Consider the following 55,290-nt stretch of genomic DNA (forward strand, 5'->3'; position numbering starts at 1 on the left):
TCTTCCAGCGCCACGAGGTAGCGCATTTGCCGAAGCGTGAGCGGAGGAACAGAGACGGGCATGCGGCATTCGTTAGCTTTTTTCTATTGAATATTCATATACGATTGACTTTTCCATTTGCAAGGGTTGTGTCAAAAAGAGAGTGTCTAAGAAGTTGGACATGACAGGCATGTGGGCACGCGCATGTCTGTTGTAGATGACACTGCTCTTGCTGGTCGTTTAGTCCCTTCCAGCATTCACGGACACGCAGCGTCATCATCCGGGTGGTTCCGATTTGGCCCCTGCCGTCAGCTGGGTCGGGACCGCCCGGACTATTACATCCCCGTCAGTCAATCACCGTCACCTCGGGTGCGTTTGCGCGCAGAATGCGCCGCAGGATCTGCGCCAGTTCGACAAGCTCGTCATTGCGTGGCGCGGTCTTGCGCCAGACCATGCCGATGGAGCGGAACGGCACCGGCCCGGCCAGCGGCCGGGAGGTGACAAGCGTGTTCTGGGTCACCTCGGAACGGACATAGAGCGCTGGCAGCAGCGAAATGCCCAGCCCCATGGCCACCATCTGCCGGATCGTATCAAGCGATGTCGCCTCGTAATCGAGGCTGAGCCGCGCACCGGTATCGGCGCAGATCTGCTTGACCTGCGCATGCAGCCGGTGACCGGGCTCCAGCGTCAGAATGGACTCGCCGCGCAGATCGTCACGCGCGACTTGTGTTCTTGCGGCCAGCGGATGATCCGTGGCGGTCACCACCAGCAGCGGTTCCCGGAACAGGCGGACGGTTCTGAGATCGGGCCCGGCAACCGGCAGCGGGAAAAACAGCAGATCCAGCGCGCCATCGTCGATCCGGCCCAGAAGATCGGCGGCCAGCCCTTCGCGCACATAGAGTTTCAGCTTCGGGTGGCTGGCGTGCAGTTCGGGGATCACCAGCGGCAGAAGATAGGAGCCGAGCGATTGCACCACGCCGACGCGGATTGTGCCGCTGAAACGGTGCTGCCCCTGTTTCGCGATCTCAGATATGTCCGCCACGTCACGCAGGACGGAGCGTGCGCGGGCCGCGATCTGCGCGCCCGTGGGCGTCAGCACCACGCGCGCGCGGGACCGTTCGACCAGTTGCACCCCAAGCTTCGCCTCAAGCTCCTTCAGCTGGCCCGACAGGGTCGGCTGGGTTACATGGGCACGCTCCGCGGCGCGGTGGAAATGCAGCGTATCGGCGATGGCCACGAGATAGCGAAGCTGTTGCAGGGTGGGCATCGGGCACTCCGGGCAGGGTTTTTTGATCGGGAATATCTATCAAAACCGACTTTAGTTTCGATTGGATCAATCAGCAAGCGGGCGTTATCTGATCCACAACAGGTCTGGGAGAGCTGGCATGCAGAGATTCAAGAGTATTCTTGCGGTTTTGACCGAAGACAGCCTGTACGAAGTCGCGCTGGCGCGTGCCGTGCATCTGGCCAAGCTGAACGGTGCGGCGCTGACACTGGTTGACGTGATCGATGCGGCGCCGGGCGAACTTGGGCGGCTTTTGTCTGCGTTGCAGGGGCGACGCGGCACCGAAATCGAAGAGGATGTGATCGCCTATCACCGTGACCGGCTGACGCGGCTGGCCGATACCGCCCGCGCCGAGGGGGTCGAGGTGACGGAGGCGGTGCTGCAGGGCAGCGCATTCGTCGAAGTGATCCGGATGGTCCTGCGCGAAGGCCATGACATCGTGATCAAGGGTGCGACCGCCGCAGCTCATGGCAAGGGCGTGCTGAAGGGCCCTGACATGCATCTGCTGCGCAAATGCCCTTGCCCGGTCTGGATGCTGAAAGGTCCCGGCGATGGCGTTTTCGACACCATCCTTGCCACCGTCGATCCGGAGCCGCATGGCGATGAGGCCCGCGACAGGCTTGATCGTCTTGTCCTGGATCTTGCGACCTCGCTTGCGGAGCGGGACAATGCCACCTGCCACGTGGCCCATGCCTGGCGTCTGCAGGAGGAATATGCCTTGCGCCACGGGCGCTATACCTCGAAGTATCAGGGCGAGGTGGACCGGATGGTCGAGCGGGAGAAAGAGGCCGCCAAGACCCGGTTGAACGCGCTCTTGGCGAATTATCCGCAAGTGAAACGGGTCCATGTCCATATGCTGAAGGGTTTGCCCGGAGATGCGATTGCGGAGTTTGCCGAGACGCACAAACCGGATCTGATCGTGATGGGAACGGTGGGCCGGACCGGCATCAGCGGGTTCATCATGGGCAACACGGCCGAGACGATCCTGCACCGCGTCGATTGCGCGGTGATCGCGGTGAAACCCGAAGGGTTCGTGTCGCCCGTGACATTGGAAGCGACAAGCTAGATCGTGACGGAAATGCCCCGACCGCGGGGCGCAGATATTTGATCGGGGCCGCGACGTGCATGCGTCAGTGCGGGCAAACCCGGAACGAGAAGGGTAGATTAAGGTGGCAGAGGCAGCAGGCGAGGTGCCGCGTGTGGCGGGCGGGCCGGCGGGATGGATTTCAATCCTGATCCCGGCGGCGATTTTTGTCTGGCTGGTGCAGCTCGTTCCCGCGATCTCTTTGGGCGAGGTGATCCTGTGGGCCTATGACTGGGTGCCGTCGCTGGATATCCGCCTGTCGGTCATTCTCGACGGGCTCAGCCTGACCTTTGCACTTCTGATCAGCGGGATCGGGGCACTGGTGACGCTCTATTCCGCGAAATACCTGGGCAATCATCCCGAATATCCGCGCTTCGTGCTCTACCTGATGGCGTTCATGTTCGGCATGCTGGGGTTGGTTCTGGCGGACAATCTGATTGCGTTGTTCGTTTTCTGGGAGGTCACGACGATTTCCTCCTACCTGCTGATCGGCTTCAATTCCGACGAGGCGAAATCGCGCCGCTCGGCCCTGCAGGCTCTTCTGGTCACCGGGACTGGCGGCCTGGCCCTTCTGGCCGGTATCATCATGCTGGGCAATGTGGCGGGATCGTTCGAGCTGAGCGTGATCCTCAGCCAGGGCGACATGATCCGCGCGCATCCGCTCTATGTGCCGATCGTGATCCTGTTCCTCGCCGGGGCGTTCACCAAATCGGCGCAGTTCCCGTTCCATTTCTGGCTGCCGAATGCGATGGCGGCCCCCACACCGGTTTCGGCGTATCTGCACTCGGCCACGATGGTGAAGGCCGGCGTCTTTCTGATGGCGCGGATGAACCCGGCCATCGGCGGCACGGATCTGTGGTTCTGGACGCTGACCATCGCGGGCGGGTTCACGGCGGTTTTCGCAAGCATCCTTGCCATGCGCCAGACCGACATCAAGCAGGTGCTGGCCTACACGACCCTGATGGCGCTTGGCACGTTGACGCTCTTCATCGGTGCGGGCACCAGCGATGCGATCAAGGCGATGATGCTCTTCCTCGTGGTCCACTCGCTCTACAAGGCCGCGCTCTTCCTGATGATCGGAATCGTCGATCACGCCACCGGTACGCGCGAGGCCGAGGTACTGCGGGGGCTTGGCCGCAAGATGCCCGTCACCGCCGTGGCGGCGGTGGTCGCCGCGGTGTCGATGGCGGGTATCCCGCCGCTTGTCGGCTTCATCGGCAAGGAATTCCTCTACAAGGCCGGCCTGGAGCTGGATCAGGGCATGTTCTGGGTCACCGGCGCGGCCTTTGCCGCCAGCGCGCTGATGTTCGCGGTGGCCGGGATCGTCGCCTTGCGCCCCTTCTTCGGCAAGCTGGCGGAGACGCCCAAACCGGCTCATGAAGGTCCGGTGATGATGCTGACGGGGCCGCTTGTTCTGGCCGGTCTCAGCCTCTATTTCGGGCTGTTCCCCGACACGATCGAGGCCTGGCTGGTGGCGCCCGGCACATGGGCCGTCTATGGCGATCCGACGGTCAGCGTGGATCTCTATCTGTTCCGGGAGGTGAATACGGCCTTTATCCTGTCGCTTGTGACCTTCGCCACGGGCGCGGTGATCTATGCCATCCACCGGCCGCTGAGGAACTGGCTCGGGCGCATCTTCGAGGCCAATCCGATCAAGTTCGATCCGGGTTGGGACCGGGTACTCGACGGGTTGAAGGCGCTGGCCGCATGGCAGACGCGGCATCTGCAATCCGGTGTGTTGCAGCGCTATCTGTTCACCGTCTTCGCAACGCTCGGCGTGGCGGTCGGGCTGACGATCTGGGCGCGGGATGCGCTTGCCTTCGATCTGGACCTGTCTTCCGAACTCGACGGGCTGCTTTTCAAGCATTGGGCGGTACTGATCTTCGTCGCCGCCGGGGCGATCCTGACGGCACTGACCTCCAGCCGGATGACCGCGATCGTATGTCTTGGCGTGGTCGGTATCGGTGTGGCGCTGATCTTCATCATGTTCAGCGCCCCGGATGTCGCCATTACGCAGCTTCTGGTGGAAACGCTTGTCGTGGTGCTGGTGGCGGTGGCGATGCTGAAGCTCCCCCATCTCGACCTGCCGGGCAGGCGCGACAAACGCCCCTGGCACGGGGTGTTGTCGATTGGCGTGGGCGTGGTTTCAAGCGCCGTGCTGATTGCCGTCATGCAGGGCGATATCGACCGCCGTCTGACCGACTATTTCGAGATCACCAGTTGGCCCGAGGCCTATGGGCGGAACATCGTCAACGTGATCCTCGTGGATTTCCGCGCGCTGGATACATTCGGCGAGATCGCCGTGGTCGTGGTTGCGGCCCTTGCCGCCTACGCGCTTCTGCGCGGCACGCATTACAAGAAACCCGTCGCCGCGAAGGAGGATGAGGCATGATGAATTCGCTGATCCTGAACGCGGCCACGCGGTTGCTGGTGGCGCTCCTGCTTCTGTTTTCGATCTATATGCTGCTGAGGGGCCATAACCTGCCGGGCGGCGGTTTCATCGGCGGGCTGATCGGGGCCACGGGCTTTGTGCTTTACGCAATTGCCCACGGCTGTTCGGCGACGCGTGCCGCACTCCGGGTGGAACCGCAAAGCATCGCGATGGTGGGGCTTGGCATCGCATTGGCGGCGGGCGTCTTTGCCGTGTTTTTCGGCGACGCGCTCTTCACCGGGCAATGGCTGTTCCTTGGCGCGACGGAAGAGGATTATGGTCTGCCTCTCAGCTCGGTCCTTGTGTTCGATATCGGGGTCTATCTCGTGGTCTTCGGGTCGATCCTGACCATTGTTCTGGCGCTGGAAGAGGAGGTCTGAGATATGGAACTTCTCATTTCGGTCATGGTCGGCGTGATGATCGCCACGGGCACCTATCTGATGCTGGCGCGCAATGTGCTGCGGTTCATCTTCGGGCTGATCCTGATCTCCAACGCGGCAAATCTGATGATCTTCGTGGCGGGCCGGCTGACCCCGGAAAGCCCTCCGCTGATCCCCGATGGCGCAGACGTTCCGCCCGATATCGTTGCCAATGCGCTGCCGCAGGCCCTGGTTCTGACGGCCATCGTGATCGGTTTCGGTCTGTTCGCCTTTGCATTGACGTTGGTTTACCGGGGCTATCAGTCCATGGGAACGCTGATGAGTGACGAGATGCGGCTGGCCGAGCCGGAGGAGGACAGGCAATGAGCTGGCTTCTGGCGGCACCGCTGATCATTCCCTTTGCCACGGCGGTTCTGGCGTTCCTGTTCCGCAACGGCCCTGAGGGGCGGTGGATTTCGGTGATGGGCTCGGCCGCGCTTCTGATTGCGTCGGGTCTGTTGATGCAGGCCGTGCTGGCCGAAGGTGTCGTGGCGGGGCAGATGGGAAACTGGCCCGCGCCCTTCGGCATCACGCTGGTTGCCGACCTGTTGAGCGCGGTGATGGTCGTCATCACCGGGATTACCGGGCTGGCGGTGGCTGTCTATGCGCTGGCCGATATCGAGGAACGGCTTGAGAAGCTCGGATATCACGCGCTCTTTCAGGTGCTTCTGGCCGGTGTCTGCGGCGCGTTCCTGACCGGGGATCTCTTCAACCTGTATGTCTGGTTCGAGGTGATGCTGATCGCCTCTTTCGGATTGCTGATCCTTGGCGGGCGGCGTCAGCAACTGGATGCGGGCATCAAATACGTGACCATCAATCTGGTTTCGACGATCCTGTTCCTGGCGGGGATCGGTCTGCTCTACGGGATGACCGGCACGCTCAACCTGGCCGATCTCCATCTGGCGGTGCAGGAGGTGGAGAACAAGGGCCTGCTGACCGTGGTTGCGGTGATGTTCATGGTGGCGTTCGGGGTCAAGGCCGCGGTCTTCCCGCTGTTCTTCTGGCTGCCCGCCTCCTACCACACGCCATCCGTCGCGGTCTCCGCGATCTTTGCGGGCCTGCTGACCAAGGTGGGTGTCTATGCCCTGATCCGGATGTTCACGCTCGTCTTCACCGAAGACGTCGACTACACCCACACGATCCTGCTGTGGGTGGCAGGCTTTACCATGGTCACGGGCGTCTTGGGCGCCGCGGCGATGAACGATTTCCGGCGCATCCTGTCGTTCCACATCGTCAGCCAGATCGGGTACATGATCCTCGGGCTCGCGCTTTACACGCCGCTGGCGCTGGTTGGCGCGGTCTTCTATCTGGTGCATCATATCATCGTGAAGGCAAACCTGTTCCTCGTCGCGGGCGTGGCCCGCCGGATTGCGGGCTCGACGGAACTCAGCGCCATCGGCGGGCTCTACAAGACGGCACCGGTCCTTGGTCTTCTGTTCCTGATCCCGGCGTTCTCGCTGGCGGGCTTCCCGCCACTAAGCGGCTTCTGGGCGAAGTACATTCTGGTCAAGGCCAGCCTTGATCTGGAACTCTGGCTTGTCGCGGGCGTGGCGCTGGTGGTCGGGCTGCTGACCATTTATTCGATGACGAAAATCTGGGGCAACGCCTTCTGGAAGCCGCACCCAGCGGGGATGCAGCCGAAACTCTGCAGCCTGTCGGGACGGGATCGCGCGTCGCTGATCCTGCCGATCGCGTCGCTTGCGATCCTGACCTGCGTGATCGGATTGTTCCCCGAACCGTTCGTGCAATTCGCCGAGCGCGCCGCCGCGCAATTGCTGGATCCGGTGGATTATGTGGCAACCGTGCTGGGGACGGAGGTGGAAGGCGCCACCGGACTTGCGCAGCTGGAGGGGATCGAATGAACATCTTCACCCTCAACATCGTTCTGGCGATCTCCTGGGCTGCGCTGACCGGGAATTTCACCCTGACCGGGCTGGTTGTGGGGTTTGCGTTCGGCTCGGCCGCGCTTTACGTCACGCGCCCGCTTTTTCCGGGGTCCGAGCGATATTTCCTGCGCGCGTGGCGCTGGATCAAGCTGATCACGCTCTTTCTCTACGAACTGGTGGTCAGCTCGATCGAGGTGGTTTGGGACGTGCTGACACCGACCCAGAAATCCAAGCCCGGTATCATCTCGATGCCACTCGATGCCAAGGGCGAGATGGAGGTGCTGCTGGTCACCAACCTCATCTCCCTCACCCCGGGCACGTTGAGCCTCGACGTGACCGATGACGGCAAGACGCTCTATATCCATGCGATGTTCGCGGACGATCCCGATGCGATCCGCAAGCAGTTGAAACAGGGCATGGAACGATGGGTGATCGAGGCGATGGAGTAAGGCCATGGAGATTTTGCAGACAGCCGTCGATATCGCCTTCGTGATCGTCATGCTGGGCGTCCTCTTCGCCTTCATCCGGCTGATAAAAGGGCCAAGCCTGCCGGATCGGATCGTGGCACTCGACATGATGACGGTGCAGATCGTCGCGATCTGCGCGCTGTTCGCGATCAGCTCCGGCGAAACGGCCTTTCTGGACGTGGCGATCGTGCTGGCTTTGGTCGGGTTTCTTGCCACGGTCGCTTTGGCCCGTTTCGTGGAACGGCGCGAGGCGGGGAACGACGACCAGGCCCTGACGCCGGATCTGCCGCAAGACGAGGAGACAGGCCCATGATCGTCGAGTTCATTCTGGTGGGGCTGGTCCTTCTGGGCGGGTTCTTCTGCTTCGTGGCGGGTCTGGGTGTTTTGCGCCTGCCGGATGTGCTGATCCGCATGCATGCCTCCACCAAGGCGGGCACCCTGGGCAGCGGTTTGATACTGGCGGCAGTTGCGGTGTTGTTTGCCGATCTGGCGACCGTGACACGCGCGGTGGCGACGATCGTGTTCCTTTTGATCACTGCGCCGGTGGCGGCCCATATGATCGGGCGCGCGGCCTTCCGGTCCGGTGTGCCGATGTGGAAGACGAAGATCGAGGATGGGGCGCAGGAGGCGCTCAAACGACGCTGAGCCGCGCAGAAAGGTGTGGATCGACGAACGTGTGGGGCAGAGGCGGCGCCTGCCGTTCTGGGCGCACATGGCGAAAGTCGCGCTGCGTTCACGTCTGCAGGAACCTGTGGCTGCCATCGGGCCTGATCGCGCAGGCGGTCAGCCGCCCGCTGTGCCAGGCCCCGGTATCGGTCGCGATGCGGCCCTGATCGAAGACCGGGGTGTCGACCTGGTAATGGCCATGGGCCACCCAGACCCCGTCGGCGCGGGGGCGGGTTTCGAACTCCGGATGCCCCCATAGCAGGGTGCGCGGGTTCTGCTGCTCCATACGGTGCTGCGGGTCCGCCGCGGCATGCACGACCCAGAGATTGCCCGAGGACCAACTCAGTGGCAGATCGGAGAGCCAGCCGTACTTCTCGGCCGTCAGGTTCGATTTCAGAAGCGTCGCCAGTTCGATCAGGATCTCCGGCGTCGGCGTCTTCGGCAGGGTCTCGGACGGCAATTCGAAGCTTTGCAGCGTCGGCAAGGCCCCGGACCGCAGCCACCGCGCCCCGCGGATCACCGGATCGGCCAGAAAATCCAGCATCATCCGGTCGTGATTGCCCATCAGACAGGTGACATTCTCCGGCAGTTCGCTTGCCAGTTCGTGAAGCCGGTCCAGTACGCCGGCGCTGTCGGGGCCGCGATCGACATAGTCGCCGACAAAGACCAGATGCGGGTTGCGGGCGCGCGTCCTGCCGACATCGGCGTCGATCAGCTCCAGCATCTGCTCCAGCAGATCGGCCCGCCCATGCAGATCGCCCACCACATAGACCGCGCGGTCGGGCGCGGGTCGGTCGGGCGCGGCGGCCCTGGGCGCGACGGCTGGCGCGGGACGCTGGAGAAGGGATTTGAGACTGCGCATCATGGGCTAGGAGGTGCGCCTTTGGCCCGGAATTGGCAAGGGCTCTGCGCGTGTTATTCGCGTGCGCGAAGCACGTGGGCGGGTCGGGCGGCCAGCGGGCGCAGCGCAAAAGCCAGCCCGGCCAGAAGCGTCGCCAGCGCACCGCCCAGAACGATGGCGGTGGCCGAGACCGGTTCGAAGCGGAACGAGGCGTCCATCACGAATATCATCACGGCCCATGCGCCGATTGCGCCGGCAAGGATCGCCACGATGCCCGCGGCAGCCCCCAGGAAGGCCGAGCGCAAGGCAAAGCTTGTCAGGATTCTGCTCCTTGAAGCGCCTACGGTCTTCAGCACCGCCGCTTCGAAGACCCGGCCCCGTTCGCCCGCCGCCGCGGCCCCGATCAGCACGACGAACCCGGTCAGAAGCGTGGCGGCCGCGCCGTAGGAGGTGGCGGCGGCAAGGTCCGACAGTGCATCGGCCACCCGTTGCAGCGCATCGCGCATCCGGATCGCGGTGATGTTCGGGGCCGCCGCGGCGACGTCGCGCAGGATCTGCGCCTCGGCCGCCTCTTCCGCGTAGACCGTGGCGATATGGGTATGGGGCGCGCCCGCCAGCGCGTTTTGCGACATGGTCAGGATGAACCCGATGCCGGCATTGGAGAAATCGACCTCCCGCAGTGCCGCGATCCGGGCGGTGATGTCGCGGCCGAGGATGTTCACGGTGATCTCGTCGCCAAGGGTCAGGCCGATCTCGGCGGCTTCTTCGGCGGCGAAGGCCACAAGGGGCGGCCCGGCATAGTCATCGGGCCACCATTCGCCCGCCACCACCTGATCGGCAGGCGGCGCCGTGGTCAGATAGGTGACCCCCCGGTCGCCCTGCAGCACCCAGTGATCGGCGGCGACCTCCTGTGCGGGAACGCCGTTGATGCGGGTGATGATCCCGCGCAGCATCGGCGCGGTGTCGACCCGGCTGACCTGAGGATCGTTGCTCACCCGGTCCAGGAAATCCGGAAGCTGATCGTTCTGGATGTCGACGAAGAAGTAGGAGGGCGCGACTTCGGGCAGATCCTGTTCGATGGCGCTGCGCAGGTTGCTGTCGATCTGGCCAACCGCGGCCAGCACCGTCAGGCCGAGGCCGAGGGACAGGACCACCGATGTCGCCTCCGACCCCGGGCCGCCGACCGAACCGAGCGCGAGGCGCAGGGCGGTGCGCCCCCGGACGATGCGGGCGCGCGACAGTCTGCGCGACAGCGCCCGGACGCCAAGGGCCGACAGGCTGAGCAGGAGGAGGGAGGCCAGGATTGCCGCGGCCGTGTAGAGCGCCAGAACCGGGATGCCGGAGAGCCATGCGGCCAGCCCGACCAGAAGGGCGACCAGCGCCGCCGTCAGGGCCAGAAAGACCGGGCGCGGCCACGACCGCGCCGGCCCCGTCGCATCGCGATAGAGCGCCGCGGCGCGCACCTGTTCGGTGCGGGCGAGTGGCCAGAGTGTGAAGATCAGCGCGGTGAGCAGGCCGTAAAGCGCCGCCTCGGCCAGAGGGGCAGGATGCAGGCCGAACGCGACGGGAATGGGCAGTTGGGCTTCGATCAGCGGCGAAAGTGCCAGGGGCGCCACCGCGCCAAGGGTCAGCCCGATCATGATGCCAAGTGCGGTCAGAAGCCCGATTTGCAGGAAATAGGCGGCGAAGATGGTCCGGCTTTCCGCGCCGAGGGTTTTCAGGGTCGCGATGGTGGCGATCTTTCCGTCGAGATAGGCACGGATGGCCGAAGAGACGCCGACGCCGCCAACGGCAAGCCCCGCAAGCCCCACAAGCACCAGAAACGCCCCGATCCGGTCGACAAATTCCTGAATGCCGGGCGCGCCATTGCGGCTGTCGCGCCAGCGAAGGCCGGTGTCGCGGAACCGGGACAATGCGTTTTCTTCAAGGCTTTGAAGATTGGCCGTGTCCGGCAGGCGCAGACGATATTGGCTGTCGTAGAGCGTACCCGGCTCCAGCAGACCGGAGGTGGCGAGGCCATCGAGACTGACCAATGTGCGCGGCCCGAGGGCGAAACCGCCGGCCGCCCCGTCCGGTTCGACCTCAAGAAGGGCGGTCAGGCGAAATTCCTGCGTGCCTAGCCGGAACACATCGCCGGGGCCGAGCCCGAGACGGTCGGCCAGCACCTGTTGCATCACGCCGCCGGGAAGCCCCTGACGGATGGCGAGCGCGTCGGTGATGGGAATGTCGGGCGACAGAACGACGTCGCCGTAAAGCGGGTAAAGCGCGTCGACGCCGCGCACCTGCGTGAGCCCGCGTTCGGGGCCGTTTTCCCCGTCGACCACCGCCATGGACCGAAAATCGACGGTTTCGGAAATGGCGATGGCATTGGCGTCCATCCAAGCGCGCTCCGCCTCGGTGGCGAAACGGTAGGTGAAGGACATCTCGGCATCGCCGCCGAGGATCGTCGCCCCCTCGCGGGCCAGCCCCTCCTGGATCGAGACGCGGACCGAGCCGACCGCGGCGATGGCCGCCACACCCAGGGCCAGGCAGGCGAGAAAGATGCGAAAGCCACGGAGACCGCCGCGCAGCTCGCGCCGGGCAATGCGAAAGGCGACGCTCATTCCGCGGCGGCGCGGGCGGCGCTGTCGTCAATCCGGCCATCGCGCAGGCGGATCACACGGTCGCAGCGGGCGGCCAGATCGGACGCATGTGTGACCAGAACCAGCGTGGCGCCGTGGCGGTCGCGCAGGCCAAACAGCAGATCCATGATCGCGGCGCCGTTGGTTTCGTCCAGATTGCCGGTGGGTTCGTCTGCCAGAAGGATATCGGGGCGCGGCGCCGCGGCGCGCGCCAGCGCCACGCGCTGTTGCTCGCCGCCCGACATCTGGGAGGGATAATGGTGAAGGCGGTCGGCAAGGCCCATGGCCGCCAGTTCGGCTTCGGCCCGCTCGAACGCGTCGGCGTGACCGGCAAGTTCCAGGGGCGTTGCGACGTTTTCAAGGGCCGTCATCGTCGGAATGAGGTGGAAGGATTGGAACACGACGCCCATATGTTCCCGACGGAAGCGGGCCAGCTGGTCTTCGTTCATCGCGGTGAGATCATGGCCAAGCGCCATGACCCGGCCCGCGGTGGCGCGGTCCAGACCGCCCATCAGCATGAGGAGTGAGGATTTGCCCGACCCAGATGGCCCCACCAGCCCCACGGTTTCCCCGCGCGCGATCCGCAAGGTGATGCCATGCAGGATCTCCACCCGGCCGGCATTGCCGTCAAGCGCCAGTCTGGTGTCGGTCAGGGAGAGGATCGGCTCGGCCATGTCTGAACGCCTCGGTTCACTTCGTTCCTTGGCATATGGGGCGCGCAGGCGGTTGAGCAAGGTTGTTTTGGCTGGGTTTTTTGCAAGCCTCGCGGGTGCGGCGGTGGCGGAAGAGATCACCATCGCGGCCTTGGGCGACAGCCTGACGCAAGGATACGGGCTGGTGCAGGAGGATGGGTTCGTGCCGCAATTGCAGGCATGGCTGCGGGCGCGGGGCCACGAGGTCACGGTGATCAATGCCGGCGTTTCGGGTGATACGACGGCGGGCGGGCTGGCACGGGTGGGCTGGACGCTGACGCCCGAGGTAGACGCGATGATCGTGGCTTTGGGGGGCAACGACCTGTTGCGTGGCATCGCGCCGGAGGCCAGCCGCGCCAATCTGGAAGGCATCCTGCAAGCCGCAGATGCCGGATCGGTGGAGGTGCTGCTTGTGGGCTTGCAGGCGCCGGGCAATTACGGCCCCGACTACAAGGCTGCATTCGACGCGATGTACCCGGACCTTGCCCGGGCTTATGGCGCATTACATGCCGAAAGCTTTCTGGGCGGGCTTGAAACGGCCGCCGAGGGGGACCGGACAGGCGCGATTGCACGGTACATGCAGGCCGACGGTATCCATCCCAATGCCGAAGGCGTGGCCCGCATCGTCGAGGCGCTCGGCCCCGAGGTCGAGGCGCTGATCGCCCGCGTCCCTCGCTCCTGAGGCGGCGATGGGCTTGCGGCTCCGGTTCGGGGCGATACGATCACCGGGCAATCAAGGGAGGGCGCGATGACCCATATTCTGGCCATCGATCAGGGCACCACATCCAGCCGGGCGATCATCTTCGACAAGGCGCTGACGCCGATTGCCTCGGCGCAGGAGGAGTTCACCCAGCATTTTCCGGCCTCCGGCTGGGTGGAACATGATCCGGCGGATATCTGGGTGACCACGGCCGGCACCTGCCGTGAAGCGATCGAGCGGGCGGGGCTGGGCCCGGAGGACATCGCCGCGATCGGTATCACCAATCAGCGCGAGACCGTCGTGGTCTGGGACCGGGAAACCGGCCAGCCCATTCACAACGCGATTGTCTGGCAGGATCGGCGCACGGCGGAGCTCTGTGCCCGGCTGAAGGCCGACGGGCACGAGCCGATGATCCGGTCCCGGACCGGGCTGCTGCTGGATCCGTACTTCTCGGGCACCAAGCTGGCCTGGCTGCTGTCGAACGTGGAAGGCGCGCGCGCCAAGGCCGAGGCCGGGCGGCTGATCTTCGGGACGGTCGATTGCTATCTGATCTGGAAGCTGACGGGCGGGGCATCGCATGTCACCGACGCCACGAATGCCGCGCGGACATTGTTGTATAACATCCGCAAGGGCGAATGGGACGCGGAGATCTGCGCGCTGTTGAACATTCCGATGGAGATGCTGCCCGAAGTAAAGGATTGCGGCGCCGATTTCGGGATGACCCGCGCCGATCTGTTCGGCAAGCCGCTGCCCGTTCTGGGCGTCGCCGGGGACCAGCAGGCCGCCACCCTCGGGCAGGCCTGTTTCCAGCCGGGCATGATGAAATCGACCTATGGCACGGGGTGTTTCGCGCTTCTCAACACCGGTGATACGCTGGTGGAAAGCCAGAACAGGATGCTGGGAACGATTGCCTATCAGTTTGACGGAAAGCCCAGCTATGCGCTGGAAGGGTCGATCTTCATTGCGGGCGCCGTGGTTCAGTGGCTGCGCGACGGGTTGCGGATCATCCGCGAGGCAGGCGAGAGCCAGACGCTGGCCGAAGCCGCCGACAAGACACAGGAGCTTTATCTCGTACCAGCCTTTGTCGGACTTGGCGCGCCCTATTGGGACCCGGATTGCCGGGGGGCGATCTATGGGTTGACGCGGGGATCGGGCCCGGCGGAATTTGCCCGCGCCGCATTGGAAAGCGTCGGGTTTCAGACCCGTGATCTGTGGGAGGCGATGCGCGCCGACTGGCAGGCCTCGGGTGGGGAGAACATCCTGCGGGTCGATGGCGGGATGAGCGTGTCCGATTGGACGATGCAGTTTCTGGCCGATATTCTGGGCGCTCCGGTGGATCGCCCGAAAGTGCTGGAGACGACGGCATTGGGCGTGGCCTGGGTGGCGGGAATGCGGGCGGGTCTCTATCCCGATCAGGACGGGTTCGCGGCCATGTGGGCGCTGGACCGGCAGTTCACGCCCGGAATGGATGCCGGGCGGCGCGAGGCGCGGTACGCGGGCTGGAAGGATGCGGTTGCGCGCACCTTGAGCCACGAACCCGGACCGGCCTGAGTCCGGATCGCAGATGCTATCGCCGGTCCAGATAACGCCGCGCGTCTTCGGCGGTTTCGAAGATGTGAGGTGCGTTGGCACGGCCAAGCGCCTGACCGAGTTTCATCCGCATGAATGCGGAAGACGAATAGCGTGACACGGTGCGATAGTAGCGGTCTTCCAGATCGGCAACCATGGCGGCGTATGCGTCTTCCACATCCTCGTCGATCCGCGCCCCGTCATAGTTGACGATCACGTCGACGCGGGTTTCAAGCGGGGCGCAGAGCGTTTCGACCCGGGCCGCGATGCGGGCGATGTCCTGCTCGGTGCGAATGCGCAGCTTCTCGAAATTGATGAAAAGGCGCGTGGCCTCGGGGTTCAGGGCGATACGGTCATCCAGATCGAGATGGAGGAGGTCGCGTTTCAGCTCCATCGGCGCGGCGGTGAAGATCCGCGGATCCATCTGCGTGATCTCTCCGATCACGGGGCGAAAGGCCATGTGGGAGAGGATATCCCGCTCAAGTTCGATCCCCGGTGCGATCTCGATCAGGCGGAGCCCGTCGGCGCAAAGATCGAAAACGCAGCGTTCAGTGACATAGAGGATGGATTTGCCCTGTGCGTGTCGGCCCGAAAAGGTGATCTGCTGCACGTCGTCAAGGAATTTCCGGGCGCGTCCCTCCCCGCGAATGGCGATTGCACCGTCCGATATGGAAAGGTGGAGACCGCCTGCGGTGAACGTGCCGGCGAAGACCACGCGCGCGGCATTCTGGCTGATATTGATGAACCCGCCGGCTCCGGCCAGCCGGGGGCCGAACCGGGAGACATTGACGTTGCCGGCCCGATCGGCCTCCGCCATGCCCAGAACGGCAAGGTCCAGCCCGCCGCCATCGTAGAAATCGAACTGCGCGTTTTGCGGGATGATGGCGTCGGTATTCACTGCGGCCCCGAAATCGAGGCCCGAAGCGGGCTGGCCGCCGATCACACCGGGTTCGGCGGTGAGTGTGACATGCTCCAGCAGCCCCTCCTCCTCCGCCACGGCAGCGACGCCTTCGGGCATGCCGATCCCCAGATTGACGACGCCGTTGACCGGCAGTTCGAAGGCCGCGCGCCGGGCGATGATCTTGCGGGCGTCAAGGGACATCGGAGCGGTGCTGCCCGCCGGCGCCCGAAACTGGCCCGCAAAAAGATGGGAATAGGGCGTGGCGTAGGTCTGCATGTGGAATTCCGGCTCGGCGATGACGACCGCATCGACAAGGGTGGCGGGCAGGATCACATCGCGGGGGTTGAGCGCGCCCCTGGCGGCGATGCGCTCCACCTGCACGATGACCATGCCGCCCGAGTTGCGCGTTGCCATGGCCTGCGCAAGGTTGTCGATCACCAGCGCCTCGCGCTCCATCGTGATGTTGCCCGCCGGATCCGCCGTGGTGCCGCGCAGCAGGGCGACCTGGATCGGTTGGGCCTTGTAGAAAAGAAGATCGCGGTCGCCGATCCGCATCACCTCGATCAGTTCCTCGGTCGTCTGCGGGTTGATGCGGCCACCCTCCAGGCGCGGGTCGACGAAGGTGCCAAGCCCCACATGGGTCAGTGTGCCGGGCTTGCCGGCGGCGATATCCCGATAAAGCTGGCTGATCACGCCCTGGGGCAGATTATAGGCTTCGATCAGCCCGTTGGTGGCCAGTTGAGCGACCTTGGGGATCAGGCCCCAATGCCCGCCGATCACGCGTTTCAGAAGGCCCTCATGGCCCAGCCGGTTGAGGCCGCGATCCTTGCCGTCGCCCTGACCCGCCGCGAAGAACAGGGTCAGGTCCCGCGGGGCGCCGGTTTCGAGAAACTGCGTTTCGATCGCGGCGAGCAGAGCGTCGGGCACGCCGATCCCGACAAAGCCCGAGGTGGTGACGGTGTCCCCGGCGGAGACCAGCGCCGCGGCGTCGCTGGCAGGGATGATCTTGTCTTTCATCTATGCGCCTCCCGTTCCCTTGGGGAAGGCTACAGCGCGGACATGGCTCCGCAAAGCGTCCTTGTGTGTCAGGACGCCTCTTGCATCCCGTCGAGGGTTTCCTTTGCGATGCGGATCGCGCGATTGGCGGCGGGGACACCGGCATAAATCGCGACATGCAGCAAGGCCTCGCGGATATCGGCCTCCGTCGCGCCGGTATTGGCGGTGGCGCGAATATGCATCGCCAGTTCCTCATCCTGACCGAGCGCGGCAAGGATCGCGATGGTCACGATGGAGCGTTCGCGAAACGGCCAGTCGGGCCGGGACCACAGGTGACCCCAGGCGGCTTCGGTGATCAACTCCTGAAAGGGCGTGTCGAAAGCGGTGCGTCTGGCCTCGGCCGCGTCCACGTGGGCATTGCCCAGAACGCGGCGCCGGGTTGCCATGCCCTGTTCCCATCTGTCTGTCATCTTTCAACTCCACTTCTGAACGCCTGATCCCAGACTGGCCGAACTGCCGCGGATTGGCCAGAGAGGAAGCCCCGCCGGGCAGGTGCCGGGCGGGGCCGGATCGCGGTCGGCGCCGGCCTATTGCGGGCGCACCGCGTCGGCCGTGCCCTGAATGAACGCCACAAGACGCGTAACATCCTCTTCGGACAGGCGGTCCGCAAAGCTGGGCATGCCGTTGTCCACGCCTGCGCCGTCAAGGATCCAGGCGCGCGCGTTGATCAGGGTATGGGCGGTGGAGTAGCCCAGATTGGGGATCGCGCCGCCGTTATTCACGCCCGGAACGCCGTGGCAGAACAGGCAGTTGGAGACATAGATCGCCAGCCCCTCCCCCACATGTTCGGGGTCGTAGGGCACACCCTCGACAAGGTCGAGCCGGTCGCTGATTTCGGCCTCCGGCATCGGGGTCTCGCCCCCGACGCGGAAGGTGAAGACCCGGCCCGGACCCACGCGGTCTGTGGCTCTCTGCATCAGCCCATAGACCCCGCCCCAGCCCACCGCGATGGTGACATATTGCTGGCCGTCGTGTTCCCATGTGGCAGGGGCCGCAACCACGCCCGACGTGACCGGTGTTTGCCAGAGCGCCTGACCGGTCGTGGCGTCATAGGCCATGAAGCGGCCATCCGCGGTGCCCTGGAAAACCAGATTTCCCGCCGTGGTCAGGGTGCCGCCATTCCACGGGGAAACGTATTCCGCCCGCCAAACCTCCCGCTGTTCGACCGGGTCCCAGGCCAGAAGATGGCCAAAGGGCGTGGCTTCCGGTGCGACCACGTTGAACAGATAGCCGAGGTTCCAGCCGACGCCGGACATGGTGGACATCGGTTGGTGGCTGTTGAGCTGCCACGCCGGGTCGGTCGACTGGACCAGGGGGACGCCCTGGGCCGGGATGTAGACCAGACCCGTTTCGGGGTTGAAGCTCATCGGGTGCCAGTTATGGGCGCCGTAGGCGGAGGGGATCGTTTCCCACGGCTCTGTGCGGGAGCGTGCGCCCTCCGCCTCGATCGGGCGGCCGGTTTCGTCATAGCCGGTGGCCCAGGTGACCTCCACGAACGGTTCGGCTGAGATGAACTCCCCCGTGACCCGGTCGATCACATAGAAGAACCCGTTTTTCGGGGCCTGCATCAGGATCTGGCGCATCTCTCCGTCGATCTCCAGATCGGCGAGGATGATGTGCTGGGTCGAGGTATAGTCCCAGGTGTCGCCCGGTGTGTTCTGGTAGTGCCAGACATATTCGCCCGTATCCGGGTTCAGCGCGACGATCGAGGCGAGGAACAGGTTGTCGCCGCCGGCCGGGCTGCGCAGATGCTGGTTCCAGGGTGAGCCGTTGCCGGTGCCCACATAGAGCAGGTTCAGATCCGGGTCGTAGGCCATGGCGTCCCAGATCGTTCCGCCACCGCCGGCCAGCCAGTATTCGGCGGACGGATCCCATGTTTCCGCGGCCATCTCCATCGAGGCGTTCTCGAACGGCTCGCTCGGATCTCCGGGCACCGAATACCAGCGCCATGACATCTCCCCGCTTGCGGCGTCATAGGCCGAGATATAGCCGCGCACGCCGAATTCCGCGCCGCCATTGCCGATCAGCACATTGCCGTTGATCACCCTTGGGGCGCCGGTGATGGTGTAGGACATCTCGCGGTTTTCGATCGTGTCGGTGACCCAGACGCGTTCGCCCGTCGCGGCATCGATGGCGTGCAGATAGCCATCGAACGCGCCGACGAACACCATGCCGTCATAGACGGCGACACCCCGGTTCACCACATCGCAACAGCCCCGTTCGCCGAAATCGCCCGGCACCTGCGGGTCGTAGACCCAAATCGGCTCTCCGGTCAGCGCGTCCAGCGCGTGAACGATGGACCATGACCCGGTGACATACATCACGCCATCCACCACGATCGGCGTCGATTGCACGCCGCGCGTGGAGTTCAGGTTGTAGGACCATTCAAGACCGAGTTGACCCACGTTTTCAGTGTTGATGCCGTCGAGCTGGGAAAACCGCGTTTCCGCATAGTTCAGCCCGTAATTCAACCAGTTCCTGTCATGCGCATCATTGTCGATGATGGCTTGCGTGTCGATCGCGCCAACCGCGGCGCGGATGCTTTCCGTGTCGATGGTTTGTGCCTGGACGGTCGCAGCCGTCATCAGGGCGCAGGCCGCCCCCAACAGATGTCTCATCTTGGTCCTCCCTACGGGTCTGTTTCGAGTGTCTGTGCCGTCAGTCCCCTTGTCTTGCCTGCCGCTTCACGCGGTCTTTTCGATATCGATCCCCAGTTCCTCGACCATGGCGTCGCGCATGACGAATTTCTGCGGTTTGCCGGTCACGGTCATCGGCAGTTCGGGTTTGAAGCGGACCAGCGCGGGCACCTTGAAATGGGCGATCTGATCGCGGCAGAACTGGCGGATGCCCTCTTCGGTCGGGGTCGCGCCGGGTTTCGGCACAATCCAGGCAGCGACGATTTCACCGTATTTGTGATCGGGCACCCCGAAGACCTGCACCTGGCTGACATCCGGGTGCGTATAGAGAAACTCCTCGATCTCGCGCGGGTAGACGTTTTCGCCGCCACGCAGGATCATGTCCTTCACCCGCCCGGTGATGTTGCAATACCCCTCCCCGTCGATCGTCGCCAGATCGCCGGTATGCATCCAGCCTTCTTCGTCGATGGCCTCGGCGGTGCGGCCGGGTTCGTCCCAATAGCCCTGCATCACCGAATAGCCGCGGGTCATCAACTCGCCCTGTTCGCCGATATCCGCGACGGAGCCGTCCTCGCGGGCGATTTTCACTTCCAGATGCGGCTGGATGCGCCCGACCGAGCCGACGCGTTTGTCGAGCGGGGTATCGGTGTCGGACTGGAACGACACAGGGCTGGTTTCGGTCATGCCATAGGCGATGGTCACCTCGTGCATGTGCATGTCGCGCTGGACCTGTTTCATCACCTCGATGGGGCAGGGGGCACCGGCCATGATCCCGGTGCGCAGGCTGGACAGATCGAACTCCGCAAAGCGCGGATGCTCCAGCATTCCGACGAACATCGTGGGCACGCCATAAAGCGCGGTGCAGCCCTCTTCGGCCACCGCGGTAAGCGTGTCGACCGGATCGAACCCTTCACCCGGAACGACCATCGCGGCGCCCTTCGTCACGCAGCCAAGCGTGCCCATGACCATGCCGAAACAATGGTAGAACGGAACCGGGATGCACAGCCTGTCGGCCTCGGAAAGCTTCATGGCGGCGGTGACGAAATGGGCATTGTTGACGATGTTGCGATGCGTCAGCGTGGCGCCCTTGGGCATGCCCGTGGTTCCCGAGGTGAACTGGATGTTCACCGGATCGTGGCGGTCGAGCGTCGCGGTGAGCGCGTCCAGATCGCAAACGGGCACCTCCGCGCCCATCGCCTCGACGTCGGCGAAGCCGAAACATCCCGGATGGCGGGCGTCGCTCATCACGATCACGTGGCGGAGATCGGGTAGGCTGGCGGCATCCAGTTCGCCCGGCGCGTCCTCGGCCAGTTCGGGAGCCACGACGCGCAGCATGGCGAGATACTCCGACGACTTGAACCGTTCCGGCAGGATCAACGCGCGGCACCCGGTCTTGGCCAGCGCGAATTCCAGCTCATGCAGGCGGTAGGCCGGGTTGATATTGACCAGGATAACGCCGATCCGCGCCGTGGCGAATTGCGCCAACAGCCATTCATAGCGGTTGGGCGCCCAGACCCCGCAGCGGTCCCCCCTTGCAAGACCCAGACGCATCATCCCGCCGGCCAGCGCATCGACGCGGGCCGCGAACTCCCCCCAGGTCCAGCGAATGCCCTGGGCGCGGAACACCACCGCCTCGCGGTCGCGGAACCGCGCCACCGTGTCGGCCAGAAGTGCCGGGACCGTCCGTTCGATCAGCGGTTCGTCCGTCCGGCCCGTCACATGGGCCTTTCCCACGGGCACGACACCCAATTCGGCCTGCCGGGCAGGCGCAATGCCTTCGTGCATGTCACTCTCCTTGATTTGTCGGGGCGGCGCGCCGGGCCAGATCTCCGTTGGATATCCATCGTGCCGCGAAGGAAATCCGGAGTCTCGGCATTTTACGCCATGTGGGGCGGGGCCGTCCGGCGGCCCCGGTGATAGTCGCGCGGGCTCATCCCGAAGCGGGCCCGGAAGCCCCGGTTGAAATTCGACAGGTCCTGAAACCCGGCCCGATAGGCAATGTCGGAAATCCGGCCATGAACATGAGGCAGGTGGTTCAGATGTTCGGTCACGAACCGATAGCGTTTTGACCGGACCAGATCGATGAAGCTGGTCTCATGGGCGTGAAACAGCCGCTGAAGCTGGCGTTCCGAGACGCCAAGCTGGCCGGCAAGCCAGGGAAGCGACAGGTAATCGGCGGTCAGGTGGGTGTCGATCAGATCAAGGGCCAGATCATAACGGCTTGCCGCATCGCTCAGCGTGATGCCCGCCAGCCCGTCCTCCGGGCGCGAAAAGGCCAGATGGATCATGTCATAGAGCAGCGACGCGTTGCCCTGACGCTCGCCTGCCCCGTTTTCGTTGAAGAAGCGGAAGAAATGGCGGGTCAGCGTTCTGGCGACGGGGGTCGTGGCAGCGAGTTTCCTGCCGATGTGCACACCCGGCCGACGCTCGCTCAGAAAGCTCTGCCGGGGCAGGTGGACCGACATCAGACGGCTGCTGTTCTCGGCCAGATGGAGCACACCCTCCTTGGTGCTGTCGAGCAGCACGGCATCCCCAGGCGCAAGGCGCGATTGGGTTTCGTTGTGATCGACCGCAAGCGTGCCCGACATTTCGATCACGAAGAAGATGTATTCGTTGTCATCGCGTCTGATCCCGGCGCGGTCCCGCTCGATCTTGGCGACATCGCCCCAGACATCCGCCACGTCCAGATGATCGAACGCATGCACCCCGATCCGGCCCTTGACGGCCCGCTGGCCACGCTGCGGCACGCCATCATAGGCCCCGCAGATCGCATGCAGGTCATCATACCATTTTTCGAATGGTGTTTCCCGGATCATCGGGCGCGTCCTCCCTGAGGCCCGCGCCGGTCTTGATGCCGGTCACAGGCGTTGAAAGTATGCCGCCCGCTTGCCTTAGCGTAAAGCCCCGTGGAGGGTATGGTCGCCACCAGCCCCACGCTTGAACGCGACGGGGCGCCGGTGCCGTTTCTTCAGGGTCCGGCCGTGTCCGGCGCAGCGGCGGCAAAGGCGGGATGTGCCGCACAGACCGCCCTGACCGCGCGGATACGGGCGCAATCGGCATAATCCACACCCCATCGATCCGCGTTGTAAAGCTGCGGAATCAGGCACAGATCGGGCAGGGACGGCCGGGGACCGATGGTGAAGGGCGCCTGGGTGAAGTCGCCAAGCAAGGCTTCGAACGCCAGCAGCCCGGGCCGGATGAAATGGCGCATCCAACCGCTGCGCGCGGGGTCCTGACCGCCGGTGGCATGTGTCATCACCGACAGGTTGCAAACCGGGTGCACATCGACGGCGAGCACATGGGCCAGCGCCTGCGCCTTGGCGCGCACCGCGGGCTCTTTCGGCAAGAGGCCCAGATCGCGTGTCTGATCGAGATAGTCGAGGATCGCAAGCGACTGGGTCAGCCGGTGGCCGTCAATCTGGAGGACCGGGACCAGGCCTTGCGGGTTGCGCGCCAGATGCTCGTCGGACTTGTGCTGCTTTGCCAGCAGATCGACGCGGACGGTGCGATACGTGATGCCCGCAAGGTTGAGCGCGATCCGGACCCGGTAGCTGGCCGAGGAACGCGGGTAATCATACAGCAGCGTCTCGCTCATTTCGCGGCCCTGAGCGCCGCGGCGATCACCTCGCGGTCACCGATATGGTTGCACAGGATCAGGATCAGCCGCGCATTCAGCGCATCGCTTTCGGCCTTGTCGAGGCCGTCATGGGCGGCCAGCAATTCCTGATAGAACCCGTCCTGATCGGGGATGTTGGGCTGAAGAGTCAGGGCCATCCGGTTACTCCTGTCCTGTGGCGCGGCGCAGCGCCGCGCGGGTGGCGGTCTCGTCGAAGGCAGGCCAGCGGGCGACCACATGCTGATCGGGCCGGATGAGGTATACGGCCGCGGCGGCGTTGCCCAGATAGCGCGCGGACAGCGCGCCGGTCGGGTCGTCGTCGGCCCCAAGCGCCAGCTGGGCAACGTCGAGACCGGCTTCGGAAAATGTTTCCGGCGCGTCGGTGTTGAGCGCCAGAAGGGTGAAGCCCGAGCCGAGCGTGTCCAGCAGAAACCCGTCGCGCAAGGGCGCGTCCACACACGGCGCGCCCGGGCGGGTGCGGGCGGGGGCGCCGGCCAGCCGATCCTCCCCCGTCAGGGACAGACCGTCATAGACGCAAGGTACGGACAGACGCCCGGAATTGACCAGAGGCATTGCAAAAGCGTGCGTGTGCGCCAGTGTCAGGACCGCATTGCGGAACAGCGTGCTGATCTCGGTTTTGGGGGTTATGAAATCGGTCGCCCGGGTCGAGTTCAGGATGTTCTCGTCGGCCCCGAAAACCCGCTCTTCGGAATAGGTGTCTAGCAGATGCTCGGGGGCCAGCCCGCGGATCACGAGATCCAGCTTCCAGGCAAGGTTCTCGGCATCCTGCATCCCCGAATTCGCGCCGCGTGCGCCGAATGGCGAGACCTGATGCGCCGCATCGCCGGCAAACATCACGCGGCCGTGGCGGAACCGTTCCATCCGGCGGCACTGGAACGTGTAGATGGAGGTCCATTCCAGCTCGTATTGCGCCTCCGGCCCCAGCATCGCATCGACGCGGGCGCGGATATTCGCCTCGTCCAGTTCCTTTTCGCGGTCGATATCCCAGCCAAGCTGGAAGTCGATCCGCCAGATATCGTCGGGCTGCTTGTGCAGCAGCGCGGACTGCCCGGCATCCTTGAAGGGCGGTTCGAACCAGAACCAGCGTTCGGTCGGGAAATCGGCGGTCATCTTCACGTCGGCGATGAGGAAATTGTCCTCGAACACGCGGCCCTCGAAACCCAGCCCCATCATCTCGCGCAGCGGAGACCGTGCGCCGTCGCAGGCAATCAGCCAGTCGGCATGAAGACTATAGGGGCCGTCCGGCGTGTCGACCGACAGCGCGATGCAATCGCCCCGGTCCTCCAGCGCCGTGACCCGGTTCCGGCCGCGGATCTCGATTTCCAGCCCCCTGTCCTGCTCGGCGCGGACTTGATCGATCAGGAACTTCTCGAAATAGGGCTGCTGCAGGTTGATGAACGCGGGGTTCTTGTGGCCGGCCTCGGGTTGCAGATTGAACTCGAACACGCGGTCATCTCCGTGGAACACCTTTCCCACGTTCCAGACAACGCCCTTTTCCACCATTGCGGCACCGCAGCCGAGCCTGTCCGCGATTTCAAGACAGCGTTGCGAGAAACAGATCGCGCGGGAGCCTTCGCCGATGCCTTCGTGATCGTCGAGCACCAGCACCGGCTGACCCCGCTGCGCAAGATCCAGCGCGGTCGCAACGCCGATCGGGCCCGCGCCGACAACGACGATCGGGTGGCGTTCAGGCACCGGCGCATCCTGCGCCGCGACCTTCCGATACGGGTAAAGCTCGAAGGCGAGGCGGTATCGGGACTGGGTCATTCTGTGCCGTCTTTCCAATAGGGTTTCGCGGTTTCCGCGCGGTCCCAGACGAGGAAGAACTCATCAAGCTGCGGCGGGGCGACCCCTGCCTGGCTCAACAGCGCATGGACCTGCCCGCGATGGTGGATCTGATGCTGAAACAGATGCAGAAGAAGGTGATCGGTGCGCTCCTGCGACGGGCCGTCGGGGCGTTCGACGGTCACGCTGCGCGGCAGATCGGCATCGGCAAGGCCATCGCAGGCCGCGATCAGCGCGGCGTCGGCCTCTCTCTGCGCCGCCGCAAGGGCGAAGGGTTCGTCGATATCCTCGCGCCGGAAGACCGCGCGTCCCTTCCCGCCGCCGAGAAGGGCGTCGATATAGTACAGATCGACCTCGTAGATATGGTTCAGCGTCCGCGCGAGCGTGCCGAAGAAGCTTGGGAATTCCCTGTGGTAGACCCCCTTCGGCAGGGCGCAGACCGTTTCGAAAAGCGTCGCGTTGGCCCAGGCGTTGTTCCGGGCCAGCGACCGGAAATAGGCAACGCTCATCCCTGCAATTCCTCCCACATCTTCAGGTCCCGCTCCGCCGTCCAGATGCGCGGCGTATCCAGCCCGCGCGCTTCGTCATAGGCGCGGGCGACATTGAAGGGCAGGCAGTGCTCGTAGATCGCGTAATCGGCGAATTTCGGATCGCATGCGGCGCGGACCGCGTCCCAGGCTTCCTTCAGGGTACCGCCGCGCGCCGCAACCCTGGCGGCGGGCGCATAGGTCGACATGACAAAATCGGACGTGTTTCGAATGGCGGCCTCCACCATTTCGGGGCCGACCAGCGCGTCACCGCGCCCCGGCGCGATGCTGCGCGGCTGGAACGACGCGATGTTGCCGAGCGTCTCGCCCCAGTCGCCGAAATGCCCGTCGCCGCAGTAGCAGGCCGAGTGGTACTCCACGATATCACCGGTGAACATCACCTCCTGATCCGGGACCCAGATCACCGCGTCGCCCGCCGTGTGGGCGCGGCCCAGATGCATGATATCGACCCGGCGGTTGCCCAGATAGACGGTCATGCTTTCGGAAAAGGTGGTGGTGGGCCAGGTCAGGCCGGGGATGCTCTCATGCCCTTCGAACAGACGCGGGAAGCGTTGAAACTCGCTGTCCCAGTCCTCCTGCCCGCGTTCCACCACCATCGCGCGGGCGGTGTCGGACATGATGATCTGATCGGCGCCATAGGCCGAGGCGCCCAGCACGCGCACGGCGTGATAATGGGTCAGCACCACATGGCTGATCGGCTTGTCGGTGACCGAGCGCACGCATTCGATGACCTTCTTCGCCAGTCGCGGCGTCGCCTGCGCCTCGATGATCATCACGGACTCGTCGCCGATGATGACGCCGGAATTCGGATCGCCCTCGGCGGTGAAGGCGTAAAGCCCTTCGCCCACCTCGGTGAAGCTGATCTTCTTTTCCGTCATGTCGCCTTGCGATGCGAATGCCTTGGCCATGTGTTCAGTCCTTCTGCAGAAACTCAAGCCGGTTACCGAAGGGGTCTTCGGCAAAGAACCGGCGGCGGTTCTTGATGGTTGTGTCCCAGTGCGGCGACTGGCCGGAGGCCGAGATCCGCGCTGCAATCCTGTCGATATCGTCGACCGCAAAGCCCGGATGGGCCTTGCGTGCCGGGGTGAAGCGCTCGTCCACGCCCAGATGCAGCTTCGATCCCGCAAGCGCCACCCACAGACCGCCACGCACCTTCAGCGGTTCGGGTTTGTCGATCTTCGCAAGGCCCAGACCCCCGCACCAGAAGGCGCGGGCTTTCGCCTCTCCGCCCTGTGGAATGGCGATCTGGATATGGTCGAGCGCGATCACGGATCAGCGCGCGTAAGGGTCTTCGGCGGCGGGCAGAACCGTGCCCACGCAATCGCCGAACCCGACCTTGTACCCGTCGCCCCTTGCCGCGCCTGTCAGCGTCAGCGTGTCGCCGTCCTCGATGAAGGACCGCTCTTCGCCGGTCTCAAGCGTGATGGGCTCCTTGCCGCCCCAGCTAAGCTCAAGCAGAGAGCCGCGCGCGGATGGCTCCGCACCTGAAATGGTGCCCGATCCAAGCAGGTCGCCGGCATTCATCGGGCAACCGGATGTGGTGTGATGCGCCAGTTGCTGCGCGGCGGAGTAGTACATTTCCCTGTAATTGGTGCGCGCGATCGTGGTGGCGGCTTTGCCGGCGGGCGCCAGCGTCACCGAAAGCTCGATATCGTAGAGCATCGGCCCGCAATCCTTCAGATGATCGAGCAACTCGACCTCGCGTGGCGGGGTGTCCACGCGGAACGGATCCAGTGCCGCCTTGGTAACGATCCAGGGGCTGATCGTGGTCGCGGTCGCCTTGGCCTGAAACGGGCCGAGCGGCTGATACTCCCAGGCCTGGATGTCGCGTGCCGACCAGTCGTTCAGCAGGACATAGCCGAAGATCGCATCGTCCGCCTCCTGAACCGTGATGGGCCCTTCCGACGGGGTGCCGACGATGGCGCCCATCTCAAGCTCGATGTCGAACCGGGCCGATGGCGCGAAGCGCGGCAGATCGTCATTCGGTCCCTTCAATTGGCCCCAGGGCCGGCGGATCTCGGTGCCCGACACTACGACCGAGGACGCCCGGCCGTTATATCCGATGGGGATATGCAGCCAGTTCGGCGGAAGGGCGTTTTCGGCGCCCCGGAACATCGTACCGACATTGGTGGCGTGATGCCGGCCTGCGTAGAAATCGGTGTACTCGGCGACGACCAGCGGCATGTGCAGCGTGGCCCGCTCCATTGGTATCAGCATCGGTTCGACTGCGCCCCGATCGGCGGACCCTTCGGCCAGCATCTGAATCAGCCGTGCGCGAAGCGCCGCCCACGCCTCGGGGCCCAGTTCCATGACGTCGTTCCAGAACGGCATCGAAAAGAGATCGGGCTCCCCCAGATCAATGAGCCCGGCCTCTTCGGCGGCGGCCATGTCCAGGATCATGTCGCCGATGGCCACGCCGCAGCGCGGGGGTTCGTCACCGGTGGAAAAGACACCATAGGGCAGATTGTTCAACGGAAACGGGGTATCGGCATCATTGGCCGAGGCGACCCAGCTTTTCATCAATGGCATGGTGCAGCGTTCCTTCGGTGCGTTTGGCACAAGATCAGTCTGACATGGGAAAGAGCGTATACGGTCCGCCCGGCAGATGGCCAGCGGACCGGTGTCCGCGACGGACAGTTGCGGGTCCTCCCTCCCCAACGCGGGTTGGATATTAGTTGGTTTTGTAACTAACAAGGCCTAGTCTGCCCGAATGACCCAAAAAGCCCCCTTCGATCTGGAAGACTTTCTGCCCTATCTGCTGACGCAGGCGGCCGAGGCTTCAAGTCTGGAGTTTCAGCAGCACTACAAGGGCCGCTACGGGATGTTGCGGACGGAATGGCGGGTTCTGTTTCATCTGGGCCGTTTCGGCGCAATGACCGCGAAGGAGATCTGCGCGCGCTCGGGCATTCACAAGACCAAGGTCAGCCGCGCTGTCGCCGCGCTGGAGCGCAAGCGCTACCTGTCGCGCGAAGTGCTGGAGACCGACCGGCGCCTGGAACGTCTTGGCCTGACCCAGATGGGGGAGCGTGTCTTTGCCGATCTGCTTGGCGCGGCCCAACGTTTCGACAGCGCCATGACGGCGCAGTTCACGGATCAGGAAGAGGCGGTGTTGCGCCGGTGTCTCGCCCGGATCGCGCGCCTGCCGTGACGAGCCGCCTTACAGATGGTCGTGAAAGGCCCGCCAGAGCGGCAGCATGGCGCTGGCCTGATCACGGGCGGAGACGACAAGACCGCGTTCGCGCCATGTCGCGGGGGCGGCGCCATCATTGCGATGCCCTTGCGCTTCAACAGATCGGCATGAGGGTGATCGGCGGCATAGTGCTTCGGCACCCGCGTGAGCGGCGCGGCCCCGAAATCGGAGAGTTGCGCGCCGGACGCGCGGGCAACCTCCGTCATCGCGTCTGAGACCAGATCGCCGCGTTTATCGATCCATTCCCTGTACCGGGTCAGCGCCGGTCCTTTCAGAGACACGACGCCCAGGCCCAGAACCAGCTCCCCCGGCGCGCAGGAAAAGAACCAGCCGGGCGCAAGATCGTCGGCACTGGCGGGCCGCCAGAGGATGTGCAGCCACGGGTTGTAGGGCGATTTATCCTTGGCGAAGCGTACGTCCCGATAAATGCGGAACAGTTTCGGGGCATGGGCAACCCCGGTCTGCCGGCTCAGATCTTCGGCCAGCAACTCGGCGAACAATTCCGCAGGTTTCCTGATTTGGGTGACGTAATGCGTCTTGCGCGGCTAGAACCAGTCCTTGCGATTGTTGCGGGAGAGATCGGCAAAGAAAGCCTGCGCCGCATCGACCATATCTTCGAACCCGTCGCTCATCTTCCCGCTCCCTCTGCGCTGTCCCTTGCAGTGAACCTGTCCTGCAGGGATATCTCAAGCCTCCGGGGCCGAGCCGCTTGCGGTATTGCCGGTTAATCGGCGTTTCGCTCGGGAAAGATCCTGTCGATGGTCGGGTTTGACGAGGCAAGCGCTGGTATGGGCGCGTGAAGAAAACTTCCCTGATAGTCGTGGTGGACGGGCCGGGCCTGGAGGCGATGTCGCTGTTGCTGGTGGCGTCGCTGCATCGGCAACATGCGGATCTCGGCGATATGGAGATCGTGGCCTATGTCACGCCGGAGACGCTTGCAAACCTCGGTGACGTTACCCTTGCCCGCGCCCGGGCGGGCGGACGCATGCCGGACTGCGCAGATCGCTGCACGGCCGCGATGTGCCCAGCCCGAAGTGCCGTTAGAGCCAAGCGCCCTTGCACTCTTCGATGGGGCGGGCAATGCTGACCTGCATCTTGAGATTTTTCGAAATGGCAGGTTCGCATCTTGCCATGCGTTCCGCGCAGAGCGGCCCCGGCTTCTGCCATATAGTGCAAGAAATGCAGGTCACATGTCCCAGTCCGATCAGGTTCACACCTCCGAAACCAGCCGGTCCGCCGTGCCGCGCCCCGGCCACCTTCCGCCAGTCGAGGATCTGGTTGCCTGCCCGACCTGCGACGCGCTTTATCAGCTTCCGGACGTGCCGAAAGGCTCGCGTGCGCGGTGCCTGCGCTGCCATACGGTGCTGACCGCGCCCCGCGACGGGGCGATGACGCGGATCGTGATGCTGGCGGGTACATCCGTCATTCTGATGCTGGCGGCGATCTTCTTTCCGTTCCTGGAGCTGACGGCGGCGGGCATCACGCAGCGCAGTTCGATCATGGACGTGGTTCTGGTCTTTGCAGACGGGCCCTTCGTGGGCCTTGCGATTGCCGTGGGCGCGCTCATCGTGATCCTGCCGCTCGCGCGCTTTCTGGCGCTGATCTATGTGCTTGCGCCCATGGCTTTCGGCTGGCGGCCCGCCCGCGAGGCGGTGCCGGTTTTCCGGCTGGCGGAGCGTATGAAGCCCTGGTCGATGGCGGAGATATTCATCGTCGGGGTGGCCGTGGCGCTGATCAAGGTGGCGGGGCTTGCACATCTGTCCCTCGGCCCTGCCTTCTGGGCCTTTGTGGCGCTGGTTCTGATTACTGCGGTGAAGGACACGTTCATGTGCCGGTTGACGATATGGAAAACGCTCGAACAGCGCAGCCAATGATGACCGCGCGCTCGGCGGGTCTGGTCGGCTGCCCGAATTGCGGCCGGGTCCACGATGTCCCCGCGCCCGGGCGCTGCCAGCGTTGCGGCTGGCGCCTGCCGGGCCATGCGCCGGATCGAAGCCTGCAACGGGTCTGGGCATGGCTGTTTGCCGGGCTGGTCGTCTACATTCCGGCAAACATCTATCCGATGCTGCGCACCAACACCTTCGGCCGGACGACCGAAAGCACGATCCTCGAAGGAGTGGTGGACCTGCTCCATCATGGCTCTTACGGGGTGGCGCTGGTGGTTTTCGTGGCCAGCATCGTGATCCCCATCGGCAAGTTCTTCGCCATCGCCTATCTCGCCATCAGTGTGGAACGGCGCGAGATGATGCAGGTTCATGCGCGTCACCGGCTGTTCGAGGTTGTGGAATTCATCGGGCGCTGGTCGATGATCGACGTTTTCGTGGTCGCGATCCTGGCCGCGCTTGTCCAGCTTGACTTTGCGGCCACGATCAACCCGGGCATCGCGGCCATCAGCTTCGCGCTTTCTGTTGCATTCACCATGCTTTCGGCGCAGAGCTTCGACCCCAAGACCATTTGGCTTGACGGGGACATGCGGCCCAGATGACGGATCAGACACCGCCCTTGCCGGAGATCGATCAGCCGAACCGCTCGGCCCTTCGGAACCTGTCGGTCGTCTGGCTGGTGCCGGTTCTGGCGCTTGCGGTGGCGCTTGGCATCGCATGGCAGGCCTATTCGGATCGGGGCACGCTGATCGAGATCCGCTTCGAGAACGGCGCCGGGGTCACGGCCGGCGAAACCACGGTCCGCTACCGTGACGTGGTGATCGGAACGGTGGAAGACGTCAGGTTCAGCCCCGATCTGCAAACGGTCATCGTGGAGGCCCGGGTCGAAAACGAAGTGCTGCCCTTTCTCGACGAGGATGCGACCTTCTGGGTGGTGCGCCCCGAGATATCCACCCAAGGGGTCAGTGGCCTGTCCACGGTCGTCTCCGGCGTCTTTATCGAGGGCGCCTGGGATAGCCGGCCCGAGATCGCGACGCGCAGTTTCGACGGCCGCGAGAGCCCGCTCTTCGTCCTGCCCGGTGACGAGGGGCGCCGGATCACGCTGAATGTCAGCCCCGGCATTCAGCTTCAAGGTGGGGCGCCCGTGACCTTCCGGGGCATCCAGGTCGGGCGCCTGGAACAGCCGGATCTCACCGAGGATGGGCTTTCCATCACGGTCGATGCATTCATCGACGCCCCTCACGACCAGCGGATCACACAGGCAACGCGGTTCTGGGACAGTTCGGGGTTTTCCGTCAGTTTCGGGGCGGATGGCCTGACGCTGGACGTGGAAAGCCTTGCCTCGCTCGTGACCGGCGGGATCGAGTTTGACGAGGTGTATTCCAACGGTCAGCCGGTCGAGGGCGACGCGGTGTTCGAGGTGTACGAGTCCGAGGAGGCCGCCCGGGCGAGCGCATTCGACGTGGCCCCGATCGGGGAAGTGCCTGTCGCGGTGGAGTTCAGCAATTACATACGGGGCCTCGTTCCCGGCACGCAGGTGGTGATGGCCAACGACCAGATCGGCGAAGTGACCGCCGTGACCGTGCAGTCGGTCGAGATTGCGGACGGGTCAAAGCAGCGGCTGGTCGTCGATCTGGTGCTGGACCCGGGCCGCATGGGCTTCCCCGTCGGTACAGGGGCCGAAGAGGTCTACGAATACCTGGCCGAACAGGTGGCCGATGGTCTGCGGGCCCGGCTTGCAACCGCGGGTCTGATCTCCTCGGAAACCCGGATCGAGTTCGCGATTGATTACGATGCCCGGCCCGCGCGGTTCGAGGTGGCGGCCGATCCCTACCCGGTCATGCCCTCGGTTATGGTGGAGCAGACCAATGTGAACACCACCGCCGAGGGTGTGCTGGAACGCGTGGCGGCGCTGCCGTTCGAGGAACTGCTGAGCCAGGCCATCGACACGCTGGCCAGCATCGAGGGGCTGGCGGGCGATCCGGCGCTGAGGGACGTGCCGGAGGAGGTTGTGGCCCTGCTGACCGAGGCGCGCGAACTGGTCGGCGGCGACGAAACGCAGGCGATCCCGGGGGAGGCGCGCGCCGCCGTCGCCGAGTTGCGCGGGATCCTTGCGGAACTGCGCGAAGCCGGCACCATCGCCGCGCTGACCTCGGTCATCGCGCAGGCGGACGAGGCTATGGGCCCGATCACCGAGGCCTCCGCCGTGTTGCCGGAGGTGATGGCCAATCTCCGCGCCCTCTCGGAAACCGCCGCGGAGCTTGAAATCGAGGCGTTGATCACCACGGCAAATACCGTCCTGGCCAGTGCCGATGCCTTCATCAGCAGCGAGGGTATGGCGGAGGTTCCGGCAAATCTTTCGGCCTCGCTCGTCGAACTCGAAGCGCTTGTCGCAGAACTGCGCGCGGCAGATGTGGTGGGCAGCCTGAACACGACCTTGGCCTCCACAAGCGCCGCCGCCGAGGAGTTGCCGGCGCTCGTCGAGCGGACCGATGCGGTTCTGACACGGATCAACACCCTTGTCGGGGCTTATGGCGCGCGCTCCGCATTCATGGGAGAAACGATGGATGTCCTGCGCGAGATTACCACCGCGGCCCGGTCCATCGCGCAACTGGCCCGGGCCATCGAACGCAACCCAAGTTCCCTGATCACTGGACGCTGACCCATGTTGACCCGGATTTCGATATTCCTTCTGGCGCTCTCGCTTGCGGCCTGCGGCGGCAACGAAGACCTGTTTCTGGTGCCGCCCGCCAACACCCCCGCGGCGCCGGTTGCGGTTGGCGCGCAGAGCCTGGAGGTGCGTGACGTGATCCTGCCGGCCTATGTTGCGGAGGCCGACATTCTGGTGCAGGAAGCCGATGGCGCGCTGCGCCCGGTCGGGGGCGCGCTTTGGGCCGATGATCCGCGAACCGGCATCACCCAGGCGCTTGCGCGGCGGCTCGATCTCGGCACCACGGCCACGGTCGCGGCCGAGCCCTGGCCGCTATTCGACGGGCCGGACAGGAGCGTACAGGTGACCATCGATCGCATGGTCGCCCGTGCAGACGGCCAGTTCGAACTGGGCGGCCAATTCGCGGTGATCTCGCGCAGCGGTGCTGCGCGCGAATTCCTCCGCCGTTTCGAGATTGTCGAACCCTATGCCGGGCCCGACCCGCAATCGGTCGCCGACGCCCTGGGCCGTGCTTTGACCGCCCTGTCGACCCGGATCGCCGAAAGCATCGCGCGATAGCCCAAGAGCGAGACGCATGTGCCCGGCCTGCGGCGGACCGGCCGACGGCACGGTCAGGCGGTAGGAAATGCTGTCCCAGCGGCGCGATCAATCAGGTAAATCAGGGTTCGGTCACCCATCGCGCAGGCGGGGATATGTCGTATTGCAAACCATCAGGGCTCGCGGAACTATATTGCTGCGCTGGGGGCGGTCAGATCACTCGTCATGAACCCGGTCCGCCTAATACCGGGAGCGACCAATTGCCGACTGCGTAGTGATTGGCCAGATTACGGATTCTGACTTTTCTATTTTTGAAAACTGTCTAACACTTGATCCAGATCATGCCCGTCCGTGCCTTGGTCTGATCGGCTATGGTCAAGCTATCTTTCCTGGAGCGTCTCGCAGGCGGTAGGTTTTAGGTCGAAAGTAGTAGATAAATACGCGGCTTAGGCGTCGTGGTTAATTGCTCCAAACAGTTTACCGACCGGCCAGTGCGACGCGATCAGGGAGACGCGGCAATATGTGTTCATTGATCGGATGCAAGGGTTGCGAGTGCTTCGGGTCTGCTATGTCTGGCGTTGATCATAAGCTGACCCATGCTAGTAGGAAGTTCGCTAAGGCTAAAGTGTCTGTGATGTGAAGCTAAACTCACGTAAATGCGGCTGAGGTTTTGCTGTCTGGGAGAAGATCATGTCAGGTTTGGAAGCACCTCCATTCAGGCCCGAAGAAGAGATACCTCCATTCAGACCCCAAGAAACGACAAATATGCTCAAGGTCACCGTCAAAGCAATTGCATACTCAATCTTCCATTTGGTTGTGGTGTTCACTTCCCTGGAGGTGTCCGATTCGACCGGAAGCTCTAGGCTGTCTCTGATTCATATTGTCGCTATGGTGGCGCCTACAGTATTTTTTTTGACATTTTTTTAAGAGACATTTGGCTTCCGTTCAAAAGAGCTAAGCTTAATGACCTGAAGCGGACCCCGCTCTGGATATATAATTACTACGGCTTGAATGTTTATCTGGGATTATTTCTTATGTCAGGTTTCGCTTGGGCGTTAATGTATCATTATCGTGTCTTTCGTACCGAGAGATGTTTTGAAATGTTTTTCTGCCTTCCTGGATTTCACTTTATAAATTGGGGAATCCCTGTAACCCTCATTTTTGGCCTCGCTTTGTGCTATACAACAAAGAACTATGGAAGAAATACATATAAATGAAAGAGTTGGAGAGCAGAGTCATGTAGATTGGGTGAGGGAAAATGCCGGCACATGGGCCAACAATTTTGGTCCAACAATAACGGAAGCGTTTGGAACGATTTCTGATCCTGGAGTGCGTTCTTTCAATGTGGCATTAATGAGAACCACAGCCATTAGTTTATCTATCTACTCGCGCAGCCGCGACCAAGACGGCTTCACCGCAGCAGATTGGCTGGCTGTCAGCGTTGGTACTGGCCTTTCAGCTATTGCCTCAGGCTTTGTGGCGGGTGCACTTGCGGGTGCGCGCCTTCCGGGTTCGGGCCCTGTGAAAGTCTTCTTTATCGGAGTTGGCGGCGTAATCGGCGCAGTCGCAGGTGAAGAAGCAGTGGACGATCTTTTTAGAACTAATCTGGGATTGGAATTTGATTAAATTTGGAACCCAGATTTCGAATTGGCCGAAGAGATAGTCAGTGAGTACGACCTTTCCGTTCCTGCTAGCATCATTGATGCCAAAATAAGGCGATTGTATACTTGACAAACCCACGCTGGATTCCTATCTCTAACTCATAGAGTTGAGGAAACCGCCATGTCTGTTCTGTCCGCCCCATATATGCACGATGAAGCCGCCGCGTTCGCTCACGTCGAAAGCATCCTTTGGGCCGATGGACCTGTCTGCCCGCACTGTGGCGTGATCGACAGCGCTTACCCGCTGGTCGGTGTCCGCACCAAGCCCTCCAAGAAGAACCCGGAGGGCAAAGAGCGTCACGGCCTCTGGAAGTGCCGTGAGTGCCGCAAGCAATTCACCGTCCGCAAGGGCACCATCTTCGAGGAAAGCCACCTGCCTCTGCACCTGTGGCTGCAAGCCATTCACCTGATGGTCAGCAGCAAGAAGGGCATCAGCAGCCACCAGTTGCACCGCGTTCTGGGCATCACCTACAAGAGCACGTGGTTTCTGACCCATCGTATCCGCGAGTGCATGCGTGACGGTGCATTGGCCCCGTTCGGCAGCAATGGCGGCGCGGTCGAGGTTGACGAGACCTTTATCGGCAAAGAGCCGGGCGTCACCAAGGCGAAGAATGCCCGTGGCGGTTCCCACAAGATGAAGGTGCTGACCCTCGTGGACCGTGACACCAAGCGCGCAAAGAGCATCGTCGTGGATGACCTGAAGAAGTCCACCTTGATCCCGATCCTGCAAGAGAACATCGCCAAGGAAGCGTTCGTGTTGACTGACGAAGCCCGCCAGTATCAAGGTATCGGCGCTGGCCGCGTGTTTGACGCTCACGATTGGGTCAATCATAGCGCCGATGAGTATGTGCGCCCCGGCCACCCCGAGGTTCACACCAACACCGTCGAAGGCTTCTACAGCATCTTCAAGCGCGGCATGAAGGGTGTGTATCAGCACTGCGGCAAGCAGCACCTTCACCGCTATGCGGCTGAGTTTGACTTCCGATACAACAATCGCGTGGCGAACGGGATCGAGGACGCGGAGCGTGGTGCGATTGCCTTGCGTGGTGCAGCTAGCAAGCGACTGACTTACGCTAGACCTAACCTCTAAGTAGACGGCGAGAAATCGAATCCTTATCAAAGGGTTATGACAGTCACCGAGCAGCAACTTGAAGATGTTGATCTTTACCTCGCGCGTAAGGACAAGCAACTGACTGAACCACAGCCCGAATGGGTAGATACTGGCCGTGAAGACTATCAATGTACGTGGAGCATAATCGAAATGGAAACAGGCGTTGAGCGATCAACTCTCAAGCTGCGTATTCCTTTCGCGAGCTTTGAAAACCCGTCTGTTGGGCTGATCTTTCGAGGCAATCCGATTGCGCGTCTGGATCGAGCCAGAGACTCCGTTTGCGAAGGCAATCCGCCTTATGCAACACGTCTTGGGCTGCCGTATCGCGTGTGTGGTCCACACCTTCACTCTTGGGAGCACAACCGCCATCACGTGGCGCTAACAGGGCTGTGGGAACTGCCCGCACGCGTTCCGATAACCGACAATATGTCACGCCTTAATCAGATGTTTTTCTGGTTTTGTGACAAATTTTCCCTTATGATTCCAAACAATTGCAGGCAATTGCACCTGCCTGATCGTGGGCTTTTTGGTGATCCAAATGCTTGATTGTCAACAGATATCCGAAGCTCTTGGCGAGTTTGGCGTTTGTGAGAGCACCGAGCGCGGGACACGTGTAACCACCCACTGTTTGTACCCATCCTTCGAGCCCGTGAGTGTATTTATCGTCTCAAGTAAAGTTGGTTTTGAAGTTCATGACAATGCCGGTGCAGTAACGTCGGCTTGGTTACATGGGCGGGAGCGAGCGGCTATCGGGAAAATACTCGCCAAGTCTGCTCGAATCTATGGCTGCGACTTCGATAAGGACGTAATCTCGTGTCGCGCTTTTGAGGAAAAGGGCATCTACGGCGCGATTTTGTCTGTCGCCAATGCCTCTGCAGATGCCGCAAGAGCGGCTGTTGGTAAAGAGGCGGCGCAAAGCGAAGAAAGCCTAGTAGAGCGAACGCATGGAGTTCTTGAACAATCACCGCAAAAACTCGAACTTCGAAAAGAATTTGAGTACCCAGGAAAGAGCGGAAAGCACTACAAATTTGACATTGCTGCTTTTCGCGGAGATGACTTGGCACTTTTTGAGATCGTCCTGCCGCACCCGTATTCGATTGCAGCTAAGTATCTGGCGTTTTCGGATACCGAGACGCGATCTGGTCTGTACAAATACGCCATTTATGATCGTGCGTTGCCGCCGGAGGATCGTGCGTTGATGTCTAATGTCGCCGATCTAGTATCCTTCGCGTCGTTTGTGAAATCGAGGGATCATGTCATCTTCCAGTAAAGATCAATTAGACCGTTTCAAGGAAGCCGCCCGGGAACTCGGGACGGACGACGATGAAGAACGGTTCAACGAGAAGCTCAAGAAGCTGGTGAAGGACAAGCCGGACGATGATAAGGACGATTGATGGACCACTACCATGTGACTCTTGAGGGGTTCCCAGCAGATAGCGGCCACGTAATCACCAAAGATGGTGAGATCCTCGGAACCTACACTTGCGATGACAACGACTATTGCGAATTCACGCCAAACGGGGCGGATACCTATGCAGTAAACGGCATGATGATTGGCCCGTTTTGCCGCAAGATTGCCGAATGGCACAAAGCCCAAGAGGCTTAGCCAGCGGGTTTGTCAAATATACAATCGCCCAAAATAACCCGCCGATCAGAGGCGCGGGCAAATCAGATTAACCCTCTAGCTCCGTCGTCGATGCTTCTAAGCCCATCTGAAGTCTTGGAGACCCAGTGGAAGGACTTCTTGGACGACATTGCCAAGATCAACACCTATCTCGAGGGTTCTGATGCAGATCCACGCCGGCCCGGTGACCAAGTCCCTGTGCTGACCACTGCGCAGCTGTCAGATGTGCTCGACTTCACTCGTCCGAGCCGTCCAATAGATTCGCCATACAGCTATGGGTATGGCTTTACGCGGTACGCACCAGAAGACCCTCGATCGAAGGGTGCGCCAAGCACAGAGGGCGGCCGACACAGCGACGATGATGAAGACCGTTGGGACCGAGATCGAGAAGACCGATCAAATGCCGGCCCGGGACGAGATAGTTCTGGCCGAAGTGAGCCCAAAGATAGTGGTGGCCGGCAATCCCCCGGTACTTGGTCGGGTCGCGAAAACGAAGAACGTCGAGATACACCGAGACCCGATCGCCCGATAGACCCGGACTACGTGGGTATTCAACCCATCCTTCTCGACCTCGACGGCAGCGGCATCCAGCTCACCGAGCGCCCGAGAAAGACCTTGCAATACGAAACCCCGGCAGAGAAGTTTGCCCAGTGTGTTGCAGCGATCCGTTGAATCCTCAGGGACAAAGCTGTCAATCAGTGGACTTGGAACGTCCGTACGCCCCTGCGGTGTTGCTGCCAAACGCAAAAGGCTAAGGGACGACCGTGACGGGCCATGGATCTCCAACATGGGCAATTTCGTATTTGGGGCCGCGCCGTCGCCCATCGCCGGTCTGGGCAGGCAGGGCGTTACGCGGCCTCGTTCGGCTTTCTCAAGGTGCGGGCGGTGCGCCATTTTCGGCGGTAATCTCGGCCGTGAAGTGACATGCCGTCGACACCAGGGCGCCGGGCACCGGTGTCAGGTTTTGGAGATAAGCGGTGACACAGATCACGCGCATGGGGGCAACGGGTTAAGAACGCACAGCCCTCAGGCCGGTTGGCGAGCGATGGAATGTTGCCCACATCTCGGCGCTTGCAGACTTTGCGGTCCGACGGTTTCGATATCGGGATCGAGTCGAGGAGCATTTGAGTATTAGGATACCTAGGCGACCATCATCACTCTCGTTCAAAACAGCGCTGACCGTGCCGGCAATGCTTTGGTACCCACGCATAGCATTCGCAAGACGCTGTGCGAAGCCCAGAACACCGCTGAAAACCGGGCTTAATGCGCCTCGGGTCGCACTGTCTCGCTGGATGCCAACGGCTGTGCCAGCAGACGGCGTCAGCCCACTCGGATCCGTCCAATTGTACGGATCGTTCTCCACGTACGCGTAGAGATTCAGATCGCCCGACGCGAAGCCGATGGGGTCGCGTTGCAGGAACCGGCCGGTCAGCGGGTCGTAGGCCCGGGCGCGATAGTGGATCAGGCCCGTCCGCGCGTCATGCTCGCGGGCGGTGAAGCCGTAGCGAACCTCCTCGGTGCCCTGCACGAGCGTCCGCTGCCCGAAGCTGTCGTAGTCGTACTCCGCCGCCACCGCGCCGGTCGAGACCGACACCGCCAGGATCACCGAGCCGAGACGGTTGCGGAACAGCTCCAGCGCCGTGCCGCTGCCGCCCGCCGTCGTCCCGGCATAGCGCTCATAGGCCAGCGGCTCGTCCACCTCCGGCCCGTGCAGCCACCGCCGCACCAGCGCGCCGTCCTCGAAATCGAGCAGCACGTCGTTGGCGATGGTGGAATAGGGGCTCCAGGGGTCGTGGACGAAGGCCTCCGTCACGCCGTCAACGGTCACCGCGATCCGCCGGTCGAGCGCGTCATAGGCGTAGGAGATCACCGAGACCCCGTCGGTCCAGCCGATCAGGCGGTTCTACTGGCCACGACTTCGGCGAAAAGACCGAAAGCTAGGATCGAATTATTGCAGTGCGGTTTAGCCCCTTTGGAAACCAGATCCCCCGCTCGATCAAAACTCCCATATTTTTTTAACATGATCGTTCTCAATGTCGTCGAACGAAATTTCTCTCATGCCTGAAACGATAAGCGACTCATGCGAACCAATCGCATCTCGCGGAATTATCCCCCTCGCATCTCGCTCATCATAAGCTGTAACTCCGATTCCCGCCGGAAAAGGATTCTTTTCTCGTTCAGAATGGGCTCCTATCTCGACCCAGTAAGACTTAAGGCGCATCACCAGTTTCTTATCAGTATTGGTCTCGTACCAGGCTCGAACCGAATTGACTCAGTACCCGACTCTGGTGTCCTACTCAACAATCCTGTATCAGGATCCAAACTTGGTAGGCGATCTGCAACGGCCTCGAAACTCGGTTGATTTGCACCCGCGGTTGTATAGTGGATGTCGCTGCGAGTGCCTTCACCTTTACCGATTGGCAAATCACTGCCAACGTTTCTGCGATCGCCGTTGGCAGCGGAACCCACAACGTCAAGTGGTCGCAGCGCCTCCTCAACAACTTCTTGAATCTCGTCAACTTCTTGATCGGTTAGGTCCCCGAGACCCTCGGGATCAAACACCTAGAGACCTACGGTCGGCGTCTCCACTACCCGATCGCTTGCCTTACAATGCTCACTGAGCTGGTCCTAGTATCCTGCACAGTTTCTCGGCCCTGCTAAGGTATATCGGGTTGTGTACTCAGGCCGCTTTCGTCAGTTCGATCCTCACTAAGTATGCCTCATCGGGGGTCCTCAGACCAAGTGCCGAGTGCGGGCGCTGGCGGTTGTAGAAGTCGATCCAACTGTCGACGACCCGCCCAGCCTCGAAGCCATCCGCGATATCCTGAAGGTAGACGGCTTCATATTTCATCGATCGCCAAAGCCGTTCAATGAAGATGTTGTCCATGCAGCGGCCGCGGCCGTCCATGCTGATCCGCACCCCGGCCTCGGTCAGAGTCGTGATCCACGCTGACCCGGTGAACTGGCTACCTTGGTCGGTATTCACGATCTCGGGCGGGCCATGGCGACGGATCGCCTCGTTCAGCGCCTCGACGCAGAAGTCCGCGTGCATCGTGTTCGAAAGCCGCCAAGACAGCACCTTGCGCGTCGCCCAATCCATGATCGCCACAACGTAAAGGTAGCCACGGCTGACTGGAACGAACGTGATGTCAGCACACCAGACCTGGTTCGGGCGGTCGATGGTCATGGTCCGCAGCAGGTAGGGATGGATCGGATGCGCCGGGTGAGGTTGGCTGGTCTTTGGCCTGCGATAGACCGCCTCCAACCCCATTCGACGCATCAGCCGCCGGATCCGGTGCCGCCCGACCGACAGGCCGTCACGCTTAAGCATCGCAACCATTTGTCGGCTACCGAAGAACGGATAGGCCGTGAACAACCGGTCGATCGACTTCATCAATGCCAGCGTGTCGTCGCGAACCGGCACGGGTCGATAATACAGCGACGACCGGCTGATCCCCAGGATGCGGCACTGCGCGCTCAGGCTGAGCTGCGGATGATCGGGCTGGACGATATTCTTGCGACGGCAGGGGCTCATGTCTTGAGCCCTTTGGCTAAAAAATCGTTCTCCACCGCCAACCTCCCGATCTTGGCGTGCAGATCCTTCAGCTCCGCTTCTCGGTCCACCGCGCCACCCGCCTTTCCGGCGAACACATCCGACAGGCCCTCCATTGCCTGCTTCTTCCAGGCACTCACCTGTGTCGGCAGCAGCCCGTGCCGCGCCCGCGATCTCCTGCACCGTCCTGTCACCACGCAGCGCTTCCAGCGCCACCTGGGCCTTGAAATGATCCGTAAACTTCCGTCGCTTCCGCGCCATCGTCATATCCCTTCGTCGTTGGGATACACCTTAGCTCACTGTCCAGTTTTCCGGGACCAGCTCAGTCAGCGCGACAGCCACAATGAAACTGTCGCTATTGCGTTTATGTAAGGGGCGTTCAGCATCTACTAATTGCAGGGATTGTCCACAATCCAAACCCATCGGTTTGACGCTGTCGATTGGCGGCAGAATCCTATGTGAATGTCCGCTATCGCTTGGCCGCCAGCTGAGTTTCGCGCTTGCGGCAAATGTCGGCTTCCCGCCCGATTCTGTTGGAAAACAACGTGTTGCGAGCGCAGAAAGTGACGCGCTGAACCGAGCGCGAGCGCCTTTCTGATCAGGTTTTTCGCATTTGCTGCGGTGCAGGAAAGATCTTGGTCAGTTTGCGAAGGTTTTGGGCGGTTGCGGCGAGCAGGAATTCGTCGTTTGCGCCGCAGGGGCCGCGCAATCGCAGTCTTCCCAAGCCAAGAATGCGTTTGAGGTGAGCGAAGAGCATCTCGACCTTCTTCCGAAGCTTCATTGAGATGTCGTACTGGCGTGTCTGGGCGATGTCTCTGGCAACCTGGCGGGCGTCTTCAGTTTCTTCGCGGCTGATCTTGCGGGCCTCAGCGTTTGGGCAACACTTGGCTTTGGATGGGCAGACCTGGCAGACTTCCTTCAAGGCGCGATACGCGCCGTACCTTTGCCGGTTGGGCCGCGGTTTGGGTCGGAGTAGTTGCGGCGGAATTGTTTGAGCGCATGTCCTTCCGGACAGACGTACTGGTCGTTTGCGGCGTCCCATTCGAAGTCTGCCCGGGTCCAGGTGCCATGGTTGCGGCCAGACTTGTCGAAGACTGGGATGTGAGGCGCGATCTTTCGGTCGACCAGCCACCCCAAGAGTGGCCCGGTGCCGTAGGCGGTATCGGCGATCAGCCGTTCGGGATGCAAATCGAACTTTGCTTTCACCCGCCTCAGCATCGTCTTTGTCGATCCAACCTCAGCCTGTCGGATTGAGCGTGTGGCTTCGACGTCGACAATGACGCCGTGTTCCGTGTCGATCAGGTGGTTGTCAGAATAGCTAAAGAAAGCAGGCCCTTTGCGGGCCGCGGTCCATTGGCTCGCCGGATCGGAATGGGAGGTGAACTTCGGCTGTACCTCGCTGGCGGCACCAAATGCGGCCTCGTCCAGCGTGTCTAGATACTCGCGCACAGCACGGGGAGCATTGGCCGGATCGATGCCCGCAGCATTCCATTCTTCCTTCGGAGTGGAGTTCTGTTTGTTGGCATCAGCTTCGATAAGGCTGGCATCAATCGCCATCCGCTGGCCGCTGACCAACCCTTCTTCGATGCACCGCGCCACAGTCGTCTCGAACAGATGGCGCAGCACTTCGCTCTCCCGAAACCGGCCATGCCGGTTCTTCGAGAATGTGGAATGATCCGGCACGCGGTCGTTCAGATCGAGACGACAAAACCAGCGGTAGGCCAGATTCAGATGCACCTCTTCACAGAGCCGCCGTTCTGAGCGGATGCCGAAGCAGTACCCAACCAGCAGCATCCGGATCAGCAGTTCAGGATCGACGGATGGCCGACCGGTATGGCTGTAGAACTCCGACAGATGTCCCCGGATGCTGCCCAGATCAACAAACCGATCAATCGAGCGCAGCAGGTGATCTTGCGGAACGTGATCTTCCAGCGAGAACTCGTAGAACAGTGCCGCCTGCGCTTCTTGCTTAGGTCCCATCATCGCCAATGCCCCGGCTCGTTGAGGCGATTGAACCAGCGAATTACGTCTCAATCAACGATGAGTTTTTCAACGAAATAAGCCCTTGTGCAGGGTTTTCTCATAAACTGACTGGACTTCAGCGGCTGGCAGAGCGGTAGTGTCGGTGCGCGCGATAAATACTCGCATGGCTCGCCTGGAATTTCCGGGCTCTGCTCAATAGCAGCGGGATCTTTCCGCTGATCATCTGAGGAGACGGCCATGACCCATTCACCCAAGAAACGCGCCACCAAGAAAGACCAGCTGATCAGACTGCTCGGCACGAAGTCCGGCAGCGATATCAGATCACTGAGCACAAAGCTTGGCTGGCAACAGCATACGACAAGGGCGGCGCTGAGCGGTCTGCGGAAAGCCGGGTACGAGGTTGCCGGTGAAAAGCCGGTGTCCGGCGGCGTTTCAAGATACCGCATCCTGTCTGCGCCAGAATCACAGCAGGGCACAAAAGTTGCGGCCGAGATCAATGGGGCTTGATCCCAACCCCGAGCGTCCGGCGGCACTCGCGCAATGGGAGGCGGTCTTCGGATCGCCTCCGCCGCCGTATCTGTCTGTCCAGTTCATGCAGAAGGCGCTGGCATATGAAGCACAGTGTAAAACGTCGGGCGGATTGTCGGCAGGAACAAAACGCGCGCTGAAACGCATTGCGAAAGGCGAGACGGTCGCCACGTCGAACAGCAGCAGCCTGCGGCCGGGCGCGCAGCTGGTTCGGGAGTGGAACGGGAGAACCTACCAAGTTCACGTTATTGATGGTGGCTTCGAGATGGACGGCAAAGCGTGGAAATCGCTATCCGGCATTGCGAAACACATCACCGGTACGGACTGGTCTGGCCCGCGTTTCTTCGGACTGACGGCGCGGGCAGCGGGACGATCATGAAGAAACCCCGTTGCGCCATCTACACTCGGAAATCCTCGGAAGACGGCCTTGAGCAGGAGTTCAACTCGCTCGACGCTCAGCGCGAAGCCTGCGCGGCTGACATCACCAGCCAGAAGCATGAGGGTTGGGTGCTGCTGCCGCAGAACAATGATGCCGGTGGCCTGTCGGGAGGCTCGCTGGACCTGCCTGCGCTGCAAAAACCGCTGCAGGATATCGCGGACGGGCTCGTCGATCAGATTGTCGTCTACAAAATCGACCGTCTGACACGGTCCCTCGCGGATTTCTCTCGGATTGTCGATACGCTGGATGCAGCAGGGGCGTCCTTCGTCTCGGTCACGCAGTCGTTCAACACAGCGACCAGCATGGGGCGTCTCACCCTGAACATGCTGCTGTCGTTTTCGCGGTTTGAGCGCGAAGTCACGGCAGAGCGCATCCGCGACAAAATCGCAGCCTCAAAGCGCCGGGGTCTCTGGATGGGTGGGAATGTGCTGCTGGGATACGATGCCGATGGCAGGACGCTGAAGATAAATGACAAGGAAGCAACGACGATCCGCGCGCTCTACGAACTCTACGAACAGCATGGCACTGTCCGGGAAGCAAAGGCGGCTGCGGATCAGCAAGGTTTACAAACGAGGCAAAGATCGGCAGCCGATGGAAAGCAAACGGGTGGCGGGGCATTGGATCGCGGCCATATTCACCACATCCTGATCAACCCGGTTTATTCAGGACGCATCCGTCACAAGGAAAAGGTCTTTGACGGGCAACATGATGCGATCATCGATCCGGATCGTTGGGACCGCATCCAGCAGCAGCTGCAGGAGGGTGCTGCAAAAGGCAGGGCACGCAAGACGGCGAAGCAGCGATCGCTGCTTTGCGGCAAGCTCTTTGATGAAACTGGTGATCGGCTGACCCCGTCGCGTTCCAGGACACGGGCTGGGGTTCGGCTGCGGTACTATTTGTCACATCGCCTGATTAAGAAGAGCGGCGAGGCGAACCTTGATGGCTGGCGCTTGCCCGCCCGGGAACTGGAGGCAAAGGTCCTGTATTTGATGTGTCAGCGGCTAAGCGATACGGCCTTCGTTAGCAGGTTGGTTCCGAACTGCTCCGCAGAAGAAATAAAGACTCATCATAGCATCCTGCAAAAGCTGTGTGCCGACGAGGACATCAGTCACATGCTCAATCTCGTTTAGCGGATCGATCTCAGCCCCGGTGAGCTGACCATCACAATTGACCCCGTTCAGCTTGCTTCAATAACCAAAGCTGGCGCTGACGAGATCGACGAGGAGCTGCAGATGATCACGGCGCCATTCCAACTCAGGAAGCGCGGCGTTGAGACCAAGCTGGTCCTTGCTGATGCGTCCGGCGGCGTCGACGAAGCCCTGATCCGGAACATCGCCAAAGCGCATCACTGGTTCGAATAGATCAAGGCTGGCAGGACGCTGTCCGAGGTTGCAAAGGCCGAAGGTACGACGAACGGCAGGATGTACCAGCTGATCAATCTGGCCTTTCTGGCCCCTGATATCATCCGGGATGTCCTCGATGGCAAACAGCCCCTCGGCTTCGCGTCAGATTGGTGCGTGCGTCACACGCTGCCGGTCAACTGGCAGGATCAGCGCGCCCTGATCGCGACCCTCTGATCAACCCCCGACGGACACTCGTATCGCGCAAAGCGCGACCTCGGACTTTGGGATATGTTGCGGCTCATTTGCCGGGCATGGGCGGTCTGTGGGAAGTAGACATAACCGTAACCCACGGTAAACCCGGCACTATCTGAAGCGACACTCGTATCGTCTGCTTTTGAAGAAGTGTTTGGCTGGGGTGGTAGGATTCGAACCTACGGTACACGGTACCAAAAACCGCTGCCTTACCGCTTGGCTACACCCCAACTGTGACGCGCTAGTTACGCGGTGACGGCTGCGGGATCAAGACCCCGGAGCGACAAATTTGCGCGGCCGTGCAGCCCTATTCCTGAGGCGCTTCGCGACGAAGCAGATCATCCTCCGGAAGCGCTTCGCGCTCGGCTTCGATTATTTCCTGCAAGGCCTTGGTCTCCTCCGTCCCGACATCCTGAACTTCGACCCGCTCGGGCGTCCTGGACGGTTTGTCGCCCGGATGCGTGTCGGGCTGTGTGGGGCCGGGGAGGCCCGGACCGATCAGGCGATAGGTGGGTTCCGGCAAGGTGATCCCGGCCTCTTCCAGCCGTGCCTTGACCACGCGGATCGCCTCGCCTTTGGCCATGCCGATGCCCGTTTCATGCTGCATGATCCAGCCCGCGGCGGTGATGTTTATGGTGCTGTCGCCCACCTCCTCCACCCATACGGCCGGGCCGGGGGCGGCCAGCACGAAGGGCAGTTCGGCCAGGGCGTCCATCATGATGCGCTGTGCTTCCGCGATATCGGCATTGGGGTCGATCCCGAGGGTGAAGGTGAAGCGGCGTTCGTTGTTTCGGGTGTAATTGATGATCTTGGCCTTGAAGACCGTCGAGTTGGGAATGCGGATATGGTTGCCATCAAGGCTGAGCAGGATCGTCGCTCGGCTTGTCAGGCGGATCACATGGCCCATATCGCCCTCGATCTCGACCAGATCCTTGGGGCGGAAAGGTTGCCGGATCGACAGCATGATGGAGGATATGAAGTTTTCCACCGTGTCCCGGACGGCAAATCCGATCGCCAGCCCGACGATGCCGGCCGCACCCAGAATGGTGCCGAGAAGGGCGGTTGCGTTCAGCAGATCCAGCGCCAGAACGACCGCGGCGATCGCGAAAATCAGACGGATGACCTGCCGGTAGATATCGGCGATGAACGCGTTTGGCGCGATGCTGTCCCAGGGCCGTTTCATTCGGGCGATGAACAGCCCCAGAAGAAAGATCATGATGCCGGCCGTTGCGGCTACGAGGATCAGCGGCAGGAACGCGATGAACTGTTCGAAGCGCGCGCGAATGCGGTCGATGGCGGGGTTCAGACGCTCGACCACATCGGTGGTTTCCGTCACCTCGTTTTCGATTGCCACGACACCCTCGACCCGGCCGACCAGCCCGTTCAGGGCTTCGATCTGGGTCGCCTCCAACGCGGTGCCGCGCAAGGTGACGATACCGTCGGCGACCGAAACGCTGACCTGCTCGTATCCGTCAAGCTGGCGCAGGATATCGCGGATGCGCACCGCGATGGCGGCATCCTGCCGGGCGTCGTTTTCGACCGAGATCGTCCCATCGGGCTGTTGGCCGGTCTCCTGTGCGAAACCGGCGAAAGGCAGCACAAGGCAGAGCCAGAGGATCAGGATAAAGCGCATGAGTGTAACGGGCGTTTGTCAGAAATACCCCGCCTGTCTAGGCCGATTTCCCATGCGGGGAAAGTCAGATCGTCTGATCGTACTCGCCCACCGACGGCTCGGTCCGGATCACCGCATCCAGATCGGCAAAGATGGCGCGCATCTGCGCATCGCTTTCGGGGCTTTCGCAGACGACAACCAGATTGGGCGTGTTGGACGAGGCGCGGACCAGCCCCCAGCCCCCGTTTTCCAGCATCACCCGGGCCCCGTTCACCGTCACCACATCGGCGATCTTGACGCCACCGAGGCTGCCGCCACCGGCATGACGCGCCACGAGTTTCTCCACCAGCCTGTCGAGCACCTGATACTTTTCGGTATCGGCGCAGTGGGGCGACATGGTGGGGGTTGCATATGTCACGGGCAGGGCGCGGCGCAGATCGGCCATGGACATCTCGGGGTTGCGATCCATCAGTTTGCAGATCTCCACCGCCACGCGCATGCCGCAATCATAGCCGCGGCCGATCGGCTCGGCCAAAAAGTAATGGCCGGATTTCTCGAACCCCGCCAGCGCACCCAGCTCATGGACCCGGCGTTTCATGTGGGAATGGCCGGTTTTCCAGTAATCGGCTTTGGCGCCATGTTTTCTCAGCTCGGGGTCCGAGGCGAAAAGCCCGGTGGATTTCACATCCGCGACAAAGGTCGCGCCCGGGTAGAGCCGCGCCAGATCGCGGGCCATGATCACGCCCATCTTGTCGGCGAAGATCTCTTCGCCCTCGTTGTCCACCACCCCGCAGCGGTCCCCGTCCCCGTCGAAGCCAAGCGCGAAATCCGCGCCGCTGTCTTTGACGCTGGCCGCCATGTCGTGCAACATTTCCATCGCTTCGGGGTTCGGGTTGTAATGCGGAAAGGTGTAGTCGAGCGTGTTGTGGGACGGGACAACCTCCACCCCCATTCGCGCGAACAGGTCCGGCGCAAAGGCCGACGCGGTGCCATTGCCGGTGGCGCAAACCACGCGCAGTTTCCGGGTCATCGTGAAATCACCCACCAGATCGTCCAGATAGGCCTCCCGGACGCCGGGTACGAACTCATAGCCGCCGCCCGCGCGGGCCACGCCCTGGCCGCCCATCACGATGTCGCGCAGCTCTCCCATCTCGTCGGGCCCGTGGGTCAGCGGCCGCTGAAAGCCCATCTTGACGCCGGTCCAGCCATTGGGGTTGTGGCTTGCGGTGACCATGGCGACGGCGGGGGCGTCCAGATGGAACTGGCTGAAATAGGCCATGGGGCTAAGCGCCGGGCCGATATCCCTGACTTGGATGCCGGCCTGTATCAGCCCGACGATCAGCGCGTTTTTCACCGACAGGGAATAGTCGCGATAGTCGTTTGCAACCGCGATCACCGGGTCGACACCGCGTGCGTGCATCTGCGTGCCGAGGCCAAGACCAAGGGCTGTGATGCCGGGCAGGTTGATTTCGTCGGGGAATTTCCACCGTGCGTCATATTCGCGGAAGCCCGTTGGCGCGATCATCGGCTGGTACAGGAATTCCCAGGTGTTCTGCGCCACTTGGTTGAGGGGTTTCGACATCGGGAACGCTCCACCAAGGTTTAAAGGCGAATGGGATCGGCTTTCGCAAGCTGGTCGAATTGCATCAGACTGGCGACAAGCGCGGGCATGTCGTCAAGCTTGACCATGTTGGGCCCATCCGAGGGGGCCGTATCCGGCGCCTCATGGGTTTCGATAAAAACCGCCGCGATACCGAGCGCGACCGCCGCCCGCGCCATGACCGGAGCAAATTCCCGTTGCCCGCCGCTGCTGTCTCCCTGTCCGCCGGGCTGCGCGACGGCGTGGGTTGCATCCATCACGACCGGGTAGCCGCCCTGTGCCATGATCGGCAGGCTGCGCATATCGGTGACCAGCGTGTTGTACCCGAACGAGACGCCGCGTTCGGTTTGCAGAATGCGGGTGTTGCCGGTGCTTTCGACCTTGGCCACCACATTCGCCATATCCCACGGGGCCAGAAACTGGCCCTTCTTGATATTGATCGTGGCGCCCGTCTTGCCCGCGGCCAGCAACAGATCGGTCTGCCGGCACAAAAAGGCGGGGATTTGCAGGATGTCGGCCACCTCGGCCACGGGCGCGCATTGATCGGGTGCGTGGATATCGGTCAGCACGGGGCAACCGAACCTGTCCTTCACGCCCTGCAGGATGGCCAGCCCCTCCTCGACGCCGACCCCGCGCTCCCCGCGGACGGATGTGCGGTTGGCCTTGTCGAAACTGCCCTTGAACACATATTGCGCGCCGGCCGCGGCGCAGGCCTCGACCATCCGCCCGGCAATCATCTGCGCGTGATCCGCACTTTCCAGCTGGCACGGGCCGGCGATGATCGTCAAAGGCAGATCATTGCCGCACGCGACCGGTCCGATGTCGATTCTTTTCATGTTGCTATGCAGATATCTGTTCGCGGAGGATTGAGGCGGTCATCGATACCAGCAGGTAAATGCCAGAAAAGACCAGGAAGGCAAGCAGAGTGTTTTCAAACGCACGGGGGTAGGCGGGCTCGTCGGGCGCCACGGGGTAGACGCCGATCGACAGGTAAAGTGACTGCCGGTTGGCCTCCAGGCGGGCGGTTTCCATCTGCTGCAGGGACTGGGCCAGCATAAGCTGCCGGGTTTGCAGATCGGCCTCCGCCACGATCAATTCGGAGGAGATCCGCGCCAGTGAGATCTCACCGTCATCGGTGTCGGTCAGGCCCCCCCGCAACTCGGCAAGCAGCGCTTCCAGCCGGGCGATATTGCGTTCGGCAACCTCCACCCGGGTCTGGTTCGGCCGGGCATTGCTCAGCAATTCCGACAGTCTCAGGCGCTCCTCCTGCAACTGAAGCTCAAAGGTAGAGATCTGCTGGAACACGGTGCTCACCTCGGCCTCGGCGCTCAGAACGCCGCGCTGTTCCTGCAATTGCAGGACCCGTTGCTGCGCCTGAACCATCCGGGTCTCGGCGTCGTTGAAGCTGGTATTGGCATCGGCCATCTGCGCTTCGCGCACACGTTGCGTCATCTGGTCGACCCGCTCCTCGGCATAGTCGATCAGGGCCGCGGCATAGGCCTGGCTGCTTTCCGGGTCGGCGGCGATAACCTCCATCCGCAGCAAGCCTTCGGTCGGATCATAGCCGATGTTCAGGTGCTTCAGGTAGGTGTCATACATGTCCTCGTCGGTGGCATCCGGGGCCAGACGTGTCAGCGGGTCGATCCTTTCGTCTGAGAAATGCGCACGGAATCCAAGCTCGGAATCCAGCCGCAACATCGCCTCGCGGCTTTCCAGATAGCTTTGAACGGTGATGCTTTCCTGCACCGTGGCAAAGCTGGTGCCGCCCAGAAGCCCGCCCAGTCCGCCGGCGGAGCCGCCACCTTCGGATTTCTGGATTACGAATTCCGAGTGCGTTGCATAAAGCGGCGTTGCCACGTTGAAGAAATAGTACCCGACCAGCATCGTCGGCAGCATCACAAAGAACATCAGCCGCACGCCCAGCAAAACGAGGCGCTTGCGCCGTCTGGCCGCAATATCGCGCTGCACGCGCATGATTTCGCTGGCGCGGGTGCTTTCGTCATAGGGTGCGGTGGCGGGCCCTGGGGGCGCCGGCTGTCGCACGGTTGCCGGCAGGTTTGGCTGTGCCGCGTTTGCGGCGGCCTTGGCGCCCTGATCGTCATTCACGATCAGTTCCAGCATGTTTGTCCGGGCAAACGGGTCGATCCCCTGAGCCCGCAGCAATCGCACGGCGTCGAAATCGGAGGCCGGGCGCAGGCCGTGTTTCTGCGCGGTGCGGCGCGCCATACGCAATTGCCGCCCGGTCAGGCCTTCCTGGCGGATCGCGGCCAGTTGCTGCTCCATGGGGATCGCGCCGGGCTCGGCGTTCTGGGGCGCGTCATTGGCGCCTTGGTCGTTCGCCTGCGCATGGGCCGCGGATCCGGGAAAGGCGGTGTCGCCGAACCCGTCGTCAATTTCACCCAGAAGATTGTCATCCGCGGGCGGGGAGGGCGTCGCCTGCGCGTGACCGGCCCCCCTGCGGATGCGGAATTTCTTACCCTTGGGTTTCATAATCATATAGCCTTTTTGCTTCTTCGAGCGTGTCGAAGGAATAAAGCTGCCCATCCTTCAGGACGGCCGCGCGGCGTGCAAACTTCTCAAGCGTCTTGGCCTGGTGCGAAACGATTATCACCGTGGCCGAGCGCAGCCTGTCGGCCAGGATGCTGCCGGCGCGGCGGTTGAACTCGGGGTCGGTCGATTGCGGCATACCCTCGTCGATCAGATAGACGTCGAAATCAAGCGCCAAAAGCAATGAGAAGTTGAACCGCGCCCGCATCCCCGACGAATACGTGCCGACCGGCATGTCGAAATACTCCTCGATGCCGCAAAGCCAGCGGCAGAACGCCTCCACGTAATCGGGGTCAAGCCCGTAAAGCTGCGCGATGTAGCGGCTGTTTTCAGTGGCCGACAGCCGGGTCACCACGCCGCCCATGAACCCAAGCGGGAAAGACACCCGGCAGGCGCGCACGATCTCGCCTTCATCGGGCTTTTCCAGCCCGGCGATCATGTTGATCACAGTGGTCTTGCCGGTGCCGTTGGGGGCGAGGATGCCGAGCGAATATCCCAGGTCCACGCGGAACGATGCGCGGTCAAGGATCACCTTGCGCTGCGTACCGGTCCAGAAGGACTTCGAGACATTGATGAATTCGAGCAAGTGATTGCCCCGCTGCTGCCAGATCTGCCACCATCCGCCCCGTCATTGTGCGCAAGGACTGGATGGCACAAGTGCTAGTGCCCCAATTGGGCACCATTATGTCCGCGATCGCCCCGCGTTCCAAGCCCGATGCGAGATTTGTGGCATCAAGATGTCACAGAAAACGCCTATTAACCTTAACAAAACGGTAATTCAGGCGTCCTGCTTCTCGACCCGCAACAGTTTGCCGACCGCGATGGATACGGCCGCGGCGGCAAAACTGAACAACGCACCCATCTTGGCGGCATCCTGAACCGGCCCGCTGTCGAAGGCGACGGAGGCGACGAACAGTGAAACGGTGAAGCCGATCGCCGCGACGCAGCCGATCACGACCAGATCGATCAGGCGCATGCCTTGCGGTATCCCCAGCCCGAGCGGCTTGGCGGCAATATAGCCGAACAAGAAGATCCCGACCGGTTTTCCGATGAGCAGCCCCGCCAGCACCAGCCACGTCGCCTCGCCCATCGAGCTGAACTCCACCCCTGCATTCATCAGCCCGAACAGACCCAGAATGATCTCCACGGGGTATTTCAACGCGTGTTCCATCTGGTTCAGAAGGTCATGCAAATGCCGCTCCGCATCGGCAAAGAAGCCGAAGGCCCGGTCTGCGTGGGGGATGGTCGGCACGATCGGCAAAAGCCCGAGTGCCGGATGCAACCCGCTTTCCTGAAAGCCGTACCAGCTGAGACAGCCGGCAATCGCATAGGGCCAGAAGCTGAAGGTCTTGCGCACGAAGGTGGACCGGGTGCGAAGCTGGTCGCCCCTGTCCAGAACGCGGGGCAGCCAGTTGAACAGAACGAAAACCCCGACCGCCGCGGCAAGGCTGAGCAACAGCCAGGCCGGCGCAAGCTCGGCCGAGGGATAGAAAATCGCCAGGATCAGAAGACCGGCCGCGTCATCGGCGATGGCCAGAAGCAGCAGGAACCGCACCGCCGGGTGGCCCGCACCGAAGACCAGCCGCCCTACAAGATAGGAAAACGCGATATCGGTCGCCGTCGGGATCGCCCAGCCATTGGCCACAGCCGAATAGGTGTCGGAGCCCAGCAACAGCGCAAGGCCCAGATAAACGGCGATCGGGCCGAACATGCCGCCCGCCGTCGCAAAGAGAGGAGTGGCGGCCTTTTTGCCGCGCAACGACCCGTTTTTAAGGATCACTGCCTCCCATACTTCCTTGGCGGCGATGGCGAAAAACAGCGCCATCAGCACGTCATTGACCAGATAATGCAGCGTCAGCGTGCGGTGGGCATGGCCCGCCTCGTCCACATGCAAATGGCCGATGAAGAAATCCTCGATCAGCACGAACTCGACAAAATGGTGGTAGCTGGACGGGTTTATGTTGGCCCAGATCAGCGCGACAATCGCGCCACCGATCAGAAACAGCGAATAGCTGGTGACAAAATTCCAGACGCGATACATGGGTTACCTTCCGTCAGCCTTCGAAACGGGATAGCGGAAGGTTTCCCGTCGCACAATGGGTCAGGCGAACGCACCCCAGGCAATGCCCGCAAGGATTGCACCGCTGAGGGCGAGCCCCAGATAAGCCACGAAAACCCGGGGTTTGACCAGCGCCCAGACGGCGACCGCGGCAGGGATGCAACTGACTCCGCCGGCGATGACAAAGGCCATGGCCGCACCCTGGCTCATGCCCTGTTCCAGCAGCCCGCCAATCAGGGGCACCGCCGCATAGCCGTTCAGATAGGCGGGCGCGCCGACCAGCGCGGCCAGGAAAATGGGGCCCAGGCCCTCGCCGCCGACCACCTTCGCGATCATTTCGGCCGGCACATACCGGATCAGAAGGGTTTGTAGCAGATAGGCGAGCGCCAGCCATTTGCCCAGAAAGAACAGGTTCGACCAGGCTGCCTCGGCAAAGAGCTTCCGGCGCGGGGCCTCGGTCCAGAACCGCCAGTTCAGCGTCATTTTCGGCCCCGAGCAGCCACATCCCGTGGCCGTTTGCGGCTTCAGCGGATCGGCGAAAACCGGCGTGCGCGCCATCGCCATCACCACGAGCCCCCCCATGATGCCGAGCGACACGGCCGCCAATGTCTTGGCCAGCGCAAAATCAAAGCCCAATGCGCCGGCGGTGACGGCAAACATGGCCGGGTCCATCAGCGGGGAGGCGAGCCAGAAGGCCATGACCGCCGCCAGTGGCGCCCCGGCAGCCAGGAGCGCCGCAACGAACGGAATGACTTCGCAGGAGCAGAAGGGCGAAAGGCCCCCGGCAAGCGCGCCAAGGACGATCATCCGGATCTGATGCCCCTTGAAGGCCCCTTCCAGAAGCCGCTCGGACCCGCTGGCGCGCATCACCCCGATGGCGGCCACGGCGAACAGAATGAACGGCAGCGTGTCCAGCAGGCTGCCGAGCGCGTCGCTCAGGCTTGGCGCGAATGCGGGCCGGTCGAGGATGAAAATCGCCAGAAGGATCGCGGCGCAGCTCAACAGAACCTTGTCGATCCGCATCCAGACGTGGCGGATCGGGCTCAGATCTTGCGTCAGGTCAGCCATGTGCCGTTCCCTTGTCATGTCCGCCATGATCGGCGCAGCATTCGGAAAGAAGAAAATCGGAAAGCCCGGTGATCCGGTCGAAGGAAACCGAACACAGGATGCGCCGCCCGTCGCGGCGTTGCGTGACCAGCCCGGCGCTGACCAGTTGTTTCAGGTGGTGGGTCAGAACCGAGCCTTCGATACCCACATCCGCACCGAGCGCCCCCATCGGCACGCCCTCCGGGCCCGCCCTGACCAGACGGCGCAGGATCGCCAGTCGATGTTCCGAGCCAAGCGCCGCAAAGGCGGTAGCTGCCAGGGTCAGGGCGGGTGGTGAGAGAGGTGACGCTTTCATGATTCTAGATTTATATAAATATAGAAATGATGTCCAGCCCCCTTGAACCCGCTGGCATTATTCATCGGCCGGGCCTAGGTCTGTGCCCATGT

The 55,290-nt window shown here is 62.4% G+C and carries 56 protein-coding genes, 1 tRNA gene and 3 pseudogenes (2 of these 60 running past the window's edge); 28 read left to right on the forward strand and 32 right to left on the reverse strand.

Going from position 1 to position 55,290, the window contains the following annotated elements:
- Both ACQ651_RS19075 and ACQ651_RS19080 read right to left on the reverse strand, forming a co-directional pair.
- Positions 1-62 carry the beginning of a hydrogen peroxide-inducible genes activator gene (locus tag ACQ651_RS19075; RefSeq protein WP_121898905.1) on the reverse strand. It extends 877 nt beyond the left edge of the window, so 62 of the gene's 939 nt are visible here — the first part of the coding sequence; the start codon lies at positions 60-62; the stop codon falls past the left edge of the window.
- A 263-nt stretch (positions 63-325) separates the two neighbouring features.
- Positions 326-1,246, reverse strand: coding sequence for a hydrogen peroxide-inducible genes activator (locus tag ACQ651_RS19080; protein ID WP_227287347.1), 921 nt, complete (start codon positions 1,244-1,246; stop codon positions 326-328).
- A 118-nt stretch (positions 1,247-1,364) separates the two neighbouring features.
- On the opposite strand from ACQ651_RS19080, the gene ACQ651_RS19085 reads away from it, so the two are divergent.
- From ACQ651_RS19085 to mnhG, 8 genes are all read left to right on the forward strand, one after another.
- Entirely contained in the window at positions 1,365-2,330 is a 966-nt protein-coding gene (locus ACQ651_RS19085) for a universal stress protein (RefSeq protein ID WP_430450165.1), read from the forward strand.
- A gap of 103 nt (positions 2,331-2,433) precedes the next feature.
- Complete coding sequence (locus tag ACQ651_RS19090) at positions 2,434-4,740, forward strand: putative monovalent cation/H+ antiporter subunit A (protein ID WP_430450166.1); 2,307 nt, start codon at positions 2,434-2,436, stop codon at positions 4,738-4,740.
- Positions 4,737-5,159, forward strand: a complete 423-nt coding sequence (locus ACQ651_RS19095; protein ID WP_375550777.1) for a Na+/H+ antiporter subunit B — start codon at positions 4,737-4,739, stop codon at positions 5,157-5,159. Before ACQ651_RS19090 ends, ACQ651_RS19095 begins: the two co-directional genes overlap by 4 nt.
- Before the next feature lie 3 nt (positions 5,160-5,162).
- Positions 5,163-5,525, forward strand: a complete 363-nt coding sequence (locus ACQ651_RS19100) for a Na+/H+ antiporter subunit C (RefSeq protein WP_121898901.1) — start codon at positions 5,163-5,165, stop codon at positions 5,523-5,525.
- A complete protein-coding gene (locus tag ACQ651_RS19105) occupies positions 5,522-7,060 on the forward strand; it encodes a Na+/H+ antiporter subunit D (RefSeq protein ID WP_430450167.1) in 1,539 nt (512 codons plus the stop codon). Before ACQ651_RS19100 ends, ACQ651_RS19105 begins: the two co-directional genes overlap by 4 nt.
- Positions 7,057-7,533 carry a Na+/H+ antiporter subunit E gene (locus ACQ651_RS19110; RefSeq protein WP_227287342.1) on the forward strand — a complete coding sequence of 159 codons (477 nt, stop codon included), beginning with the start codon at positions 7,057-7,059 and terminating at the stop codon, positions 7,531-7,533. The genes ACQ651_RS19105 and ACQ651_RS19110 overlap by 4 nt, the downstream gene beginning before the upstream one ends.
- 4 nt (positions 7,534-7,537) lie before the next feature.
- Positions 7,538-7,864 (forward strand): monovalent cation/H+ antiporter complex subunit F, encoded by a 327-nt coding sequence (locus ACQ651_RS19115; RefSeq protein WP_430450168.1) that lies wholly within the window; start codon positions 7,538-7,540, stop codon positions 7,862-7,864.
- Positions 7,861-8,196, forward strand: a complete 336-nt coding sequence (gene mnhG, locus ACQ651_RS19120; protein ID WP_227287340.1) for a monovalent cation/H(+) antiporter subunit G — start codon at positions 7,861-7,863, stop codon at positions 8,194-8,196. Before ACQ651_RS19115 ends, mnhG begins: the two co-directional genes overlap by 4 nt.
- Positions 8,197-8,284: 88 nt before the next feature.
- On the opposite strand, the gene ACQ651_RS19125 is transcribed toward mnhG, so the two are convergent.
- Genes ACQ651_RS19125 through ACQ651_RS19135 form a run of 3 tightly spaced genes read right to left on the reverse strand, consistent with a single transcriptional unit; the run spans position 8,285 to position 12,353 of the window.
- Entirely contained in the window at positions 8,285-9,082 is a 798-nt protein-coding gene (locus ACQ651_RS19125) for a metallophosphoesterase (protein ID WP_430450169.1), read from the reverse strand.
- Between the two features lie 50 nt (positions 9,083-9,132).
- Positions 9,133-11,661 (reverse strand): ABC transporter permease, encoded by a 2,529-nt coding sequence (locus ACQ651_RS19130; RefSeq protein ID WP_430450170.1) that lies wholly within the window; start codon positions 11,659-11,661, stop codon positions 9,133-9,135.
- The gene (locus ACQ651_RS19135; protein WP_227287337.1) at positions 11,658-12,353 is read right to left on the reverse strand and encodes an ABC transporter ATP-binding protein; all 696 of its coding nucleotides are present in this window, start codon (positions 12,351-12,353) and stop codon (positions 11,658-11,660) included. Before ACQ651_RS19135 ends, ACQ651_RS19130 begins: the two co-directional genes overlap by 4 nt.
- On the opposite strand from ACQ651_RS19135, the gene ACQ651_RS19140 reads away from it, so the two are divergent.
- A complete protein-coding gene (locus ACQ651_RS19140; RefSeq protein WP_375550774.1) occupies positions 12,352-13,053 on the forward strand; it encodes an arylesterase in 702 nt (233 codons plus the stop codon). The two genes, ACQ651_RS19135 and ACQ651_RS19140, sit on opposite strands and share 2 nt — an antisense overlap.
- A gap of 66 nt (positions 13,054-13,119) precedes the next feature.
- Positions 13,120-14,622, forward strand: coding sequence for a glycerol kinase GlpK (gene glpK, locus ACQ651_RS19145; protein ID WP_430450171.1), 1,503 nt, complete (start codon positions 13,120-13,122; stop codon positions 14,620-14,622).
- Between the two features lie 16 nt (positions 14,623-14,638).
- On the opposite strand, the gene ACQ651_RS19150 is transcribed toward glpK, so the two are convergent.
- The 12 genes from ACQ651_RS19150 to fahA all read right to left on the reverse strand — a co-directional run bounded on the left by ACQ651_RS19150 (position 14,639) and on the right by fahA (position 27,732).
- Entirely contained in the window at positions 14,639-16,558 is a 1,920-nt protein-coding gene (locus tag ACQ651_RS19150; RefSeq protein WP_430450172.1) for an acyl CoA:acetate/3-ketoacid CoA transferase, read from the reverse strand.
- Positions 16,559-16,626: 68 nt separating this feature from the next.
- Positions 16,627-17,007 (reverse strand): 4-carboxymuconolactone decarboxylase, encoded by a 381-nt coding sequence (gene pcaC / locus ACQ651_RS19155; protein ID WP_227287333.1) that lies wholly within the window; start codon positions 17,005-17,007, stop codon positions 16,627-16,629.
- Positions 17,008-17,124: 117 nt separating this feature from the next.
- Positions 17,125-19,215: a PQQ-dependent dehydrogenase, methanol/ethanol family gene (locus tag ACQ651_RS19160; protein ID WP_430450173.1), complete on the reverse strand. Its 2,091-nt coding sequence runs from the start codon at positions 19,213-19,215 to the stop codon at positions 17,125-17,127.
- A 66-nt stretch (positions 19,216-19,281) separates the two neighbouring features.
- Positions 19,282-21,018, reverse strand: coding sequence for an AMP-binding protein (locus ACQ651_RS19165; RefSeq protein ID WP_430450174.1), 1,737 nt, complete (start codon positions 21,016-21,018; stop codon positions 19,282-19,284).
- Positions 21,019-21,110: 92 nt separating this feature from the next.
- Positions 21,111-22,049 (reverse strand): helix-turn-helix domain-containing protein, encoded by a 939-nt coding sequence (locus ACQ651_RS19170; protein ID WP_227287330.1) that lies wholly within the window; start codon positions 22,047-22,049, stop codon positions 21,111-21,113.
- 152 nt (positions 22,050-22,201) lie between these two features.
- The gene (gene maiA, locus ACQ651_RS19175; RefSeq protein ID WP_430450175.1) at positions 22,202-22,828 is read right to left on the reverse strand and encodes a maleylacetoacetate isomerase; all 627 of its coding nucleotides are present in this window, start codon (positions 22,826-22,828) and stop codon (positions 22,202-22,204) included.
- Positions 22,825-23,007, reverse strand: coding sequence for a DUF2783 domain-containing protein (locus tag ACQ651_RS19180; RefSeq protein WP_375550767.1), 183 nt, complete (start codon positions 23,005-23,007; stop codon positions 22,825-22,827). The genes maiA and ACQ651_RS19180 overlap by 4 nt, the downstream gene beginning before the upstream one ends.
- Positions 23,008-23,011: 4 nt before the next feature.
- A complete protein-coding gene (locus tag ACQ651_RS19185; protein WP_430450176.1) occupies positions 23,012-24,637 on the reverse strand; it encodes an FAD-dependent oxidoreductase in 1,626 nt (541 codons plus the stop codon).
- Positions 24,634-25,164: a DinB family protein gene (locus ACQ651_RS19190; protein ID WP_227287326.1), complete on the reverse strand. Its 531-nt coding sequence runs from the start codon at positions 25,162-25,164 to the stop codon at positions 24,634-24,636. The genes ACQ651_RS19185 and ACQ651_RS19190 overlap by 4 nt, the downstream gene beginning before the upstream one ends.
- A complete protein-coding gene (locus tag ACQ651_RS19195; protein WP_430450177.1) occupies positions 25,161-26,111 on the reverse strand; it encodes an MBL fold metallo-hydrolase in 951 nt (316 codons plus the stop codon). Before ACQ651_RS19195 ends, ACQ651_RS19190 begins: the two co-directional genes overlap by 4 nt.
- Before the next feature lie 4 nt (positions 26,112-26,115).
- Positions 26,116-26,472 carry a VOC family protein gene (locus ACQ651_RS19200; RefSeq protein ID WP_430450178.1) on the reverse strand — a complete coding sequence of 119 codons (357 nt, stop codon included), beginning with the start codon at positions 26,470-26,472 and terminating at the stop codon, positions 26,116-26,118.
- A gap of 3 nt (positions 26,473-26,475) precedes the next feature.
- Positions 26,476-27,732, reverse strand: coding sequence for a fumarylacetoacetase (fahA, locus tag ACQ651_RS19205; RefSeq protein ID WP_430450179.1), 1,257 nt, complete (start codon positions 27,730-27,732; stop codon positions 26,476-26,478).
- Between the two features lie 181 nt (positions 27,733-27,913).
- On the opposite strand from fahA, the gene ACQ651_RS19210 reads away from it, so the two are divergent.
- Entirely contained in the window at positions 27,914-28,351 is a 438-nt protein-coding gene (locus ACQ651_RS19210; protein ID WP_430450180.1) for a MarR family winged helix-turn-helix transcriptional regulator, read from the forward strand.
- Here ACQ651_RS19210 and ACQ651_RS19215 read toward each other — a convergent pair.
- A pseudogene (locus tag ACQ651_RS19215) lies at positions 28,297-28,920 on the reverse strand (DUF2461 domain-containing protein); the annotation flags it as partial. The gene ACQ651_RS19210 and the pseudogene ACQ651_RS19215 overlap by 55 nt on opposite strands.
- 269 nt (positions 28,921-29,189) lie before the next feature.
- Between ACQ651_RS19215 and ACQ651_RS19220 the strand changes: the two are divergent.
- The 12 genes from ACQ651_RS19220 to ACQ651_RS19275 all read left to right on the forward strand — a co-directional run bounded on the left by ACQ651_RS19220 (position 29,190) and on the right by ACQ651_RS19275 (position 38,552).
- Positions 29,190-29,480 (forward strand): hypothetical protein, encoded by a 291-nt coding sequence (locus ACQ651_RS19220; protein ID WP_430450181.1) that lies wholly within the window; start codon positions 29,190-29,192, stop codon positions 29,478-29,480.
- Positions 29,481-29,583: 103 nt separating this feature from the next.
- Positions 29,584-30,267, forward strand: coding sequence for a paraquat-inducible protein A (locus tag ACQ651_RS19225; RefSeq protein WP_430450182.1), 684 nt, complete (start codon positions 29,584-29,586; stop codon positions 30,265-30,267).
- Complete coding sequence (locus ACQ651_RS19230; protein WP_227287446.1) at positions 30,237-30,878, forward strand: paraquat-inducible protein A; 642 nt, start codon at positions 30,237-30,239, stop codon at positions 30,876-30,878. Before ACQ651_RS19225 ends, ACQ651_RS19230 begins: the two co-directional genes overlap by 31 nt.
- Positions 30,875-32,938: an intermembrane transport protein PqiB gene (locus ACQ651_RS19235; RefSeq protein WP_430450183.1), complete on the forward strand. Its 2,064-nt coding sequence runs from the start codon at positions 30,875-30,877 to the stop codon at positions 32,936-32,938. Before ACQ651_RS19230 ends, ACQ651_RS19235 begins: the two co-directional genes overlap by 4 nt.
- Before the next feature lie 3 nt (positions 32,939-32,941).
- A complete protein-coding gene (locus tag ACQ651_RS19240) occupies positions 32,942-33,505 on the forward strand; it encodes a PqiC family protein (RefSeq protein ID WP_375550759.1) in 564 nt (187 codons plus the stop codon).
- A 1,173-nt stretch (positions 33,506-34,678) separates the two neighbouring features.
- The gene (locus tag ACQ651_RS19245) at positions 34,679-35,110 is read left to right on the forward strand and encodes a hypothetical protein (protein ID WP_430450184.1); all 432 of its coding nucleotides are present in this window, start codon (positions 34,679-34,681) and stop codon (positions 35,108-35,110) included.
- A 156-nt stretch (positions 35,111-35,266) separates the two neighbouring features.
- Positions 35,267-36,235: an IS1595 family transposase gene (locus ACQ651_RS19250; RefSeq protein WP_430450185.1), complete on the forward strand. Its 969-nt coding sequence runs from the start codon at positions 35,267-35,269 to the stop codon at positions 36,233-36,235.
- Between the two features lie 36 nt (positions 36,236-36,271).
- Entirely contained in the window at positions 36,272-36,802 is a 531-nt protein-coding gene (locus ACQ651_RS19255; RefSeq protein ID WP_430450186.1) for a hypothetical protein, read from the forward strand.
- Positions 36,803-36,905: 103 nt separating this feature from the next.
- Complete coding sequence (locus ACQ651_RS19260; protein ID WP_430450187.1) at positions 36,906-37,526, forward strand: hypothetical protein; 621 nt, start codon at positions 36,906-36,908, stop codon at positions 37,524-37,526.
- Complete coding sequence (locus tag ACQ651_RS19265; RefSeq protein WP_430450188.1) at positions 37,510-37,650, forward strand: hypothetical protein; 141 nt, start codon at positions 37,510-37,512, stop codon at positions 37,648-37,650. Before ACQ651_RS19260 ends, ACQ651_RS19265 begins: the two co-directional genes overlap by 17 nt.
- Positions 37,650-37,862 carry a hypothetical protein gene (locus tag ACQ651_RS19270; RefSeq protein WP_430450189.1) on the forward strand — a complete coding sequence of 71 codons (213 nt, stop codon included), beginning with the start codon at positions 37,650-37,652 and terminating at the stop codon, positions 37,860-37,862. The genes ACQ651_RS19265 and ACQ651_RS19270 overlap by 1 nt, the downstream gene beginning before the upstream one ends.
- A 138-nt stretch (positions 37,863-38,000) precedes the next feature.
- Positions 38,001-38,552 (forward strand): hypothetical protein, encoded by a 552-nt coding sequence (locus ACQ651_RS19275; RefSeq protein ID WP_430450360.1) that lies wholly within the window; start codon positions 38,001-38,003, stop codon positions 38,550-38,552.
- Between the two features lie 176 nt (positions 38,553-38,728).
- Here ACQ651_RS19275 and ACQ651_RS19280 read toward each other — a convergent pair whose 3' ends face one another.
- The 4 genes and pseudogenes from ACQ651_RS19280 to ACQ651_RS19295 all read right to left on the reverse strand — a co-directional run bounded on the left by ACQ651_RS19280 (position 38,729) and on the right by ACQ651_RS19295 (position 43,416).
- Complete coding sequence (locus tag ACQ651_RS19280; protein WP_430450190.1) at positions 38,729-39,004, reverse strand: oligopeptide/dipeptide ABC transporter ATP-binding protein; 276 nt, start codon at positions 39,002-39,004, stop codon at positions 38,729-38,731.
- A complete protein-coding gene (locus ACQ651_RS19285) occupies positions 38,890-39,750 on the reverse strand; it encodes an RHS repeat-associated core domain-containing protein (RefSeq protein WP_430450191.1) in 861 nt (286 codons plus the stop codon). Before ACQ651_RS19285 ends, ACQ651_RS19280 begins: the two co-directional genes overlap by 115 nt.
- Before the next feature lie 810 nt (positions 39,751-40,560).
- Positions 40,561-41,694 (reverse strand): annotated as a pseudogene (locus ACQ651_RS19290) (IS3 family transposase).
- Positions 41,695-42,031: 337 nt separating this feature from the next.
- Positions 42,032-43,416, reverse strand: a pseudogene (locus tag ACQ651_RS19295) (IS1182 family transposase).
- A gap of 237 nt (positions 43,417-43,653) precedes the next feature.
- On the opposite strand from ACQ651_RS19295, the gene ACQ651_RS19300 reads away from it, so the two are divergent.
- From ACQ651_RS19300 to ACQ651_RS19310, 3 genes are read left to right on the forward strand one after another with little or no spacing between them, the layout of a single operon-like run.
- Positions 43,654-43,923: a DUF3489 domain-containing protein gene (locus tag ACQ651_RS19300; RefSeq protein ID WP_430450192.1), complete on the forward strand. Its 270-nt coding sequence runs from the start codon at positions 43,654-43,656 to the stop codon at positions 43,921-43,923.
- A complete protein-coding gene (locus ACQ651_RS19305) occupies positions 43,913-44,323 on the forward strand; it encodes a DUF2924 domain-containing protein (RefSeq protein WP_430450193.1) in 411 nt (136 codons plus the stop codon). The genes ACQ651_RS19300 and ACQ651_RS19305 overlap by 11 nt, the downstream gene beginning before the upstream one ends.
- Positions 44,320-45,513 (forward strand): recombinase family protein, encoded by a 1,194-nt coding sequence (locus tag ACQ651_RS19310; protein WP_430450194.1) that lies wholly within the window; start codon positions 44,320-44,322, stop codon positions 45,511-45,513. The genes ACQ651_RS19305 and ACQ651_RS19310 overlap by 4 nt, the downstream gene beginning before the upstream one ends.
- A gap of 57 nt (positions 45,514-45,570) precedes the next feature.
- Here ACQ651_RS19310 and ACQ651_RS19315 read toward each other — a convergent pair whose 3' ends face one another.
- The gene (locus ACQ651_RS19315) at positions 45,571-45,729 is read right to left on the reverse strand and encodes a hypothetical protein (protein ID WP_430450195.1); all 159 of its coding nucleotides are present in this window, start codon (positions 45,727-45,729) and stop codon (positions 45,571-45,573) included.
- 75 nt (positions 45,730-45,804) lie between these two features.
- On the opposite strand from ACQ651_RS19315, the gene ACQ651_RS19320 reads away from it, so the two are divergent.
- Entirely contained in the window at positions 45,805-45,960 is a 156-nt protein-coding gene (locus ACQ651_RS19320) for a hypothetical protein (protein WP_430450196.1), read from the forward strand.
- Between the two features lie 173 nt (positions 45,961-46,133).
- On the opposite strand, the gene ACQ651_RS19325 is transcribed toward ACQ651_RS19320, so the two are convergent.
- The 9 genes from ACQ651_RS19325 to ACQ651_RS19365 all read right to left on the reverse strand — a co-directional run bounded on the left by ACQ651_RS19325 (position 46,134) and on the right by ACQ651_RS19365 (position 55,198).
- A tRNA-Gln gene (locus tag ACQ651_RS19325) sits at positions 46,134-46,208 on the reverse strand.
- A gap of 77 nt (positions 46,209-46,285) precedes the next feature.
- Positions 46,286-47,611, reverse strand: coding sequence for a mechanosensitive ion channel domain-containing protein (locus ACQ651_RS19330; RefSeq protein ID WP_430450197.1), 1,326 nt, complete (start codon positions 47,609-47,611; stop codon positions 46,286-46,288).
- Positions 47,612-47,675: 64 nt separating this feature from the next.
- On the reverse strand, positions 47,676-49,172 hold the full coding sequence (locus ACQ651_RS19335) for a phosphomannomutase/phosphoglucomutase (protein WP_430450198.1): 1,497 nt from the start codon (positions 49,170-49,172) through the stop codon (positions 47,676-47,678).
- A gap of 20 nt (positions 49,173-49,192) precedes the next feature.
- Complete coding sequence (kdsA, locus tag ACQ651_RS19340; RefSeq protein ID WP_430450199.1) at positions 49,193-50,026, reverse strand: 3-deoxy-8-phosphooctulonate synthase; 834 nt, start codon at positions 50,024-50,026, stop codon at positions 49,193-49,195.
- 4 nt (positions 50,027-50,030) lie between these two features.
- The gene (locus ACQ651_RS19345; protein ID WP_430450200.1) at positions 50,031-51,680 is read right to left on the reverse strand and encodes a capsule biosynthesis protein; all 1,650 of its coding nucleotides are present in this window, start codon (positions 51,678-51,680) and stop codon (positions 50,031-50,033) included.
- Positions 51,664-52,323, reverse strand: a complete 660-nt coding sequence (locus ACQ651_RS19350; protein ID WP_121896339.1) for an ABC transporter ATP-binding protein — start codon at positions 52,321-52,323, stop codon at positions 51,664-51,666. Before ACQ651_RS19350 ends, ACQ651_RS19345 begins: the two co-directional genes overlap by 17 nt.
- Before the next feature lie 192 nt (positions 52,324-52,515).
- Positions 52,516-53,778, reverse strand: a complete 1,263-nt coding sequence (locus tag ACQ651_RS19355) for a Na+/H+ antiporter NhaA (protein ID WP_121896340.1) — start codon at positions 53,776-53,778, stop codon at positions 52,516-52,518.
- A 60-nt stretch (positions 53,779-53,838) separates the two neighbouring features.
- Positions 53,839-54,864 carry a permease gene (locus ACQ651_RS19360; RefSeq protein ID WP_375550734.1) on the reverse strand — a complete coding sequence of 342 codons (1,026 nt, stop codon included), beginning with the start codon at positions 54,862-54,864 and terminating at the stop codon, positions 53,839-53,841.
- Positions 54,857-55,198 carry an ArsR/SmtB family transcription factor gene (locus ACQ651_RS19365; protein WP_430450201.1) on the reverse strand — a complete coding sequence of 114 codons (342 nt, stop codon included), beginning with the start codon at positions 55,196-55,198 and terminating at the stop codon, positions 54,857-54,859. Before ACQ651_RS19365 ends, ACQ651_RS19360 begins: the two co-directional genes overlap by 8 nt.
- 88 nt (positions 55,199-55,286) lie before the next feature.
- On the opposite strand from ACQ651_RS19365, the gene ACQ651_RS19370 reads away from it, so the two are divergent.
- Positions 55,287-55,290, forward strand: partial view of a uracil-DNA glycosylase family protein gene (locus tag ACQ651_RS19370; protein ID WP_227284574.1) — the 5' portion only. 587 nt of this gene lie beyond the right edge of the window; 4 of the gene's 591 nt are visible here — the first part of the coding sequence; its start codon is at positions 55,287-55,289; the stop codon falls past the right edge of the window.

The sequence above is a fragment of the Rhodophyticola sp. genome (assembly GCF_965284195.1).
Lineage (GTDB): Bacteria > Pseudomonadota > Alphaproteobacteria > Rhodobacterales > Rhodobacteraceae > Rhodophyticola.

Bases quoted from the DNA above. Each gene is read 5' to 3' on its own strand.
- ACQ651_RS19210 (WP_430450180.1), top strand. From the start codon at position 27,914: ATGACCCAAAAAGCCCCCTTCGATCTGGAAGACTTTCTGCCCTATCTG.
- ACQ651_RS19165 (WP_430450174.1), bottom strand. From the start codon at position 21,018: ATGCACGAAGGCATTGCGCCTGCCCGGCAGGCCGAATTGGGTGTCGTG.
- ACQ651_RS19180 (WP_375550767.1), bottom strand. From the start codon at position 23,007: ATGGCCCTGACTCTTCAGCCCAACATCCCCGATCAGGACGGGTTCTAT.
- ACQ651_RS19125 (WP_430450169.1), bottom strand. From the start codon at position 9,082: ATGATGCGCAGTCTCAAATCCCTTCTCCAGCGTCCCGCGCCAGCCGTC.
- ACQ651_RS19315 (WP_430450195.1), bottom strand. From the start codon at position 45,729: ATGCGCTTTGGCGATGTTCCGGATCAGGGCTTCGTCGACGCCGCCGGA.
- ACQ651_RS19345 (WP_430450200.1), bottom strand. From the start codon at position 51,680: ATGAAACCCAAGGGTAAGAAATTCCGCATCCGCAGGGGGGCCGGTCAC.
- ACQ651_RS19300 (WP_430450192.1), top strand. From the start codon at position 43,654: ATGACCCATTCACCCAAGAAACGCGCCACCAAGAAAGACCAGCTGATC.
- ACQ651_RS19135 (WP_227287337.1), bottom strand. From the start codon at position 12,353: ATGGCCGAGCCGATCCTCTCCCTGACCGACACCAGACTGGCGCTTGAC.
- ACQ651_RS19255 (WP_430450186.1), top strand. From the start codon at position 36,272: ATGACAGTCACCGAGCAGCAACTTGAAGATGTTGATCTTTACCTCGCG.
- ACQ651_RS19250 (WP_430450185.1), top strand. From the start codon at position 35,267: ATGTCTGTTCTGTCCGCCCCATATATGCACGATGAAGCCGCCGCGTTC.
- glpK (WP_430450171.1), top strand. From the start codon at position 13,120: ATGACCCATATTCTGGCCATCGATCAGGGCACCACATCCAGCCGGGCG.
- ACQ651_RS19330 (WP_430450197.1), bottom strand. From the start codon at position 47,611: ATGCGCTTTATCCTGATCCTCTGGCTCTGCCTTGTGCTGCCTTTCGCC.
- ACQ651_RS19230 (WP_227287446.1), top strand. From the start codon at position 30,237: ATGGAAAACGCTCGAACAGCGCAGCCAATGATGACCGCGCGCTCGGCG.
- ACQ651_RS19310 (WP_430450194.1), top strand. From the start codon at position 44,320: ATGAAGAAACCCCGTTGCGCCATCTACACTCGGAAATCCTCGGAAGAC.
- ACQ651_RS19105 (WP_430450167.1), top strand. From the start codon at position 5,522: ATGAGCTGGCTTCTGGCGGCACCGCTGATCATTCCCTTTGCCACGGCG.
- maiA (WP_430450175.1), bottom strand. From the start codon at position 22,828: ATGAGCGAGACGCTGCTGTATGATTACCCGCGTTCCTCGGCCAGCTAC.
- ACQ651_RS19235 (WP_430450183.1), top strand. From the start codon at position 30,875: ATGACGGATCAGACACCGCCCTTGCCGGAGATCGATCAGCCGAACCGC.
- pcaC (WP_227287333.1), bottom strand. From the start codon at position 17,007: ATGACAGACAGATGGGAACAGGGCATGGCAACCCGGCGCCGCGTTCTG.
- ACQ651_RS19190 (WP_227287326.1), bottom strand. From the start codon at position 25,164: ATGAGCGTTGCCTATTTCCGGTCGCTGGCCCGGAACAACGCCTGGGCC.
- ACQ651_RS19130 (WP_430450170.1), bottom strand. From the start codon at position 11,661: ATGAGCGTCGCCTTTCGCATTGCCCGGCGCGAGCTGCGCGGCGGTCTC.
- ACQ651_RS19170 (WP_227287330.1), bottom strand. From the start codon at position 22,049: ATGATCCGGGAAACACCATTCGAAAAATGGTATGATGACCTGCATGCG.
- ACQ651_RS19305 (WP_430450193.1), top strand. From the start codon at position 43,913: ATGGGGCTTGATCCCAACCCCGAGCGTCCGGCGGCACTCGCGCAATGG.
- ACQ651_RS19225 (WP_430450182.1), top strand. From the start codon at position 29,584: ATGTCCCAGTCCGATCAGGTTCACACCTCCGAAACCAGCCGGTCCGCC.
- ACQ651_RS19270 (WP_430450189.1), top strand. From the start codon at position 37,650: ATGGACCACTACCATGTGACTCTTGAGGGGTTCCCAGCAGATAGCGGC.
- ACQ651_RS19095 (WP_375550777.1), top strand. From the start codon at position 4,737: ATGATGAATTCGCTGATCCTGAACGCGGCCACGCGGTTGCTGGTGGCG.
- ACQ651_RS19265 (WP_430450188.1), top strand. From the start codon at position 37,510: ATGTCATCTTCCAGTAAAGATCAATTAGACCGTTTCAAGGAAGCCGCC.
- ACQ651_RS19240 (WP_375550759.1), top strand. From the start codon at position 32,942: ATGTTGACCCGGATTTCGATATTCCTTCTGGCGCTCTCGCTTGCGGCC.
- ACQ651_RS19365 (WP_430450201.1), bottom strand. From the start codon at position 55,198: ATGAAAGCGTCACCTCTCTCACCACCCGCCCTGACCCTGGCAGCTACC.
- ACQ651_RS19360 (WP_375550734.1), bottom strand. From the start codon at position 54,864: ATGGCTGACCTGACGCAAGATCTGAGCCCGATCCGCCACGTCTGGATG.
- mnhG (WP_227287340.1), top strand. From the start codon at position 7,861: ATGATCGTCGAGTTCATTCTGGTGGGGCTGGTCCTTCTGGGCGGGTTC.
- ACQ651_RS19195 (WP_430450177.1), bottom strand. From the start codon at position 26,111: ATGGCCAAGGCATTCGCATCGCAAGGCGACATGACGGAAAAGAAGATC.
- ACQ651_RS19085 (WP_430450165.1), top strand. From the start codon at position 1,365: ATGCAGAGATTCAAGAGTATTCTTGCGGTTTTGACCGAAGACAGCCTG.
- ACQ651_RS19280 (WP_430450190.1), bottom strand. From the start codon at position 39,004: ATGCTCCTCGACTCGATCCCGATATCGAAACCGTCGGACCGCAAAGTC.
- ACQ651_RS19140 (WP_375550774.1), top strand. From the start codon at position 12,352: ATGTCTGAACGCCTCGGTTCACTTCGTTCCTTGGCATATGGGGCGCGC.
- ACQ651_RS19185 (WP_430450176.1), bottom strand. From the start codon at position 24,637: ATGACCCAGTCCCGATACCGCCTCGCCTTCGAGCTTTACCCGTATCGG.
- ACQ651_RS19115 (WP_430450168.1), top strand. From the start codon at position 7,538: ATGGAGATTTTGCAGACAGCCGTCGATATCGCCTTCGTGATCGTCATG.
- ACQ651_RS19100 (WP_121898901.1), top strand. From the start codon at position 5,163: ATGGAACTTCTCATTTCGGTCATGGTCGGCGTGATGATCGCCACGGGC.
- fahA (WP_430450179.1), bottom strand. From the start codon at position 27,732: ATGCCATTGATGAAAAGCTGGGTCGCCTCGGCCAATGATGCCGATACC.
- ACQ651_RS19080 (WP_227287347.1), bottom strand. From the start codon at position 1,246: ATGCCCACCCTGCAACAGCTTCGCTATCTCGTGGCCATCGCCGATACG.
- ACQ651_RS19320 (WP_430450196.1), top strand. From the start codon at position 45,805: ATGTACCAGCTGATCAATCTGGCCTTTCTGGCCCCTGATATCATCCGG.
- ACQ651_RS19335 (WP_430450198.1), bottom strand. From the start codon at position 49,172: ATGTCGAAACCCCTCAACCAAGTGGCGCAGAACACCTGGGAATTCCTG.
- ACQ651_RS19110 (WP_227287342.1), top strand. From the start codon at position 7,057: ATGAACATCTTCACCCTCAACATCGTTCTGGCGATCTCCTGGGCTGCG.
- ACQ651_RS19150 (WP_430450172.1), bottom strand. From the start codon at position 16,558: ATGAAAGACAAGATCATCCCTGCCAGCGACGCCGCGGCGCTGGTCTCC.
- ACQ651_RS19160 (WP_430450173.1), bottom strand. From the start codon at position 19,215: ATGAGACATCTGTTGGGGGCGGCCTGCGCCCTGATGACGGCTGCGACC.
- ACQ651_RS19355 (WP_121896340.1), bottom strand. From the start codon at position 53,778: ATGTATCGCGTCTGGAATTTTGTCACCAGCTATTCGCTGTTTCTGATC.
- kdsA (WP_430450199.1), bottom strand. From the start codon at position 50,026: ATGAAAAGAATCGACATCGGACCGGTCGCGTGCGGCAATGATCTGCCT.
- ACQ651_RS19245 (WP_430450184.1), top strand. From the start codon at position 34,679: ATGGAAGAAATACATATAAATGAAAGAGTTGGAGAGCAGAGTCATGTA.